This is a genomic window from Pseudomonas sp. MPDS, assembly GCF_013283895.1.
Classification (GTDB): domain Bacteria; phylum Pseudomonadota; class Gammaproteobacteria; order Pseudomonadales; family Pseudomonadaceae; genus Aquipseudomonas; species Aquipseudomonas rhizophila.
Window position 1 is genome coordinate 2,205,001 of sequence record NZ_CP054128.1, and the last position, 57,671, is coordinate 2,262,671.

General features: G+C 62.7%; 24 protein-coding genes and 2 rRNA genes (2 of these 26 only partly in view). 11 read left to right on the forward strand and 15 right to left on the reverse strand.

Translation table 11 applies throughout. The annotated features are described in order from the left end of the window. Both HQ912_RS09810 and rrf read left to right on the forward strand, forming a co-directional pair. Positions 1–776 (forward strand): 23S ribosomal RNA (locus HQ912_RS09810) (it extends 2,116 nt beyond the left edge of the window). Positions 777–926: 150 nt separating this feature from the next. Beyond that, positions 927–1,042 (forward strand): 5S ribosomal RNA (gene rrf / locus HQ912_RS09815). 102 nt (positions 1,043–1,144) lie between these two features. Here rrf and HQ912_RS09820 read toward each other — a convergent pair. After that, on the reverse strand, positions 1,145–1,546 hold the full coding sequence (locus tag HQ912_RS09820; protein ID WP_047230566.1) for a lysozyme inhibitor LprI family protein: 402 nt from the start codon (positions 1,544–1,546) through the stop codon (positions 1,145–1,147). Between the two features lie 123 nt (positions 1,547–1,669). Here HQ912_RS09820 and HQ912_RS09825 point away from each other — a divergent pair, with 123 nt between their 5' ends. Then, the gene (locus tag HQ912_RS09825; protein WP_047230567.1) at positions 1,670–2,128 is read left to right on the forward strand and encodes an SRPBCC family protein; all 459 of its coding nucleotides are present in this window, start codon (positions 1,670–1,672) and stop codon (positions 2,126–2,128) included. 251 nt (positions 2,129–2,379) lie between these two features. Here the strand turns inward: HQ912_RS09825 and HQ912_RS09830 are convergent, their stop codons facing one another. Together HQ912_RS09830 and HQ912_RS09835 are read right to left on the reverse strand one after the other, a co-directional pair. Then, positions 2,380–2,703 (reverse strand): hypothetical protein, encoded by a 324-nt coding sequence (locus HQ912_RS09830; protein ID WP_173406725.1) that lies wholly within the window; start codon positions 2,701–2,703, stop codon positions 2,380–2,382. A gap of 181 nt (positions 2,704–2,884) precedes the next feature. Next, a complete protein-coding gene (locus tag HQ912_RS09835) occupies positions 2,885–3,832 on the reverse strand; it encodes an AraC family transcriptional regulator (RefSeq protein WP_047230448.1) in 948 nt (315 codons plus the stop codon). 202 nt (positions 3,833–4,034) lie between these two features. On the opposite strand from HQ912_RS09835, the gene HQ912_RS09840 reads away from it, so the two are divergent. Then, positions 4,035–4,772, forward strand: coding sequence for an SDR family oxidoreductase (locus tag HQ912_RS09840; protein WP_047230449.1), 738 nt, complete (start codon positions 4,035–4,037; stop codon positions 4,770–4,772). Positions 4,773–4,869: 97 nt separating this feature from the next. Here HQ912_RS09840 and inhA read toward each other — a convergent pair whose 3' ends face one another. Beyond that, positions 4,870–5,556, reverse strand: a complete 687-nt coding sequence (gene inhA / locus HQ912_RS09845) for an isonitrile hydratase (protein ID WP_047230450.1) — start codon at positions 5,554–5,556, stop codon at positions 4,870–4,872. Between the two features lie 98 nt (positions 5,557–5,654). Between inhA and HQ912_RS09850 the strand changes: the two genes are divergently transcribed. Then, the gene (locus HQ912_RS09850; RefSeq protein WP_047230451.1) at positions 5,655–6,647 is read left to right on the forward strand and encodes a GlxA family transcriptional regulator; all 993 of its coding nucleotides are present in this window, start codon (positions 5,655–5,657) and stop codon (positions 6,645–6,647) included. Here HQ912_RS09850 and HQ912_RS09855 read toward each other — a convergent pair. Both HQ912_RS09855 and HQ912_RS09860 read right to left on the reverse strand, forming a co-directional pair. Then, positions 6,616–7,518: an alpha/beta fold hydrolase gene (locus tag HQ912_RS09855; RefSeq protein WP_107322199.1), complete on the reverse strand. Its 903-nt coding sequence runs from the start codon at positions 7,516–7,518 to the stop codon at positions 6,616–6,618. The genes HQ912_RS09850 and HQ912_RS09855 overlap by 32 nt on opposite strands. A 28-nt stretch (positions 7,519–7,546) precedes the next feature. Beyond that, positions 7,547–7,924: a hypothetical protein gene (locus HQ912_RS09860; RefSeq protein WP_047230453.1), complete on the reverse strand. Its 378-nt coding sequence runs from the start codon at positions 7,922–7,924 to the stop codon at positions 7,547–7,549. A gap of 604 nt (positions 7,925–8,528) precedes the next feature. On the opposite strand from HQ912_RS09860, the gene HQ912_RS09865 reads away from it, so the two are divergent. Continuing rightward, positions 8,529–8,897 carry a DUF6124 family protein gene (locus tag HQ912_RS09865; protein WP_076383879.1) on the forward strand — a complete coding sequence of 123 codons (369 nt, stop codon included), beginning with the start codon at positions 8,529–8,531 and terminating at the stop codon, positions 8,895–8,897. Between the two features lie 167 nt (positions 8,898–9,064). Here the strand turns inward: HQ912_RS09865 and HQ912_RS09870 are convergent, their stop codons facing one another. From HQ912_RS09870 to tam, 4 genes are all read right to left on the reverse strand, one after another. Continuing rightward, on the reverse strand, positions 9,065–10,888 hold the full coding sequence (locus HQ912_RS09870; RefSeq protein WP_173406726.1) for a glycoside hydrolase family 15 protein: 1,824 nt from the start codon (positions 10,886–10,888) through the stop codon (positions 9,065–9,067). Beyond that, positions 10,881–11,681 carry a glucose 1-dehydrogenase gene (locus HQ912_RS09875; RefSeq protein WP_076383881.1) on the reverse strand — a complete coding sequence of 267 codons (801 nt, stop codon included), beginning with the start codon at positions 11,679–11,681 and terminating at the stop codon, positions 10,881–10,883. The genes HQ912_RS09870 and HQ912_RS09875 overlap by 8 nt, the downstream gene beginning before the upstream one ends. A 267-nt stretch (positions 11,682–11,948) precedes the next feature. Beyond that, on the reverse strand, positions 11,949–13,082 hold the full coding sequence (locus HQ912_RS09880; RefSeq protein ID WP_173406727.1) for a cupin-like domain-containing protein: 1,134 nt from the start codon (positions 13,080–13,082) through the stop codon (positions 11,949–11,951). 76 nt (positions 13,083–13,158) lie between these two features. Continuing rightward, a complete protein-coding gene (tam, locus tag HQ912_RS09885) occupies positions 13,159–13,929 on the reverse strand; it encodes a trans-aconitate 2-methyltransferase (protein WP_047230458.1) in 771 nt (256 codons plus the stop codon). Between the two features lie 145 nt (positions 13,930–14,074). On the opposite strand from tam, the gene HQ912_RS09890 reads away from it, so the two are divergent. The 5 genes from HQ912_RS09890 (at position 14,075) to HQ912_RS09910 (ending at position 47,267) form a co-directional block, all read left to right on the forward strand. Next, a complete protein-coding gene (locus HQ912_RS09890; protein WP_047230459.1) occupies positions 14,075–14,809 on the forward strand; it encodes a thioesterase II family protein in 735 nt (244 codons plus the stop codon). A 263-nt stretch (positions 14,810–15,072) separates the two neighbouring features. Further along, complete coding sequence (locus HQ912_RS09895; protein WP_173406728.1) at positions 15,073–27,423, forward strand: non-ribosomal peptide synthetase; 12,351 nt, start codon at positions 15,073–15,075, stop codon at positions 27,421–27,423. Next, positions 27,423–41,078: a non-ribosomal peptide synthase/polyketide synthase gene (locus HQ912_RS09900; protein ID WP_173406729.1), complete on the forward strand. Its 13,656-nt coding sequence runs from the start codon at positions 27,423–27,425 to the stop codon at positions 41,076–41,078. The genes HQ912_RS09895 and HQ912_RS09900 overlap by 1 nt, the downstream gene beginning before the upstream one ends. Then, positions 41,075–44,305: an amino acid adenylation domain-containing protein gene (locus HQ912_RS09905; RefSeq protein WP_173406730.1), complete on the forward strand. Its 3,231-nt coding sequence runs from the start codon at positions 41,075–41,077 to the stop codon at positions 44,303–44,305. Before HQ912_RS09900 ends, HQ912_RS09905 begins: the two co-directional genes overlap by 4 nt. Before the next feature lie 493 nt (positions 44,306–44,798). Next, complete coding sequence (locus tag HQ912_RS09910; RefSeq protein WP_076383888.1) at positions 44,799–47,267, forward strand: TonB-dependent siderophore receptor; 2,469 nt, start codon at positions 44,799–44,801, stop codon at positions 47,265–47,267. An 810-nt stretch (positions 47,268–48,077) separates the two neighbouring features. Here the strand turns inward: HQ912_RS09910 and HQ912_RS09915 are convergent. The 5 genes from HQ912_RS09915 to pvdM all read right to left on the reverse strand — a co-directional run. Next, positions 48,078–52,235, reverse strand: coding sequence for a non-ribosomal peptide synthetase (locus tag HQ912_RS09915; protein WP_173406731.1), 4,158 nt, complete (start codon positions 52,233–52,235; stop codon positions 48,078–48,080). A gap of 14 nt (positions 52,236–52,249) precedes the next feature. After that, positions 52,250–53,908 (reverse strand): cyclic peptide export ABC transporter, encoded by a 1,659-nt coding sequence (locus HQ912_RS09920; protein WP_173406732.1) that lies wholly within the window; start codon positions 53,906–53,908, stop codon positions 52,250–52,252. A 238-nt stretch (positions 53,909–54,146) separates the two neighbouring features. Next, positions 54,147–55,022: a formylglycine-generating enzyme family protein gene (locus HQ912_RS09925; RefSeq protein ID WP_173406733.1), complete on the reverse strand. Its 876-nt coding sequence runs from the start codon at positions 55,020–55,022 to the stop codon at positions 54,147–54,149. A 24-nt stretch (positions 55,023–55,046) separates the two neighbouring features. Further along, complete coding sequence (locus tag HQ912_RS09930) at positions 55,047–56,327, reverse strand: aminotransferase class V-fold PLP-dependent enzyme (RefSeq protein ID WP_047229292.1); 1,281 nt, start codon at positions 56,325–56,327, stop codon at positions 55,047–55,049. Continuing rightward, a protein-coding gene (pvdM, locus tag HQ912_RS09935; RefSeq protein ID WP_173406734.1) for a pyoverdine-tailoring dipeptidase-like protein PvdM crosses the window boundary here: on the reverse strand, positions 56,324–57,671 show its 3' portion. Its footprint extends 23 nt past the window's final position; the window shows 1,348 of its 1,371 coding nt (coding positions 24–1,371); its start codon lies off the right edge, out of view; its stop codon occupies positions 56,324–56,326. Before pvdM ends, HQ912_RS09930 begins: the two co-directional genes overlap by 4 nt.

Below are 57,671 nucleotides of genomic sequence, written 5' to 3' on the forward strand. Positions count from 1 at the left end.
CTTTGAAGCGTGGACGCCAGTTCGCGTGGAGCCATCCTTGAAATACCACCCTGGCAACTTTGAGGTTCTAACTCAGGTCCGTTATCCGGATCGAGGACAGTGTATGGTGGGTAGTTTGACTGGGGCGGTCTCCTCCTAAAGAGTAACGGAGGAGTACGAAGGTGCGCTCAGACCGGTCGGAAATCGGTCGTAGAGTATAAAGGCAAAAGCGCGCTTGACTGCGAGACAGACACGTCGAGCAGGTACGAAAGTAGGTCTTAGTGATCCGGTGGTTCTGTATGGAAGGGCCATCGCTCAACGGATAAAAGGTACTCCGGGGATAACAGGCTGATACCGCCCAAGAGTTCATATCGACGGCGGTGTTTGGCACCTCGATGTCGGCTCATCACATCCTGGGGCTGAAGCCGGTCCCAAGGGTATGGCTGTTCGCCATTTAAAGTGGTACGCGAGCTGGGTTTAGAACGTCGTGAGACAGTTCGGTCCCTATCTGCCGTGGACGTTTGAGATTTGAGAGGGGCTGCTCCTAGTACGAGAGGACCGGAGTGGACGAACCTCTGGTGTTCCGGTTGTCACGCCAGTGGCATTGCCGGGTAGCTATGTTCGGAAAAGATAACCGCTGAAAGCATCTAAGCGGGAAACTTGCCTCAAGATGAGATCTCACTGGGACCTTGAGTCCCCTGAAGGGCCGTCGAAGACTACGACGTTGATAGGTGGGGTGTGTAAGCGCTGTGAGGCGTTGAGCTAACCCATACTAATTGCCCGTGAGGCTTGACCATATAACACCCAAGCAATTTGTTGACCCGATACAGGGCACCAGATTGCGGTGTGTGAAGACGCTATGAACCGAAAGTTCGCACAACACACAAACCTATCGCATACCCATTCGCTGGAACGTGACCGTAAGGCACGCGCTGGCTACCGAATTTCTTGACGACCATAGAGCATTGGAACCACCTGATCCCATCCCGAACTCAGCAGTGAAACGATGCATCGCCGATGGTAGTGTGGGGTTTCCCCATGTGAGAGTAGGTCATCGTCAAGATTAAATTCCGAAACCCCTATCTGCTGACGCAGGTAGGGGTTTTGTTTTTGTGCCGAAAAAAAAGGATGACCTGAAGAGGTCATCCTTTTTTTGCATCAATGGTTAAGCCCCAGGGACCGGGCAGCTCAGATCACCTTCTTCGCACTTGAGGTAGGTCTTGAGCGTCTCGACCCGGGCCTTGGTTACGGCTGTGGCGCAATTGCTGTGGACCAGCGGATAGACGCTACCCCCTTCGACTCCGGAGGCAGAAAAATTGCATTCGGCGTCACGGAAGCTGATCCAGGCCCGCTGTGCCTTGACCAGTAGCTGCTTGGCCTGCGGGTCATCTTTAAGGCGTGCAGTGATCTGCTTGTACAGACTGTTCAGCTCGTCGTCAGCGGCTTTGTTCTCTTGGGCTGCGCACTGGTTCATTGCTCCCTGGGTGCTAGCATTGGCGCAGTCATCGGCTTGGACAATACTGATAAAAAGCAGCGGCGTCAGGCCCAGAAACAAGCGTGGGAACATGGTCGATCTCTCCTTGATGGGATTTCTAAATGCCGAAGGAGTGTACCCAAACGCTGGGTCGATACAACTTTCTGGTTGGCCTCGTGGTCTTACAGGCCTAGGGTTGAACACAGGAGGTGACTCATGCATTCATCTGATCGCATCGAAAGAAAAATTCTGCTCAAGGCGCCGCGCTCTCAGGTCTGGCGGGCCTTGGCCAATGCCGAAGCCTTCGGTCAATGGTTCGGCGTCGCGCTTGAAGGCAGACGATTTGTCGCGGGCGAGCGTACCCAGGGGCAGATCACCTATCCTGGTTATGAACACCTTATCTGGGACGTTGCGGTAGAGCGGGTCGAGCCGGAGCGGGTTTTTTCGTTTCGCTGGCATCCGTACGCCATTGAACCGCAGGTGGACTACTCTCAGGAACCCGAAACGAGGGTTCAGTTCGAACTTGAAGACATGGATGGCGGCACCTTGCTCAAAGTGGTGGAGTCGGGCTTTAACGGTATCCCGGAGGCGCGTCGGCTTAAGGCTTTTCGTATGGACAGCCGTGGTTGGGACGAGCAGATGGCGAATATCGAAGCATTCCTGGCCAAGGCCTGATCCTCAGTGCCCGTGCATCTAAGGGTTTACGGAAGGGCTGCTATAGCGAATGTCTTACACGCCATGGTTGCTATATCGTCTGTTGCGCTTTGGATCCGATGCGTAATCTGTACTCAACCACTGAAGCACAGGGAGTGCTTCAGGATCAGGGACGATCGACCTTGCAAGGATGGCTATCGACAGGGAGTCGTGATGGTCTTGGAAAAACCCGCCTCGGCGGGTTTTTTTTCGTCTGCAGAAAAGCCGACCTATCAAGCCAGGCGTCGCGCCATGGTACGGTCGGAACCATCAGCGGCAAGTGCCTGCCCAGGTGTGCGGTCGGAACCATCAGCGGCAAGTGCCTGCCCAGGTGTGCGGTCGGAACCATCAGCGGCAAGTGCCTGCCCAGGTGTGCGGTCCGAACCATCAGCGGCAAGAGTCTGCCCAGGCGTGCGGTCCGAACCATCAGCGGCCACAGGCTGCTGATATCCGAGCGTTTGCGTAAAGAAACGGTCCTGCTGCTGGCTGGGCAGGGCAAAGGCACTGACGCTCAGGACGAAAGTGGTAACGGCGATCAAGGAACTGAAAGTTTTCATGGCGATGACTCCGGTCATATCAAAAGGGGTTGAGTGCCGGGTCGTTCAGATGTCGCGATCTGCTGAACCCGTTGCAGCCCGGACGGTAGTCTTGCTGCATGGGTTCAGAGTAGGGGCGAGGAGGGGGACGCCGTTAGACGGATACTGCCCTTGGTTTGCCTGATCCTGTTTGTGTGCAGGATCAGGCGCGACTCATCTGCAAGGCCTCGGCACGTAGCCGGGCGATGTCCTTGCTCGGCGAGGCCCCGAATAGACGGCTGTATTCGCGGCTGAACTGCGAGGGGCTTTCATAGCCCATTTTGTAGCCGATTGACGAAACGTCGCTGTTCTCCGCCAGCAGCAGCCGTCGGGCTTCCTGCAGGCGCAGCTGTTTCTGGTATTGCAGCGGGCTCATGGCGGTCACGGCTTTGAAGCGATGGTGCAGTGCCGAAGGGCTGAGATTGATCATTTGTGCCAGGCTATCGATGCTCAGCGGCTCGGCATAATGGGTGTTGAGCCACTCGATTGCGCGACTGATACGGTGGGTTTGCGTGTCGGGTATGGCAATTTCGTGCAAGCGCTGGCCCTGGGCACCCCGTAGCAGGCGGTAGAAAATTTCCTGTTGGGCCAAGGGCGCGAGCGTGGCGATATCGTCCGGACTCTCCAGCAGCCGCAGCAAACGCAACACCGCATCGAGCAGCGGCGCATCGATGCGGTCCAGGAATAGTCCTCGATCGGTTCGTTGGGCCGGTACCCCAATGGGGCTGGCGTCGGCGATCAGACGGCAGATCTGCGCCGGGTCGATATCCAGGCGAATGCACAGGTAGGGGCGCTCGGGGCTGGCTTCGATCACCTGACCCGCCAGCGGCAGGGTGACCGAGACCACCAGGTAGTTGAGCGAATCATAGACGTAGCATTCATCCGCCAGCCGAACCTCTTTGCGCCCCTGGACGATCACGCACAAACCGGGCTTGTGGATCGTGTGCAGGGCTTCGGTGGGCTGGTCGCTACGGATCAGGTGCAAGGTCTCGATGGCGGTGGGATGAACGCCGAATTCCGGGGCGAAGCGCTTCATCAGTTCCGCCAGTTCGGTGCGGCGCTGGTTGACGCCGTCCTCAGGCGTTACGTGTATGGACGTGGATACCGACATGCCGATCTATCTCCCTGGCCAAATGGGTGGACCGCGCTAGTAAAGCCGATTGTGCGCCCGGCGACCAGAGGCGGTTTTATCGCTACAGGATCGTGCAAGGGCGCAGGAGGATCCGGCTAACCCAGACACGGATCTGCTCCCTAATCTGGACCTGTCAAAACGCTCCCATCGGGGGGCCATACATCCAGACGAGGAAACCATCATGTCCGCTATTCAAAACAAAGTTGTGGTGATCACCGGCGCCAGCAGCGGTATTGGCGAAGCCGCCGCACGGTTGCTGGCTGCCCGGGGCGCACGAGTGGTGCTGGGTGCGCGACGCGTCGATCGCTTGCAGGCGCTGGTGCAGGAACTTGAAGCCGACGGCCAGCAGGCTGCTTGCAAAGCCGTGGACGTGACGCGCCGTGATGATGTGCAGAGCCTGATCGACTTCGCTGTCGAGCGATTCGGCAAGGTCGATGTGATCGTCAACAACGCCGGGGTCATGCCGCTCTCCAAACTCGAGGCGCTGAAAGTTGACGAGTGGGATCGCATGATCGACGTCAACATTCGTGGTGTACTCCACGGCATCGCCGCCGGTTTGCCTTTGATGCAACGCCAGCGCAGCGGCCAGTTCATCAACATTGCTTCCATTGGTGCCTACACGGTCAGCCCGACGGCGGCGGTGTACTGCGCCACCAAGTTCGCCGTGCGAGCGATTTCCGAGGGTTTGCGCCAGGAGGTCGGTGGTGACGTACGGGTGACGGTGATTTCCCCTGGCGTAACCGAGTCGGAGTTGGCCGAAAGTATTTCCGATGAAGGTGGGCGCGCCGAGATGCGCGAGTTTCGCCGGATCGCCATTCCCGCCGAGGCGATTGCCCGGGCGATTGCCTACGCCATTGAACAGCCGGACGATGTGGACGTCAGCGAACTGGTGGTGCGCCCGACGGCCAGCCCGTTCTGAATTGAATCGATGCGGCAGGAGATTCTTCATGTCTTGTGTGGTGAGGGGATAAAACCCCTCACCACCTTTTTTTGGGGGGACTGATTGGCGTTAATCGTTATTGCAGTGCCAATCGCGCCGCTGCCCGTTGAGTAATCTGCGAGCGCACTCGAAACGACTCTGCTGCGCGTCGGTTGGCTTCTTCCAGCACCTGGGTCGGCGCGGTCTCCGGGCCGCCGGCGGTGAACGGCGGGGCCGGGGCGTATTCAAGCTGTAGCTGGACCAGCTCGGCGGTGTCCTGGTCGAACAATTCGGCCGCCAGGGTCAAGGCAAAATCGATCCCGGCGGTGATGCCACCACCGGTGAACAGGTTGCCGTCGCGTACCACGCGGTCCTTGACCGGTGTGGCGCCCAGGGTTTGCAGCAGACTGTGATAAGCCCAATGGGTGGTGGCCCGTTTACCCTGCAATAAACCCGCCGCGCCAAGCACCAGCGAACCGGTGCACACGGAGGTGATGTACTGCGCGTGGGCCGCCTGTTGCTTGATGAACGCCAAGGTCTGCTCATCTTCCATCAACGGCCCGACGCCGCTGCCGCCCGGGATGCAGATCACGTCGAGCTTGGGGCACTTCTCGAACGTGGTGGTCGGTAGGAGTACCAACCCGGTGCTGGCGGTGACTGGGGCCAGGTCTTTCCAGATCAGGTGCACCTTCACGTCTGGCAGCGAGGCGAGCACGTCATAAGGGCCGGTGAGGTCCAGTTGTTGAACCTGGGGGAATAACAGAAAACCGATCTGCAACGCCATGGCGCTTTCTCCTGAAGTGATGCCTGAGGGGTGGACGGTTTAACTTTAGGCCCGTAGGCTCTGGCGTATACGCCAATAAGCCCACGAATTACGCCAATATGCCAAACCCACCGAAAACCGTTCATGTACTGGCCTTTGCCAACGTGCAGGTGCTAGATGTCACCGGGCCCTTGCAGGTCTTTGCTTCGGCCAACGACCTGGCACGCCAGCAAGGCTTGCCGTTGCCTTACGCACCCACCGTGATTGCTGCCGGTGGCGGGGCGGTGATGTCGTCGGCGGGGCTCGCGCTTATGGCCGAGCCGCTGCCGAGCGTGGGTAGCGACACATTGCTTATCGCCGGCGGTTGGGGGGTGTACGAGGCGGCGCAGGACGCGGCGCTGGTGGCCTGGGTCAGGGACCATGGTCTGCGCTCGCGGCGCGTGGCGTCGGTGTGCACCGGGGCGTTCCTGCTGGCCGCCAGCGGTTGGTTGGACGGACGTCGGGTGGTCACGCACTGGACCCGTTGCGAACAACTGGCCAGGCAGCACCCGCAACTGCGGGTCGAACCCAACCCGATTTTTATCAACGACGGCCCGGTCTGGACTTCGGCGGGCGTTACGGCCGGCATCGACCTGGCGTTGGCCCTGGTGGAGGACGATTTGGGTCGCGCCATCGCTCTGGAAGTCGCCCGGCAACTGGTGGTGTTCCTCAAGCGTCCAGGCGGTCAATCGCAGTTCAGCGTGACCTTGTCACTGCAGAATCAGGGCAGTCGTTTTGATGATCTGCACGCCTGGATCGCGGAAAACCTCACCCAGGACCTGGGCTTGCCGAGTCTGGCGGCAGAGGCGGGGATGAGCGAGCGCAGTTTCGTGCGTCACTACCGTGCCGACACCGGCCAGACGCCAGCGCGGGCGGTGGAGCTGATTCGTGTGGAGACCGCCCGCCGGCTGCTGGCCGACACAGCACTGCCGATCAAGCGGGTCGCGGTGCAATGCGGCTTTGGCAGCGAAGAAACCCTGCGCCGCAGCTTCCTGCGGGCCATGGGTGTGACGCCCCAGGCGTATCGCGAGCGTTTCGCGGTCAGTCCTCAAGCAGATCCAGCAATGCCCTGAGCGTGGCCTGGGGGGCTTCCTGGGGAATGTTGTGGCCGACACCGGCGAGCACTCGACGCTCGTAGACACCGCTGAAATGTTCGGCGTCTTCGTCGAACTCAGGTGCAGGTCCAACGCCGTCATCGGCACCGCACAGGGAGATGCTCGGCACGCTGATGGCCGGTTGCGCGGTCAGTCGTTCCTCCATCCACTCCAGCGTCGGGTCGCCCGGTGCGTACATGAAGCGATGACGGTAGGAATGAATCACCACCTCGACGAAATCCGGGTTGTCGAAGGACGGGGCACTGAGGGGATACAGCGCTGTGCCGCGTGTCCAGGTCGGTGACCACAGGCGCCAGAGCAACTGGCACAGTTCGCGCCGGTTCTGTGTCAGGCTCTCGACGCCCCGGGCGCTGTGGAAGTAATACTGGTACCACAATCTGTGCTCGGTCTCAGGGTCCAGCGGCTGAGTCGATCGGGGAATGTCCTGCACGTTATAGCCATCGCCGGTCACCAGGCAGCGAACCCGTTCGGGCCACAGCGCCGCCACGATACACGCGGCCCGCCCGCCCCAGTCGTAGCCGCACAACCCGGCTTGGGGAATGGCGAGTGCCTGCATCAGGTCCAGCAGATCCTGGGCCAGCGCCGCTTGCTGGCCGGAACGCAGGATGCTCGGGTTATTGAACCGGGTCGGGCCGTAGCCGCGCAGGTACGGCACGATGACCCAATAGCCGCGCTGGGCCAAGGCCGGTGCGACTTCATCAAAGGCCCTGGGGTCGTAAGGGAAACCGTGCAGCAGGATCACTGGGGCGCCGCTGGCGGGGCCGTGCTCTTCGTAGGCGATGCGCAGCAGAGGCGTCACCGCGAAGTTGATTCTGGGCGCCTGGTTCATGTCGGTCTCCTGCACGGCTCGGTTGCCGTTATGCGGGTTCCTGATTCACATATTTGGCCCGATCCGGCGTGAAGGTCACGATCATGTTCGTGCTGGAGCAGGTCAGGGTGCGGTCCTGGGACAGATCGATGTCCAGGTCTTCACCGCGCAGGCCCTGCCATTGGGCGAGGTACTTGAGGCAGCCGAACTTTTCGTTTTTCTTCAGGCTGCGACTGACACCGCCTTTCCAGCCGAGCACCGGCAATTCACCGGCCAGGCAACGCTGCGCCAGATCGGGAAACTTCAGCGCCCGATCGCGGCCGATTTCCCAGCACTTGATCAGGCCCTTGTCTTGGCCTTCCCAGAGGTCTTCCCGGGTCAGGCCTGTTCGGGGCGGGGTGGTGATAGAGCGTTTTACATGGGTCATGTCAGATCCTTGAATCGGGTTTTATCGGGCAGCTCCGCTGCACCCTTGAGTGCATCGATCTTAGGAGGGGTTTACAGGGCTGGCAACCTGAAACCGGCGGCAGCGATAGATGGAGAAATGTTGGTGCCCGCTTCTGTGGCGAGGGGATTTATCCCCGCTGGGCTGCGTAGCAGCCCCGAAAACGGTCAACTCGGTCTGTCTGGCAAAGTGGATTGGCCTATGGACGGGCTGCTACGCAGCCCAGCGGGGATAAATCCCCTCGCCACAAGGGTGTGGAGTTCCTACAAAAAAATAGGTGAACCGGAATTTTCCGACGAGTCGTGGCGGTTGCTGGTTCGGAAACGGCGGGGCTAGGCTTTGCCGGTCGCTGCAAAATCAGCGACCGGGTTTGGTCACCCGTCCAATGTCAGGCGCACACGCGCCAACCTCAGCATGTCGGCGCTTTTTTGTGTGCTTGTCGGTATGCTTTGCGGTGGGCTGTGCGCGGGGCACTTTCGAGTGCGCCGGGTGCCTGACTTCCCGGTTGACCAACCTGCGTATAGCCCACCACCCCTCGTTTGGTCACGAGGTGAGTGGGCTCAATTTCAAGTCAGGAGCTTCACAAATGGTCAAGATCACCCCCAACCCTCCACGCGCCGAAAACCTGTCCGCCTACACCACCCTCGACACCAAAAAACTCCGCGAAGCCGCTGACCGGGCGCTGAATGTCCACTTGTCTCCCCCAGCCCCAGCCAAACCCGACACCCAGGACGGCCAGATATTTTCAGTGGTCCCCGGCCTCAACACCGAATCCGTGCTGACCAGCCTCAGCGAAACCCTGGCTTCGGCCAACGCCATGGTCAGTGACCTGGCATTCGAGCTGGAAGGTTCCCGGCGGCATGTTGCGCTGGGGATTCAGCAGTTGATTGAGCTGGGTACGTTGCTGGCCAATCGAGCGTTGGATGATCTCGAACTGGCTGAGTCGGCGCGGTAGCAGATACACCACTTGTTGTACTGAGCTTTGGTGGTGCAGGGTGGGAGCAAGGCTTGCCCGCGATGAGGGCGACTCGATTTCACGACCGCGTCGCCTTCATCGCGGGCAAGCCTTGCTCCCACAAAAGCCCGTGCACAGCGGGGAATACGTTCACTCGCCAGCCCGGCTCACGGCTGCCAATGCGTTTTGTCCCCACTCAATTTGCGGTCCAGGAAGCTGGCGGCGCTGATCAGCGCCAGGTGGGTCAAAGCCTGGGGGGTGTTGCCCAGGTGGTAGCCGTGGCTGTCGAACTCTTCGGCGTACAAGCCCAGCGGGTTGGCGTAGCGCAGCAGTTGTTCGAACTCCAGTTGGGCTTTTTCCACACGGCCGGCGCGGGCTAGGCATTCGACGTACCAGAACGAACACGCGGCGAACGAACCTTCAATGCCGCTGAGGCCGTCAACGGGGCTTTCGTCGTTGCGGTAGCGGTAGACCATGCCATCGCGCACCAGGTCTTTTTCAATGGCATCGAGGGTCGAGAGCCAGCGCGGGTCGCGGGCGCTGACGAAGCGCACAAGTGGCATCAACAACATCGAACCGTCGAGGGCGGTACTGCCCAGACGCTGGATGAAATGCTGCCGTTCCTCGTTCCAGAAATTTGTCCAGATGTCTTCATAGATGGCCTGGCGAGTCTGGTCCCAGCGGGCGAAAGGTGCGGGCAAGGAGCGTTTGACCGCGAGGCGGATGGCGCGATCGACGGCGACCCAGCACATCAGCCGCGAATGCAGGAAGTGGTGCTTCTCCCCGCGCATTTCCCAAATGCCCACGTCTTTGTCCTGCCAGATATCACAGACCTGATCGACCACATTGACGGCGTGTTTCCAGCCCTGATGGGAAATGGCTTCGCCGTATTTGTTGACCAGATACACCGCGTCCATCAATTCGCCGAAGATATCCAGTTGCACTTGTTTGTAGGCCAGGTTGCCGATGCGCACCGGCTTGGCATGACCAAAGCCGCTGAGGTGTGGCAGTTCGACTTCAGGTAGCTCCAGCCTGCCGTCCAGGCCGTACAGGATGTTGAGTTTGATCGGCTGATCGCAGCAGTCGCTGACCCGGCTCCGCAGAAAACGCATGTAGGCGTTGGCTTCTTCAACGAAGCCCAGGCGCATGAACGCGTAAACGGTGAAGGACGCGTCGCGGATCCAGGTGTAGCGATAGTCCCAGTTGCGCTCGCCGCCACGGGTTTCCGGCAGGCCGAAGGTCGCGGCGGCGAGGATGGCGCCGTGTTTGCGTGAGGTCAGCAGTTTCAGCGCCAAGGCCGAGCGGTTGACCATTTCCCGCCAGCGCCCGCGATAGGTGGATTGGCCAATCCAGCCGCGCCAGAACGCCAGTGTTCGCTCCAGGCATATTGCGCTGATGTCATCCTGAAGCCGCGGGTCGTCAATCCCGCCCAGCAGGAACTCGGCGCTCTGGCCTTGTTCCAGCCTGAACTCGGCCACCGCCGCCCGGTCGTCCAGGGTCATGAGCTGATCGGAACACAAACGCAAGCCAGGTTGCCCCGGTGCTTCGAAGCAGATGTGATCGCCGTCACGGCGTGCGCTGGTGAGGCTGCGGGCGTAGTCGTGGCGTACCGCGCAGCGCATGCGAAACGTCGCGCTGCCGAGGGTCATGCTCACTTTGCGGATCAATACCGGCAGGTCATCCTCGCTGTCGCCGATGGGCAGCAGGTCGGTGATTTCCACCACGGCGTCATCACTCAGCCAGCGGGTTTGCAGTACGTTGGTGTCAGGCAGGTAGATCTGCTGGCGACGGGCATTAGGCAGGTCCGGCGCCAGTTGAAAGATCCCCGCGTCCGGCGTGTCCAGCAGCGAGCAGAAAATTGATGGGCTGTCGAATTCCGGCCAGCAGAAAAAGTCGACACTGCCTCGGTCATTCACCAGCGCAGCACTGCGCATGTCGCCGATGATGCCGTGGTTCTCGATAGGGCTTTGGGTTTCGTGATAGTCAGCCATTGCCGTGGAACCCCGGATAAAGGCTCATCCCGCCATCGATGAACAACGTGGTGCCTACCACGTAATCGGACAAGTCCGACGCCAGCCAGACCACCGCGTTGGCGACATCTTCCACATCGCCGATACGCCCGTAAGGAATCAGCTCCAGCAATTTCTGCTCCTGTTCGCCTTCAGTGACCTCGCGGTTGATGGCCGTGCGGATCGCGCCGGGCGCGATGCTGTTGATGCGGATGCGCTGGTGGCTGATTTCCTGGGCCAGACTCTGCATCAGCAGATGGACGCCGCCCTTGGAGGCAGCGTAGTTGATGTGACCGGCCCAGGGGATGCGCTGGTGCACTGAGCTCATGTGGATGATTTTGCCGGCGGCCCGGGACACGCCCTGGCGAATGCCCTGCTGATTGAAAATCCGCAGGGCGGCACGGGCGCAGAGGAACTGGCCGGTCAGGTTGGTGCCGATCACGGTGTTCCAGTCCTCCAGGCTCATGTCGACGGCGGCGGCGTCTTTTTGCAGGCCGGAGTTGGCGACCAGGATGTCCAGCGTGCCAAAGGCTTCGACAGTCTGGGCGAACAGTCGCTCGACATCCGGCTCCTTCGACACATCGGCACCGACGGCGATGGCGCGTCCACCGTTGGCGTTGATTTCACGGGCCAGGTCTTGCGCCGGGCCGGCGCTGGAGTGGTAGTTGAGCACCACCGCGGCACCGGCGTCTGCCAATGCCCTGGCCGCGCCTGCACCAATGCCGGAACTGGCGCCGGTGACCAGGGCAACCTGTCGGGCGAGGGATATCTGCATGGTCTAGCACCTTGAGTTGAGGGCTTTACCTGCTGACTGGTATGAGGTGCGTGGAGTTCATTTGGGTGAAGCAGTCTTCACGATGGAATGAACGCGCCACCCATGGCGAACACAAAACCTGTGGCGAGGGGATTTATCCCCGCTGGGCTGCACAGCAGCCCCAGAACCTGGCAACGGTGATGTGGCAGACAGTTTGAATGGGGCCGCTTCGCGCCCCAGCGGGGATAAATCCCCTCGCCACAAAGGCCGCTCGCCTCAAGTCAGCGCTCACCAACCCCGCCCCGAATTCACCCAGAAGTTCACTGACAACGAAGTGGACACCGACTCCACCTGATGGAACCAGCCTTCAGGCAGGAACAGCAGATCCCCGGCCTCCAGCGTCACCCGCAGGAAGGTCACGTCACGGGCGCGGGGGAAGCGCTGGTAGTCCGGCGCGTCCGGGTTGAAATCGCAACCGTCCAGGCCGCCTTGGGGCGCCGTGGACCAGGTGCCGAGGGCTTCGCGGTGATGGGGGGCGGCGAGGGTGAAGATTTTCTGGCCCCAGACCTGGGCGAACAGGTTGTCGGTGTCGTCGCGGTGCAGCGGGGTGAGGGTGCCCTTTGGGCCGATCCAGATGCGTGGCGGGATGAACAGCGACGGGTCGAAATAGGGCGGGTAGTTGATTTGCTCCATCAATTGCGCCGGCAGGATGTTGTTGCCCATGTAGGCCGGCGGTTCACCATCGGCGCCCTTGACCGCCGGGCTGTCCAGAGAAGCAATGAAATCGGCCATGGACGTGGAGCGGAAGTCCCGCTCGGTGGAGAAGGTTTTCTTCACGTAGTCGCCGTGGCGGGTGATGCCTTGCAGCTCGGCAAAATGCACCAGGGATTCTTCGCGACTGAGCTTGAACAACGGCCAGTCCTGCAAGGCATTGCTGATGACCACCGGAATGCCATGGGGCAGGTAGCGCGCTTGAAACGCTTGCACCGACAGCTCGCTGCGCGGGCGACGTTCCACGCTGCGCTGGGTCGGCAGGCTGGCGGTGAGCTTTTCGCTGAAGCGCGGCGGGGTGGGATAACGCTTGTTCATGTCGACCTTTTCCACCGCGCCACTGCCGTGGCGGGCATGCTCGATGATCTGCGGCAACAACGTCGCCAGGCCCATGTTGCCGCCGATCTTCAGGCGTCCGCTGGCGAACAGCTCCTCGACATTGGCCACACCGGCCATGATCCCGAGAAAGTCCTTTTCCGCCACTTCAATGGTCACGTCGGGGCTGCTGTGGCGACCGGCCTGGATGCGGCTGCTGGTTCTGACCTCGGACCAGTACGCCTGCTGGGGGCCGAACACGAATTGGAAAACACCTTCGATACCAACGGCGCCCGCGTTGGCGAACAGTTTGCCCAGAATGGTTTGCAGGTCCACGGCGGTCACTCTTGTGGGTTTTGGTCTGAGCAGGTAACGAGGGCCGGGACCGGAAATTTAACCCGCGCTGCTTCGTTTAGCGGGTCGCGACCATGAACACACGGGGGAAGGGCAGCAGTACCGTTCCATCGTCCATGGCCGGATAAGCCTGTTCAACGGCGTTGAGATACTGTTGCAGGTATTGCCCGCGTTGCACCTCATCCAGCGGGTCGAGAAACGGCCGCAAGCCGCTGCCCTTGAACCACTCCACCACGCCGGCGGCGCCCCCGGCCAGCGGGTGATGGTAGGTGGTGCGCCACACGTCGACACGGGTGCAATGGGGCTTGAGGATCGAGTAGTACAGGCTGGCATCGGCCACTTCCGTGCGCGTATCGGCGGCTCCGGCCAGTTGGCTGGCCCAGGGCCCATTGGCGGCGATTTCCCGCATCAAGCGGTGGGACGGCTGGTGCAGGGTGTCGGGCATCTGGATCGCCAGGTTGCCACCCTCGGCCAGTTTGCTGACCAGTGACGGCAGCAGGGTTGCGTGGTCGGGCAGCCATTGCAGCACCGCGTTGGCGAAGATCACATCGAAGGGGCCGGGTTCGTCCCATTGGCCGATGTCTGCGGTGTCGAAGGCCACTTCGGGCAGGCGCTGACGGGCGGCCTGTATCATGTCGCTGGAACTGTCCAGGCCACGCACCGTTGCCCCGGGAAAGTGCTCCACCAATAATTCTGTGGAATTGCCGGGGCCGCACCCCAGGTCGATCACCGAGCGCGCCTGCCCCGGCGGGATGGCCGCCAGCAGGTCCCGGGCCGGACGGGTGCGTTCCTGTTCAAACGTGACGTATTGCTTGGCAGACCAGGTCATGGCGTTCTCCTTTGCGATGGGGCGAGCCGAGATGCCGCCAGTATAGGGGGCGTGTGAGGCCATGGGGCAGGTACGGCGACACTGACTAATTCAGACTGTCGCCAGTTCGTTATCTTCCATACACAACTGATCGGAGAAAACCGCGGTGACTCAACTGACCTTGCTATGCCTGCCGTATTCCGGCGCCAGCGCCATGGTTTACAGCCGCTGGCGGCGCAAGGTGCCGCAATGGCTGCAGGTGCAGCCGGTTGAGCTGCCGGGGCGCGGGGCGCGTTTCGGCGAGCCGCTGCACACCGACATGGGCCCGTTGGCGATGCAACTGGCCCGGGAACTGCGCCCCACGCTCCAGGCCCCTTATGCGCTGTTCGGCCACAGCCTGGGCGCATTGCTGGCCTGCGAAATCGCCCATGCCTTGCGCGAGCTGGGTTGCCCGGAACCGGTAGCGCTGTTCGCCTCGGGCACCGCAGCGCCGACGATGCGCGCCGATTACGACCGCGGTTTTGCCACACCGAAAACCGATACTGAATTGATCGAACAACTGCGCACCCTCAATGGCACCAGCGAAGAAGTCCTGGCCAATGAAGAATTGATGGCCCTGACCTTGCCTGTGCTGCGGGCGGATTTTCTGCTGTGCGGGCGCTTCCAGCCGCGAACCCGAGCACCGCTCAAATGCCCGGTGCACGTGCTCGGCGGCACCACCGACAAGGCCAGCACCGAGCAACTGATCGGCTGGAGCCGGGAAACCTCCGGCAGCTTTTCGGTGGACATGCTGGCGGGCGGGCACTTTTTTATCCATGAGCACGAGGCCAGGGTGCTGCGCCTGATCAAGGATCAGTTGAGCGTGCATCATCGACGGCATGGGTTAGCAATCAGCGCCTGATGCTCTGATTCACAAACAATCTGCTTTTGTGGCGAGTGAGCTTGCTCCCGCTGGGTTGCGAAGCGACCCCTACCAGGCGTCGGTTCTTTTGCGGCCGGGAGCTTCTGCGACTGCTGCGCAGTCGAGCGGGAGCAAGCTCCCTCGCCACGGATTTCCCTCTTTCCTGACCTCTATTCTCAAGCGCTAATTTTTCCGGTCTGCATTCGTTTTATAGGGACGACATGCCTTTGTGCCTTGTGCCCACTGATTCCGGATACCCAGAAATGAATGCTGAAGACGCCTTGAAACTTGCTCGCCGGTTTATCGGGTTGCCCCTGGACAAGCGCCGGATGTTCCTGGCGGCGCTGGACAAGGAGGGCGTCGAGTTCAGCGGTTTCCCCATCCCCCAGGGCGTTGAAGCCGAAGATCGCCAAGCCTTGTCCTACGCCCAGCAGCGCATGTGGTTCCTCTGGCAGCTGGAGCCCGGCAGCGCGGCTTACAACCTGCCGGGGGCGGTGCGGCTCAAGGGCGCGTTGAGCCTGAAGGCGCTGGAGCAGGCCTTCGCCAGCCTCGTCGCGCGTCACGAAACCCTGCGTACGGTGTTCCAGCGTCAGGCGGACGATAGCCTGTTGCAAGTGCCGACCTGCGCGCCGCTACTGATCGAACAGCAGGATTTTAGTGCCTTGCCGGTCGCCGAGCGCGAACGGGCGGTGGCCGAGGCGGCGCAGCAACAGTCACTGCTGCCGTTCGATCTGGCGGTCGGGCCGCTGCTGCGGGTCAAGCTGCTCAAGCTCGACGAGCAGGAACACGTGCTGTTGCTGACCTTGCACCACATCGTCTCCGACGGCTGGTCGATGAACGTGCTGATCGACGAATTCATCCGCTGCTACGACGCCCATGAAGCGGGGCAGTCGCCGCAACTCGCGCCGCTGCCGATCCAGTACAGCGATTACGCCCTGTGGCAGCGCCGCTGGCTCGAAGCGGGCGAGCAGGCGCGGCAACTCGAGTATTGGCAGGCGCAACTGGGCAGCGAGCATCCGGTGCTCGAACTGCCGACCGATCACTCGCGCCCGGCCATCCCGAGCTATCGCGGCAGTCGTCATGAGTTTGCCATCGACGCCGCTTTGGCGGAGCAACTGCGCAGCACCGCCCAGCAGCATGGCATCACGCTGTTCATGCTGTTGCTCGGTGCGTTCAATGTGCTGTTGCATCGCTACAGCGGCCAGTCCGATATCCGCGTCGGTGTGCCGATCGCCAACCGCAATCGCGATGAAATCGAAGGCCTGATCGGCTTCTTCGTCAACACCCAGGTGCTGCGCACCGAACTGGATGGGCAGACGCGGGTTGCCGATTTGCTGCGCGCAGTCAAAGAGACCGCGCTCGGTGCCCAGGCCCATCAGGACCTGCCATTCGAGCGTCTGGTCGAAGCCTTGAAGCTGGAACGCAGCCTCAGCCATACGCCGCTGTTCCAGGTGATGTACAACCATCAGCCGCATGTAGTCGACCTCACCACGGTCAGCACCGCGTCCGGGCTGGAACTCGGCATGCTCGACTGGCAGGGTCGCACCACCCAGTTCGACCTGACCCTGGACACCTACGAAAAGGCCGGCAAGCTGCACGCCGCGCTGACGTACGCCAACGACCTGTTCGAAACGCCAACCATCGCGCGCATGGCCCGGCATTGGTTGCGTCTGCTGGCGGCGATGGTCACCGATCCGTCGCAACGCATCGGCGAATTGCCGCTGCTCGACGCCGACGAGCACAACACCCTGGTGCACGGTGGCAATGCCACGGCCCAACGCTATCCGACCGATCGCTGCATGCATCAACTGATTGAAGCCCAAGTGGCGCGCACCCCGGATGCTCCGGCGTTGTTGTTTGGCGAACAAAGCCTGAGCTACGCTCAACTCGATGCCCGCGCCAACCGCCTGGCCCATCTGCTGCGTGAGCGCGGTGTGCGGCCGGACACGCTGGTGGGGATCTGCGTCGAGCGTTCGGTGGAAATGGTGGTCGGTCTGCTGGCGATCCATAAAGCCGGCGGCGCCTATGTGCCGCTGGACCCGGAGTACCCGCAGGATCGCCTGGCCTACATGATCGAAGACAGCGGCATCGCCTTGCTGCTGACCCAGCGCTCGCTGGCGGCGGAGCTGCCAACTGATGGCGTCAGCGTGATTCTGCTCGATCAGCCGAGTGGCTGGCTCGACGGTTACAGCGAGCGTCGCCCCGAGGTGACGGTTGATCCGTTGAGTCTGGCCTATGTGATCTACACCTCCGGTTCCACTGGCAGACCCAAGGGCGCGGGCAACAGTCACGCGGCTCTGGTCAACCGTGTGTGCTGGATGCAGCAGGCTTACGGCCTGGATGACAGCGATGCGGTGTTGCAAAAAACGCCGTTCAGCTTCGACGTGTCGGTGTGGGAATTCTTCTGGCCGCTGATGGCCGGTGCGTGTCTGGTGGTGGCCGCGCCGGGTGCGCACCGTGACCCGCTGCAACTGATCGATATCATCAACCGTTACCGCATTAGCACGCTGCACTTCGTGCCGTCGATGCTGCAGGCGTTTATCCATGAGCCGGGCGTGCAAACCTGTGAAGGGCTAAGGCGCATCGTCTGCAGCGGCGAAGCCTTGCCGCTGGACGCGCAGAAACAGGTCTTCGCCAAACTGCCGAACGCCAGCCTCTACAACCTGTACGGGCCGACCGAAGCGGCCATCGACGTGACCCACTGGACATGCGTCGACGAAGGTGCCGATTGCGTGCCGATCGGTCGGCCGATCGCCAACCTGCGCACCCACGTGCTCGACGCCCAATTGGCGCCGGTGCCGTACGGCGTGCCTGGCGAGTTGTACCTGGGCGGGGCGGGGCTGGCGCGCAGTTATCACCAGCGCCCGGCGCTGACCGCCGAGCGTTTTGTACCGTGCCCCTTCCATGACGGCGCGCGCCTGTACCGCACCGGCGACCGGGTGCGCCAGCGTGCCGACGGGGTGATCGAATACCTTGGCCGCCTCGACCATCAGGTCAAGCTGCGTGGCCTGCGCATTGAGCTGGGCGAAATCGAAACCCGCCTGATGCAGCACCCGCTGGTGCGCGAGGCGGTGGTGTTGGTGCAGGACGGCAAGCATCTGGTGGGTTATCTGGTGCTGGAAAACACCCACCCGCACGAGCAGTGGCAGCAGGACCTCAAAGCGTGGCTGCTGGGCAGTCTGCCGGAATACATGGTGCCGACCTACCTGATGCCGTTGGCCAGATTACCGGTCACCGCCAACGGCAAACTGGACCGCAAGGCCCTGCCGCAACCGGATGCGGCGCCACAGCAGGCGTTCGTCGCGCCGCAGGATGCGCTGCAGATCGCGCTGGCTGAAATATGGCAGGACGTACTCGGGCTGGAGCGGGTCGGCCTCGAAGACAATTTCTTCGAGCTGGGCGGTGATTCGATCATCTCCATTCAAGTGGTGAGCCGTGCGCGACAGGTCGGTATCGGCATCAATCCGCGTGATCTGTTCCAGTACCAGACCGTGCGCAGCCTGGCCCTGGTCGCCAGCCTCGACCATCACAGTGCGGTGGACCAGGGGCCTATCACCGGCGAGGCTCTCCTCGGGCCGATCCAGCAGCAGTTTTTCTCGCGGCCGATGAACGCCCGTGAGCACTGGAACCAGTCGCTGCTGCTGACCGCTCGCGAGCCCTTGAATGGGCAATGGCTCGATGCGGCGCTGACGTGCGTGATCAATCATCACGATGCCCTGCGCCTGCGCTTTGTGCCGGGCGCGGACGGCTGGCGACAGAGCCACGGACCGTTGCTGCAAAGCGCTGATCTGTGGTTGCGCGATGCCCAATCCGCCGAGCAACTGAATGCGCTGTGCGACGAGGCGCAGCGCAGCCTCTCCCTGCAAGAAGGGCCGCTGTTGCGCGCCATGTTGGTGAATCTGGCCGACGGCAGTCAGCGGCTGGCGCTGGTCATCCATCACCTGGTGGTAGACGGTGTGTCGTGGCGGGTGTTGCTGGAAGATTTGCAGCAGGCTTACGAACAACTGGCGGCGGGTGGCGGCGTGACCTTGCCGGCCAAGACCAGCGCATTCCAGAGTTGGACCGCGCGTCTGAACGCCGAAGCGCCGCGCTTCGACGATCAGTTGGCCTACTGGAAAGCCCAGCACCAAGGCGCGCTGGACCTGCCGTGTGATCGGCCCCAAGGCAGCCTGGAAAATGCCCACGGCGCGAAGATCGAGTGGCGTCTGGATGCCGAACTGACCCGACAATTGCTGCAACGGGCGCCTGCCGCGTATCGCACCCAGGTCAACGATCTGCTGCTGACCGCGCTGGCCCGCACTATCACTCGCTGGAGCGGGCAGCCGGACACGCTGATCGAACTGGAAGGTCATGGCCGTGAAGCGCTGTTCGATGACATCGACCTGACCCGGACGGTGGGTTGGTTCACCAGCCTGTTCGCGGTGAAGCTGACGGCCAGCGACGATCTCGGTGGGTCGATCAAGGCGATCAAGGAACACCTGCGCGGCGTCCCGGACAAAGGCCTGGGTTATGGCGTGCTGCGTCATTTGGCGGCACCTTCGGTGCGCGCCGAACTGGCGGACCTGGCGCCACCGCGCATCACGTTCAACTATCTCGGCCAGTTCGACCGGCAGTTCGATGAGGCGGCGTTGTTCGTGCCCTCCAGCGAAGGCAGTGGCGTCGCCCAGGACCCGACGGCACCCCTGACCAACTGGCTGACCGTGGAAGGTCAGGTCTATGGCGGCGAACTGGCGATGAGCTGGGGTTTCAGCCGTGAGATGTTCGACCGCGCGACCGTGCAGCAACTGGTCGATCGATACGCCATTGAGCTCAAGGCGCTGATCGAGCATTGCGCCAACCTGGTCACGCCGCAAGCCACACCGTCGGATTTCCCGATGGCGCCTGTCACTCAGGCGCAACTCGACGGGCTGCCGGTGCCGGCCGGCCAGCTCGACGATCTCTATCCACTGTCGCCGATGCAACAGGGGCTGTTGTTCCACACCCTCTACGAGCAGGCCGCCGGTGAGTACGTCAACCAGTTGCGGGTGGACGTGCAAGGCCTGGACACCGAACGTTTCCGCGCCGCTTGGCAAGCCACCGTCGATGCGCAGGACATCTTGCGCAGCGGCTTCGTCTGGCAGGGGCAATTGCAGCAGCCGCTGCAGATCGTCCACAAAAAGGTGCCATTGCCGTTCACGGTGCTGGACTGGCGCGAGCATAGCGACCCGTCGCAGGCCCTTGCCGCGCTGGCCGATAGCGAGCGCGCGCAAGGTTTCGATCTGAGCCAGGCGCCGCTGTTGCGCCTGGTGCTGGTGCAGACCGGCGCCGGGCAATGGCATTTGATCTACACCTATCACCACATCTTGATGGACGGCTGGAGCAATTCGCAGCTGCTCGGTGAGGTGATGCAACGCTACAGCGGCCGCACGTCGGCCAGCGCCGTCGGGCGCTATCGCGATTACATCGCCTGGCTGCAACGTCAGGACGGGCAATTGAGCGAGGCGTTCTGGAGCGCTCAACTGGCGACTTTGCAGGAGCCGACCCGCTTGGCGAGTGTGATGTCCGCCAGCGAAATCCACAGCGGTCATGGCGATCACTTCCAGACCCTGGACGTCCCGCACACCCAGGCCCTGGAACAGTTTGCCCGCCAGCAGAAAGTCACCCTCAATACCCTGGTGCAAGCGGCGTGGCTGTTGTTGCTGCAACGCTATACCGGTCACGACTGTGTGGCCTTTGGTGCCACTGTGGCCGGGCGTCCGGCGGACTTGCCGGGCATCGAGCAACAGGTCGGCCTGTTCATCAACACGTTGCCGGTGATCGCCGCGCCGCGCCCGGATCAGTCGGTCGGCGCCTGGCTGCAAGCGGTGCAGGCGCAGAACCTGAGCCTGCGCGATTTCGAGCACACGCCGTTGGCCGACATCCAGCGCTGGGCCGGGCAGGGCGGCGAAGCGCTGTTCGACAACATCCTGGTGTTCGAAAACTACCCCATCGCTCAGGCCCTGCAAGAAGGCGCCGGGCAGGGCGTGGTGTTCGGTGAGGTCACGCACCAGGAGCAAACCCATTACCCGTTGAGCGTTGCGGTGACCATTGGCCAGAACTTGGCGCTGCATTACAGTTTCGACCGGGCGCATTTCAGCCCAGCGGCCATCGCCGGCATCAGCGAGCACCTGTTGCAACTGCTGGAACGCTTCGCTGAATCGGCGCTGCGCAACCTGGGGGAAATCGCCTTGGCCGGCGCCGAGGAGCAGGCTCGGCAACAGGCGGCCAACCATCCGCAGCCATACCCGACCGACATTGCCGTACACCAGCGCATCGCCCATCTGGCAGCGCTAAACCCACACAGCACGGCGGTGATCTTTAACGGTCAGCGTTTCAGTTATGGCGACATCGAGCGGCGGGCGAACCAATTGGCCCACGCACTGATGGCCCATGGTGTGGGCCCGGAAACCCGGGTCGGCGTGGCCTTGCCGCGCAGCGAAGGGGTGATTGTCGCGCTGCTGGCGGTGCTCAAGGCGGGCGGTGCTTATGTGCCGCTGGACACCGGCTATCCCCGTGAACGCCTGGCGTACCTGATCGAGGATTCAGGGTTGGCGTTGTTGCTCACCGACTCCCGGGTGTCGGCGCAGTTGCCGTTGGAAGGCGCCGCCCAGGTGCTGGAGCTCGATCGCCTGGACCTGAGCCTGCAACCGCTGAGCGCACCGTCCGTCCAGATCGACCCGCAAAACCTCGCCTATGTGATCTACACCTCCGGTTCCACCGGAAATCCCAAGGGTGTGAGTGTGGCCCATGGTCCGCTGGCGATGCACTGCCAGGCCATCGGCGAGCGCTATGAAATGCACAGCAGCGATTGCGAATTCCATTTCATGTCCTTCGCTTTCGACGGTGCCCATGAGCGCTGGCTCACCAGCCTGACCCACGGTGCCTCCTTGCTGATTCGCGATGACAGCCTGTGGACCCCGGAACAAACCTACAACGCCCTGCGCGAGCACGCTGTGACGGTGGTGGCGTTCCCGCCGGTGTACCTGCAACAACTGGCCGAACACGCCGAGCGCGAAGGCAACCCGCCGAAGGTGCGGATCTATTGCTTTGGTGGCGATGCGGTGGCCAACGCCAGTTTCGAACGGGTCAAGCGCGCCCTGAATCCAGATTTCATCATCAACGGCTACGGCCCGACCGAAACCGTGGTCACGCCGCTGATCTGGAAAGCGGGTCGTGATGAGGTGTGCGGCGCCGCGTATGCGCCCATCGGCAGCCGCATCGGCGACCGCAGCGCTTACGTGCTGGACGCCGACCTGAACCTGCTGCCCCAAGGCATGGCCGGTGAGCTGTACCTGGGCGGCAGCGGTCTGGCTCGTGGTTACCTCAACCGTCCAGGCTTGACGGCCGAGCGGTTTATCGCCGACCCGTTCAGTGCTGGTGGTGGCTTGCTGTACCGCACCGGCGACCTGGTGCGCCAGCGCGCCGACGGCACGTTCGATTACCTGGACCGCATCGACAACCAGGTGAAGATTCGTGGTTTCCGTATCGAACTGGGAGAGGTCGAAGCCAGCCTGCAAGCCCTCGAGGGCGTGCGTGAAGCGGTGGTGGTCGCCCAGGAAGGCAGCGCCGGCAGCGGCAAGCGTCTGGTGGCTTATGTGGTGGCCGATGAATCAATGGCCCCGCGTGCCGATTTCACCGAGCACCTGCGCGATCAACTCAAGGCTACCCTGCCGGCGCACATGGTCCCGGCCTATCTGCTGCTGCTCGAACGCCTGCCACTGACCCCCAACGGCAAGCTCGACCGCAAGAACCTGCCCAAGCCTGACGTCAGTCAATTGCAGCAACGCTACGTGGCACCGCGCAGCACCCTGGAGCAGCAACTGGCGTCCATCTGGCAGGACGTGCTCAAGCTCGGCCAAGTCGGCCTGCGGGATAACTTCTTCGAACTGGGGGGCGATTCCATCGTCTCGATCCAGGTGGTCAGCCGCGCCCGTCAGGCCGGTATTCACTTCACCCCCAAAGACTTGTTCCAGCACCAGACCATCGAAGCGTTGGCGGTGGTGGCGCGTTCGGGTGAAACCACGCACGTCATCGATCAAGGGCCGGTGAGCGGTACGCTGACCCTGTTGCCGGTGCAACGGCTGTTCTTCGGGCAGGCGATCCCTGAGCGTCAGCACTGGAACCAGGCGGTGATGCTCAAACCCACGCATGCTCTGGATGCCCGCGTGCTGGCGCCAGCCTTGAGCGCGCTGGTGGTGCATCACGATGGCCTGCGCTTGAGCTTCAGCGAACGCAGCGAGGGCTGGCAGGCCAGTTACCGGTCCCCGGCCAGCCACTGCGCAGAGCTGCTTTGGGCGGTGGACGTGCCTGACGCCCAGGCGCTGGAAAACATTGCCAACCGCGCGCAACGCAGCCTGGACCTGCAAGACGGGCCGCTGCTGCGGGCGGTGCTGGCGACGTTGGCCGATGGCAGTCAGCGGCTGTTGCTGGTGATCCATCACCTGGTGGTGGATGGCGTGTCGTGGCGGATTCTGTTCGACGATCTGCAAAGCGCCTACCGGCAACTGGCCGACGGCGGGATGCTGCAGTTGCCGGCGAAAACCACCTCGGCACAGGTCTGGGCCGAACGTTTGCAAGGTTATGCCCGTAGCGCGTCGTTGCAGGAAGAACTGGCCTACTGGCAGACCCGGCTGGAGGGTGTCGATGGGCGGTTGCCGATGGACAATCCCCAGGGCGGCCAGCACAACCACCTCGCGCTGACGGTACGCACCCGGCTCGATGCTTCATTGACTCGCCAACTGCTGCAAGACGCGCCCAAGGCCTATCGCACCCAGGTCAATGATCTGCTGCTCACCGCTTTGGCCCGGGTCATGGTGCGCTGGACCGGCACCGACAGCGCGTTGATCCAGCTCGAAGGCCATGGCCGCGAAGCGTTGTTCGATGAGGTGGACCTGACCCGCACCGTCGGTTGGTTCACCAGCCTGTACCCGGCCAGACTGACGCCGTCGACGGACCTGGGGACCTCTCTCAAGCAGATCAAGGAGCAGTTGCGCTCGATCCCCAACAAAGGCCTGGGTTTCGGTGCCTTGGCTCATCTGGCGGATAACCCGACGCAGGCGATCCTTGCCCGGCTGCCGGTACCGCAGCTGACCTTCAATTACCTGGGGCAGTTCGATGCCAGCTTCAGCGAAGCGCAAGGTGCCTTGTTCGTGCCGGCCAGCGAAGGCGCCGGCGATGAATTGAACGCCCAGGCTCCGCTGTCCAACGTCCTGGCGCTGAACGGCCAAGTGTTTGGCGGCGAACTGAACCTGGGCTGGACCTTCAGCCGCGAGCAGTTCAACGAAGCCACCGTCCAGGCCCTGGCCGACGATTACGCCCGCGAGCTGCAAGGCTTGATCGAACATTGCTGCCACGGCGAGCATGGCGGCGTGACGCCGTCGGACTTCCCCCTGGCCCGCCTGAACCAGCAGCAACTCGATGATTTGCCGGTGGCGACGGCGCAGATCGCCGACCTGTATCCACTGTCGCCGATGCAACAAGGGATGCTGTTCCATAGCGTCTACGGCGACGCCACGGGCGACTACATCAACCAATTGCGCCTGGACGTTGAAGGCCTGGAGCCGCAACGTTTCCGTCAAGCCTGGCAGGCGGCGGTGGACGCCCATGACATCCTGCGCACACGGTTTGTCTGGCAGGGTGACCTGCCAGATCCGGTGCAGATCGTCAGCAAGCAATTGGACTTGCCTTACCGCTTGCATGATTTGCGGGACGATGTGCAGCCCGATGAAACCTTGCAGGCCCTGGCCGAAGCCGAGCGTCGGCAGCTGGACCTGAGTGCGCCGGCGCTGTTGCGACTGCTGATCGTGCGGCTCGATGAGCAGCGCTATCAGTTGATCTACACCCATCATCACATCCTGATGGACGGCTGGAGCAATTCCCAGTTGCTGGGGGAAGTGTTGCAGCGCTACAGCGGCCAGAGCGTCTCGGTTCACGGCAGTCGTTACCGCGACTACATCGCCTGGCTGCAACGCCAGGATGGCGCCGCCAGCGAAGCGTTCTGGAAGCCTGCGCTGCAACGTTTGGAGGCCCCGACGCGGCTGGCCGATGCCATTGCGCAGTCCGGGGAGGCCGACACGGGCTACGGCGATCACGTGCAGGTCCTGGACGAGACGCTGACCCGCCGTCTGGAAGCTTTCGCCCGTGCCTCGAAAGTCACCATCAACACGCTGGTGCAGGCCGCGTGGCTGCTGCTGTTGCAGCGTTACACCGGCAAAGACACCGTGGCCTTCGGCGCGACGGTGGCTGGTCGTCCGGCGGACTTGCCCGGTATCGAGCAGCAGATCGGTCTTTTCATCAACACCCTGCCGGTGATCGCCAGCCCTCGGGCCGAGCAGTCACTGGACAGTTGGCTGCAAGCGCTACAAGCACAGAACCTGGCGCTGCGCGAGTTCGAGCACACCGCGTTGCTGGACATCCAGCGCTGGGCCGGGCAGGGCGGTGAAGCGCTGTTCGACAGTTTGCTGGTGTTCGAAAACTATCCGATTGCCCAAGCCTTGGAACAGGGCGCACCGGACGGTTTGCGCTTTGGCCCGGCGCTCACCCAGGAACAAACCAGCTACCCATTGACGCTGTTGGTGGGGTTGGATCGGCAACTGTCGGTGCACATGAGCTACCAGCGGGCGAGCTTCTCGGCGGCCACGGTAGAACGGCTGGCGACCCATCTGGCTCAGTTGCTGGGACAGATGACCGATGGCGGCGAGCGTTGCCTGAGTGAACTGTCGATGCTGGAGTTCGATGAGCATCAGCGCCTGACCCACGACTGGAACCCGGTTGATGCGCCCTTCGAACAAGCGCTGTGCATTCACCAGATGATTGCTCGCCAGGCCGAGGCCACACCGGATGCCCTGGCGGTGACCTTCGCCAATACCCGATTGAGCTACAGCGAAGTCGATGGCCGCGCCAATCGCCTGGCCCACAAACTCATCGAAATGGGCGTGGGCCCGGAAGTGCGCGTGGGCGTGGCGATGCCGCGCTCCGAGCACCTGCTGATCGCCTTGCTGGCGGTGCTCAAGGCCGGCGGCGCCTACGTGCCGCTGGACCCGGATTACCCGGCCGAGCGCGTGGCCTACATGCTCGACGACAGCCGCGCCAAAGTGCTGCTGACCGAACAGGCGGTAGTGGCAACGCTGAGCGTACCGGCCGAAACCGCCGTGCTCATGCTGGATCAGCTCGACCTGGCGCACTACCCATTGAGCGCACCCCACACAACCGTGACGCCCGACAACCTGGCCTATGTGATCTACACCTCCGGCTCCACCGGCCAACCCAAGGGCGTAGCGATTGCCCATCGCAACGTGCTGGCGCTGATCGACTGGTCCAGATCGGTCTACAGCCGCGATGACATCCAGGGCGTGCTCGCGTCGACCTCGGTGTGCTTCGACTTGTCGGTGTGGGAGCTGTTCGTGACCCTGGCCAACGGCGGTTCGCTGATCATCGCCCGCAACGCCCTGGAGCTGCCGCAACTGCCGGCCCGCGATCAAGTACGGCTGATCAACAGCGTGCCCTCGGCCATTGCCGCGTTGCAGCGCAGCGGCGAGATTCCGGCCAGCGTGCGCATCATCAACCTGGCCGGGGAACCGCTGAAGCAAAGCCTGGTGGACTCTCTGTACTGTGAGAGCGGCATTGAGCACGTCTACGACCTTTACGGCCCCTCGGAAGACACCACCTATTCCACCTGGACCCGCCGCACCGCCGGCGGCACGGCGAACATCGGCCGGCCCGTCAAGCACACCGCCAGCTACCTGCTCGACGCCAACCTGCAAGCGGTGCCGCAGGGCGTTTCAGCCGAGCTGTACCTGAGCGGCGCGGGCATCACCCGTGGCTACCTCGGCCGCGCAGCGATGACGGCCGAGAAGTACGTACCCAACCCGTTTTCCACAACCGGCGAACGTCTGTACCGCACGGGTGACTTGAGCCGTTATCGCGCCGATGGCGTGCTCGAGTATCAGGGCCGCATCGACCATCAGGTGAAGATCCGCGGCTTCCGCATCGAGTTGGGAGAAATCGAAGCACGGCTGCTGCAACAGCCCCAGGTGCGTGAGGTGGCGGTGCTGGCCCAGGACGTGTCGGGCGGCCAGCAACTGGTGGCCTACGTGGTCGCTCCGTCCCTGAATCTGGATGACACCGAGGAGCAACGCGCACTGCGCGATGAACTCAAGGCCAGGCTCAAGGACTACCTGCCCGACTACATGATCCCGACCCATCTGCTGTTCCTCGAGCAATTGCCGCTGACCCCCAACGGCAAGCTCGACCGCAAGGCCCTGCCGGCTGTGGACACTGGCTGGTTGCAGGCCGGTTATGTCGCTCCGGTCACTGAGCTTGAGCAGCAGGTCGCGGCGATCTGGGCACAGGTGCTCACGGTGCAGCGCGTGGGCCTGAACGATCACTTTTTCGAGCTGGGCGGCCATTCGCTGCTGGCGGTCAATGTCGTCTCGCGCATGGCGCTCGAACTGGGGTTGACCCTGACCCCGCAACTGATTTTCCAGCACCCCGTCCTGAGGGATTTTGTCGCGCAACTGGACACCGGGGACGCGCCAATCAATGAACAGAAACTCAGCAAGCTGCAAGCCCTGCTTGATGAAATGGAGGAAGTCTGATGGACAAGAGTGTTGCTTTGACGATTGCCAAGCGCTTTATCACTCTGCCGCTGGACAAACGTAAGCTGTACCTGGAGAAAATGCTCGAAGAGGGCGTCTCGCCGGCCAATCTGCCGATTCCCCAGGTCCGTCTCGGGTTCGAACACATCCCGCTCTCCTACGCCCAGGAACGTCAATGGTTCCTCTGGCAAATGGATCCCCACAGCTCGGCTTACCACATCCCCAGTGCCCTGCGCCTCAAAGGGCAGTTGGACGTGCCGGCCCTGGAGCGCAGTTTCAACGCACTGCTCGAGCGCCACGAAAGCTTGCGCACCACCTTCGGCGAGAACGGCGAGCAAACCGTGCAGGTCATCCACCGGCACATGCCCCTGGGCATCGCCGTGCAGGCCTTGACCGCCGCTCCGTCGGCCAGCGAGGACGACGCCATCAAGGCGTTCGTCGAGGCTGAAACCGCACGCCCGTTCGATTTGCGCCAGGGGCCGTTGCTGCGGGTTTCGCTGTTGAAAATCGCCGAGGACGACCACGTGCTGGCGCTGATCCAGCACCACATCATTGCCGATGGCTGGTCGATGCAGGTGCTGGTGGATGAGTTGGTGCGTCACTACGCGGCCGACACCGCCGGCCAGCCGTTGGCGTTGCCAGCGCTGAGCGTGCAATACGCCGACTATGCGATCTGGCAGCGTCACTGGCTCGAGGCCGGTGAGCGTGAGCGGCAGTTGGCCTATTGGGTGCAGACCCTGGGCGACGAACAACCGGTATTGGAGTTGCCCCTCGATCATCCGCGCCCGCCCGTGCAGAGTTTTCGCGGTGCGCGCCTGGACCTGAACCTGCCGCCGGAACTGGGCGCGGCGCTCAAACAGTTGGCCCAGCGCGAAGGCGCCAGTCTGTTCATGGTCTTGCTGGCCTCGTTCCAGGCCTTGCTGCATCGCTACAGCGGCCAGCCGCAGATCCGCGTCGGCGTGCCGGTGGCTAACCGCAATCGGGTCGAGACCGAGGGCCTGATCGGCTTTTTCGTCAACACTCAGGTGCTCAACGCCCATGTGGATGGACAACTGCCGTTCGACCGTTTGCTCGCGCAGGTCAAGCAGTCGGCCATGGCGGCCCAGGCTCATCAGGACTTGCCGTTCGAGCAGTTGATCGAGGCCCTGCAACCTGAACGCAGCCTCAGCCACAGTCCGATCTTCCAGGTCATGTTCAACCACCAGACCGCCAGCGACACCCAGGACCGGCAACAGCAACTGCCGCACTTGAGCGTCGAAGACCTGGTGTGGGAAGGGCGCACCGCCCAGTTCGATCTGACCCTGGGCACTTATGAAACCGGGCAGGGTGTCGCGGCGGAGCTGACTTATGCCACCGACCTGTTCGAACCCCACACCATCGAACGCCTGGCCCGCCACTGGCAGAACCTGTTGCAGGGCATCGTCGATGCGCCGCAGCAGCGCATCGGTGAGTTGCCGCTGCTCGACACCGCCCAGCAGCGCCGCACACAGCAAGACTGGCACCGCGTGGTCGACCATGGCAGCGATGCCCTGTGCGTGCACCAGCGCATCGCCGAACAGGCGCGGATAACGCCAGATGCACTGGCGCTGAGCATTGATGGACAGGCCCTGAGCTACGGGCAACTGGAGGCCCGCGCCAACCAACTCGCCCAGCGCTTGATTGGCCTGGGCGTGACGCCGGACCAGCCGGTGGGCATCGCGGTGCAGCGCAGCGCCGAGATGCTTGTCGGCCTGCTGGCGATTCTCAAGGCCGGCGGCGCTTATGTGCCGCTGGACCCGGCGTACCCCGAGGATCGCCTGGCCTACATGATCCAGGACAGCGGCATCGAGTTGCTGCTGACCCAGGCCCGCTTGCAGGCTCAACTGCCGATCCCGGCGACCCTGCGCACCCTGTTGCTGGACCAGCCGGACGCCGCGTGGCAGGCCGCACCGTCCACATGCCCGGCGGTGCCATTGACCGCCGAGCACCTGGCCTACGTCATCTACACCTCCGGTTCCACCGGTAAACCCAAGGGCGTTATGGTCCGCCATGGCGCGCTGAGCAACTTCGTCACCAGCATGATCGCCCGGCCAGGCATCACGGCCAGCGATCGCATGCTGTCGCTGACGACGTTTTCCTTCGACATTTTTGGCCTGGAAATCTACGGGCCGTTGTCGGCCGGGGCCAGCGTGGTGCTGACCGGCCAGGACGTGCATCAGGATCCACAAGCGGTGCTGGCGCTGATCGAGCGTCACGATGTGAGCGTGCTGCAAGCCACACCTTCGAGCTGGCGCATGTTGCTGGATCATGAGCACTCGGCGGTGCTGGCCGGTCGCACGTTCCTCTGCGGCGGCGAGGCGTTGCCCCTGGAGTTGGCGCAACGACTGCTGGCGCTTTCGCCGAAGGTCTGGAATCTCTATGGCCCGACCGAAACCACGATCTGGTCGGCGGTGCATCCGCTGAGTCTGGAAAACAGCCGTCCGTTCCTGGGCAAGCCGCTGGACAACACCGCCCTGTACATCGTAGGCAGTGACCTGACGCTCAACCCTCCGGGCGCGCCGGGTGAGTTGCTGATCGGCGGCGACGGGCTGGCCCGCGGCTACTTTCAACGTCCGGCGTTGACCGCCGAACGTTTTGTGCCTGACCCGTTCTCCACCTGTGGCGAGCGGCTGTACCGCACCGGCGACCTGACCCGTTATCGGGCCGAAGGCGTGGTCGAGTACATCGGACGCATCGACCATCAGGTCAAGATTCGCGGCTTGCGTATCGAGCTGGGTGAAATCGAAGCCGCATTGCTGGCCCAGGACACTGTGCGGGAAACCGTGGTGGTGGCCCATGAAGCCCCGACCGGTGCGCAACTGGTGGGTTACGTGGTGCCCGCGACCGGTGAAGCAGCGGACGAGGCTTCGTTACGCGCTTCGCTCAAGGCCGCGCTCAAGGCGCAATTGCCCGAGTACATGGTTCCGGCGCACTTGGTGTTCCTGGCACAACTGCCGCTGACGCCCAATGGCAAGGTCGATCGCAAGGCGTTGCCGGCGCCCGATGTGGGCGAAGTGCAGCGGCGTTACGTGGCGCCCCGCAGTCAGCGTGAGCAACAGGTGGCGGCGATCTGGCAGGAGGTGCTCAAGCTTGAGCGGGTAGGGCTGGAGGACAACTTCTTCGAATTGGGCGGGCACTCGCTGCTGGTCACCCAGGTGGTGTCTCGGGTCCGTCGAGCGTTGGCTATCGAGGTGCCGCTGCGCAGCCTGTTCGAACACAGCACGTTGCAGGACTTCGTCAATGCCCTCGACGCCGGCCAAGGCGAACTGGCGCCTGCGATGGTGCCGGTGTCGCGTGACGCACCGCTGCCGCTGTCGTTCGCCCAGGAACGCCAGTGGTTCCTGTGGAAAATGGACCCCAACAGTGCCGCCTACAATATTCCGACCGCGCTGCGGATGCACGGTGCGCTGGACAAAATCGCCCTGCGCCAGAGTTTTGAAGCGCTGCTGCAACGTCACGAAAGCCTGCGCACAGCGTTCGTGGAGGACGATGGCCGCACCTGCCAGGTGATTCGTCCGCAGGGGCAGGTCCACTTCGTCGAGCAACGCCTGGCAGTGGCTGACGAGGCCAGTATTCAGGCGTTCCTCGAGCAGCAGACGCAACGCCCGTTCGATCTGCTGAGCGAGGCGCTGTTGCGCGTGGCGCTGCTGGAGTTGAGCGAGCAGGAGCACATTTTGGTCCTGACCGTGCATCACATCGTTGCCGACGCCTGGTCGTTGCAGGTGATGGTCGACGACCTGATGAGTCTGTATTCGGCGTTCATTCAGGAACAGCCTGCGCAGTTGCCGCCTCTGGCGGTGCAATACGCCGACTATGCCGTCTGGCAGCGGCAATGGATGGCCGCCGGCGAACGGGAGCGACAACTGGCCTACTGGACCGGGCAACTGGGCAGCGAGCAACCGCTGTTGGAGCTGCCCACGGACCATCCGCGCCCGGCGCAGCAAAGCCTGCGCGGCGCGCGTTTGCCGATTGTGCTGGATCGCTCGCTGAGCGACGCCCTCAAAGCCCTGGCCCGACGGGAAAACGTCACGCTGTTCGTGCTGTTGCTCGGTTCTTTCCAGGCGCTGCTACATCGCTACAGCGGTCAGGCCGACATCCGCGTCGGGGTGCCGATTGCCAACCGTCATCGCCTGGAAACCGAGCGGTTGATCGGTTTCTTCGTCAATACCCAGGTGCTGCGGGCCGAATTCCACCGTGATCTGACCGGTGCGGATTTGCTGCAACAACTCAAGCAGACAGCCATGGCGGCGCAGATGCATCAGGACCTGCCGTTCGAGCAATTGGTCGATGCCTTGCAACCGCAGCGCAACCTGAGCCACAGCCCGTTGTTCCAGGCCATGTTCAACCACCGCAACGAAACCGGTGCGGCACTGGCCAATGCCTTGCCAGGCCTGGCGGTCGAACCGCTTGGCTGGGAACAGCGCACCGCACAATTCGACCTGAGCCTGGATACCAGCGATAGCCCGCAAGGCCTGCACGCCGCCCTGACCTACGCCACGGATCTGTTTGAGCCGGCCACCATCGAGCGCATGGGCCGGCATTGGCTCAACCTGTTGCAAGGCCTGGTGCAGGACCTGCATCGGCCCGTTGCGCAGTGGGCGCTACTGGACGCTGACGAACGGCGGCGGATGCTGCTCGACTGGAACGCGACGACGGCGCAATACCCCCTCGATCGCAGTGTGCATGGGTTGATCGAAGAACAGGTGCGGCGAACCCCGGACGCCCCGGCGCTGGTTTTCGGCGAGCAACGCCTCACGTATGCCCAGCTCAACGCCCGGGCCAATCGCTTGGCTCACCGGCTGATCGAGCAGGGTGTCGGTCCAGATGTGCTGGTGGGCATTGCCGTGGAGCGTTCCGTGGAAATGGTGCTGGGGCTGTTGGCGATTCTCAAGGCCGGCGGTGCCTACGTGCCGCTGGACCCGGAATATCCACGGGAGCGCCTGGCCTATATGTTCGAAGACAGCGGCATCGGTTTGCTGCTGACCCAGAGCCACTTGCTCGAGCAGTTGCCGATCCCGCCGGGGCTGCGCAGCCTGGTGCTGGATCTGCCCGATGACGGGCTGCAAGCAGGCCGCGACACCAATCCGCACGTCAAACTCGACGGCGAAAACCTGGCGTATGTGATCTACACCTCGGGTTCCACCGGCAAGCCCAAGGGCGCGGGTAATCGTCATTCGGCGTTGGTCAACCGGCTGTGCTGGATGCAGGACGCGTATCGGCTGGAGGCGGACGACAGCGTGCTGCAAAAAACGCCGTTCAGTTTCGACGTGTCGGTCTGGGAGTTTTTCTGGCCGCTGCTGACCGGCTCGACGCTGGTGGTGGCCGCGCCGGGCGCTCATCGCGACCCGACACAACTGATCGAACTGATCACCGCGCAGCGCATCACCACGCTGCACTTCGTGCCGTCGATGTTGCAGGCTTTCCTGCAAGACCCACACGTGGCCGAATGCACCAGCCTGAAACGCATCGTGTGCAGCGGCGAAGCCTTGCCGGTGGATGCGCAGCAGCAGGTGTTCGCCAAACTGCCGAACGCCGGCCTGTACAATCTCTACGGTCCGACCGAGGCGGCCATCGACGTGACCCATTGGACCTGTGTCGAGGAGGGGCGCGACAGCGTGCCGATCGGTCAACCGATTGCCAACCTCGGCACCTGCATCCTCGATGATGAACTGTCACCGGTGCCAGTAGGGGTGATCGGCGAGCTGTACCTGGCGGGCGAGGGCCTGGCCCGTGGTTACCATCGACGTCCGGCGCTGACGGCCGAGCGGTTCGTGACCGGCCCCTTCGGCAATGGTCAGCGCCTGTATCGCACCGGCGACCTGGCGCGCTACCGCGCCGATGGCGTGATCGAATACGCCGGGCGGATGGATCATCAGGTGAAGATCCGTGGCTTGCGCATCGAGTTGGGTGAAATTGAAGCGCGCCTGGCCGAGCACGACGACGTGCGTGAAGCCGTTGTCATCGCTCAGGACGGGAGCTTGCTGGTGGCCTACGTGGTGCCGGCGCGCGCCGAGTTGCTGACCGCCGAAGACATCGTTCGCCAGACACTGCAAGGTCATCTCAAGGAGCATTTGAGCCAGGCCTTGCCCGACTACATGGTGCCGCAGCACTGGTTGTGGCTGGAAGAAATGCCCGTCAGCCCCAACGGCAAACTGGAGCGCAAGGCGCTGCCCAAGGCCGATATCACCGCCAACCCCAAGGCTTACATCGCACCGGTCACCGCCATCGAACAGGCGTTGGCCGGTATCTGGCAAAGCGTGCTCGGGCGCGGGCAAGTGGGGCTCAGCGACAACTTCTTCGAGCTGGGGGGCGATTCGATTGTCTCCATCCAGATGGTCAGCCGGGCCCGTCAGGCAGGCATCCATTTCAGCCCCAAGGATCTGTTCATACATCAGACCATCCAGGGTCTGGCCAGCGTGGCGACCCTGGGTGACAGCGGGCTGGCTATCGATCAGGGGCCGGTGACGGGAGAGACGCTGCTGCTGCCGTTCCAGCAATGGTTTTTCGACCAGCCCATGGCCGAGCCTCATCACTGGAACCAGTCGGTGCTGCTCAAGGGGTTGCGGCCTTTACACGCCGGGCATCTGGAGCAGGCGTTGCAGGCATTGGTTGCCCATCACGATGCCTTGCGCCTGGCCTTCAGGCGTGAGGACGACGCCTGGACCGCTCGCCATCAAACACTCGCTGAACAGCAGGCGAACTGGCGTCGCTCACCGCTGTTGTGGACGGCTGAGGTGGCAGATGCCCCGGCGCTGGAGCGCCTGGCCGAACAAGCCCAGCGCAGCCTGGACCTGGAAAGCGGCGCGTTGTTGCGCGGTGTCCTGGCGAACCTGGCCGATGGCAGCCAACGGCTGTTGCTGGTGATCCATCACATGGTGGTGGACGGGGTGTCCTGGCGCATTCTGCTGGAAGACCTGCAACAGGCTTATGAACAATTGCAGGCCGGCCAGACCCCGAAACTGCCGGCCAAGACCAGCGCCACCCAGGCCTGGGCACAACGCTTGAAAACCCATGCGGGCAGTGCAGCGTTCCAAACCCAGATGGCGTACTGGCAAGGGCAACTTGAGGGCGCTCGCGGCGATTTGCCCTGTGACCGGCCGCAGGGCGAACTGCGCAGGTGCCATGGGGCGCAGGTCCAGACGCGGCTGGATAAAAACCAGACCCGCCAACTCTTGCAGCAAGCGCCAGCGGCCTATCGCACCCAGGTCAACGATCTGCTCCTGACGGCCCTGGCCCAGGTGATCGGTCGCTGGACCGGGGAGGCCTCGACCTTGATTCAGTTGGAGGGCCATGGCCGCGAGGCTCTGTTCGATGACCTGGATTTGAGCCGCAGCGTCGGCTGGTTCACCAGCCTGTTTCCGGTCCGGTTGACACCGGCCACGACCACCGAGGATTCGATCAAGGCCATCAAGGAACAATTGCGCGCGATACCCGACAAGGGCCTCGGATTCGCCGTGCTGCGCTACCTGGGTGATGAGCCGACGCGGTGTGCCCTGCAGGCGTTGCCGGTGCCACGCATCACCTTCAACTATCTGGGCCAGTTCGACAGCGGATTTGCTGATGACGCCGCTGGGCTGTTTGTTCCGGCCGGCGAATCGGCGGGTGCGCCACAGAGCCCGCTGGCGCCGCTGGACAATTGGCTGACGCTCAATGGCAGCGTCTACGCGGGTGAGTTGAGCATCGACTGGACATTCAGCACGCAGATGTTCGATGAGTCGACGATCCAGGCGCTGGCCCTGGATTACGCTCAGGAGCTGCAGGCGTTGATCGAGCACTGCTGCCAGACCCGGCATCAGGGCTTCACACCGTCGGACTTCCCGCTGGCCGGGTTGACTCAGGCCCAGCTGGACACGTTGCCGCTGGCTGCGCGGCAGATCGAAGACATCTATCCGTTGTCGCCCATGCAGCAAGGCATGCTGTTCCATACGCTGTATGAGCAGCAGGCCGGCAATTACATCAATCAACTGCGTGTTGATGTCGCAGGCTTGGATGTCGAGCGCTTCCGCCAGGCCTGGCAGGCGGCCATGGACACCCATGAAGTGCTGCGCAGCAGTTTCGTCTGGGACGGTGATTTCAAGCGGGCGTTGCAGGTTGTACACAAGCAGATGGAGGTTGCATTCCTGTTCCACGATGGAGGCGCCGCAGCGAATCCATCCCAGGACCTGGACGCCCTGGCGTTGGCGCAGCGCGAGCAGGGTTTCGAGCTGGATGCGGCGCCGCTGTTGCGCTTGCTGGTGGTGCGCGTGGCGGAGGACCGCTATCACCTGATCTACACCAGCCATCACATCCTGATGGACGGCTGGAGCAACTCGCAGTTGCTCGGGGAAGTGTTGCAGCGCTACAGCAGCCAACCCGTCGTTGCATCTGGCAGCCGCTACCGGGACTACATCGCCTGGCTGCAACGCCAGGATGGCGCCGCCAGCGAAGCGTTCTGGAAGCCCGCGCTGCAACGTTTGGAGGCCCCGACGCGGCTGGCCGACGCCGTTGCATCACCGACCCAGACCGGCGCCGGTTATGGCGATCACGTGCAGGTCCTGGACGAGACGCTGACCCGCCGTCTGGAAGCTTTCGCCCGTGCCTCGAAAGTCACCGTCAACACGCTGGTGCAGGCCGCGTGGCTGCTGCTGTTGCAGCGTTACACCGGCAAAGACACCGTGGCCTTCGGCGCGACGGTGGCCGGGAGACCGGCGGACTTGCCCGGTATCGAGCAGCAGATCGGCCTGTTCATCAACACCCTGCCGGTGATCGCCAGCCCTCGGGCCGAGCAGTCCCTGGACAGTTGGCTGCAAGCGGTACAAGCACAGAACCTGGCGCTGCGCGAGTTCGAGCACACCGCGTTGCTGGACATCCAGCGCTGGGCCGGGCAGGGCGGTGAAGCGCTGTTCGACAGTTTGCTGGTGTTCGAGAACTACCCAATTGCCCAGGCCCTGGAGCAAGGCGCGCCGGATGGCCTGCGCTTTGGTCCGGCGGCCACCCAGGAGCAGACCAACTACCCGTTGACGCTGTTGGTGGGCCTGGATCGGCAGTTGTCGGTGCACATGAGCTACCAGCGGGCCAGTTTCGAACCCGCCACAGTGACGCGGCTGGCGACCCATCTGGCTCAGTTGCTGGGACAGATGACCGATGGCGGCGAGCGTTGCCTGAGTGAACTGTCGATGCTGGAGTTCGATGAGCATCAGCGCCTGACCCACGACTGGAATCCGCTGGACGCGCCGTTCGAGCAAAACCTGTGCATCCATCAGATGATTGCTCGCCAGGCCGAGGCTACACCGGATGCCCTGGCGGTGACCTTCGCCAATACCCGATTGAGCTACAGCGAAGTCGATGGCCGTGCCAATCGCCTGGCTCACCAGCTCATCGAAATGGGCGTAGGCCCGGAAGTGCGCGTGGGCGTGGCGATGCCGCGCTCCGAGCACCTGCTGATCGCCTTGCTGGCGGTGCTCAAGGCCGGTGGCGCCTACGTGCCGCTGGACCCGGATTACCCGGCCGAGCGCCTGGCCTACATGCTCGACGACAGCCGCGCGCGGGTATTGCTGACTGAACAATCGGTGGCGGCAACGCTGAGCGTACCGGCCGAAACCGCCGTGCTGATGCTGGATCAGCTCGACCTGGCGCACCACCCATTGAGCGCACCGCGCACAACCGTGACGCCCGACAACCTCGCCTACGTGATCTACACCTCCGGTTCCACCGGCCAACCCAAGGGCGTGGCGATTGCCCATCGCAACGTGCTGGCGCTGATCGACTGGTCCAGATCGGTCTACAGCCACGATGACATTCAGGGCGTGCTCGCTTCGACCTCGGTGTGCTTCGACTTGTCGGTGTGGGAGCTGTTCGTGACCCTGGCCAACGGCGGTTCGCTGATCATCGCCCGCAACGCCCTGGAACTGCCGCAACTGCCGACCCGCGATCAAGTACGGCTGATCAACAGCGTGCCCTCGGCCATCGCCGCGTTGCAGCGCAGCGGCGAGATTCCAGCCAGTGTGCGCATCATCAACCTGGCCGGGGAACCGCTGAAGCAAAGCCTGGTGGATGCGCTGTATCAGCACCCCATCGGTGGGAGCGAGCCAGTGGAAGCAAAACCAGTAGGAACAGAGCCTGTGGGAGCAAAGCTTGCTCGCGATAGCATCCTATCGGCTGGCCCATGTGTAACTGACCCACCGCCATCGCGAGCAAGCTTTGCTCCCACAGACTGTGCTTCCACAGGAGTGCTCCCACAAGGGATTGAGCACGTCTACGACCTTTACGGCCCCTCGGAAGACACCACCTATTCCACCTGGACCCGCCGCACTGCCGGCGGCACGGCGAACATCGGCCGACCCGTCAAGCACACCGCCAGCTACCTGCTCGACGCCGACCTGCAAGCGGTGCCCCAGGGCGTTTCAGCCGAGCTGTACCTGAGCGGCGCGGGTATCACCCGTGGCTACCTCGGCCGCGCCGCGATGACCGCCGAGAAGTACGTACCCAACCCGTTTTCCACAACCGGCGAACGGCTGTACCGCACGGGTGACTTGAGCCGTTATCGCGCCGATGGCGTGCTCGAGTATCAGGGCCGCATCGACCATCAGGTGAAGATCCGCGGCTTCCGCATCGAGTTGGGAGAAATCGAAGCACGGCTGCTGCAGCAACCCCAGGTGCATGATGTAGCGGTGCTGGCCCAGGACGCTCCGGGCGGTCAGCAACTGGTGGCCTACGTGGTTGCTTCGGCGTTGCAAGCGGACGAAAGCAGTGCGCGCGCCCAGCTCAAGGCAGGCCTCAAGGAGCATCTGCCCGACTACATGATCCCGACGCACCTGTTGTTCCTCGAACACCTGCCCCTGACGCCCAACGGCAAACTCGACCGCAAGGCCCTGCCAGCCGTGGATACCGGGTTATCGCAAAGTGGTTACGAGGCACCCGAGGGTGAGCTGGAGCAACAGATTGCCGGTGTCTGGCAAGAGGTGCTGGAGCTGGAACAGGTCGGTCGCAACGACCACTTCTTCGAGCGCGGTGGTCACTCATTGCTGGCGACCCAGGCCGTTTCACGCTTGCGTAAGCTGACCGGCTATCCGCTGAGCCTGCGTGACCTGTTCGATCATCCGCAGCTCAAGGCGCTGGCGGCGCTGATGGCCGGCACCGTCGATGGACCGGTCCGGGCGGGCGATTCCCGTGGGGTGCGGCTCCAGGCCCATGGGCCACGCCGTTCCGCGCCGCTGTCGTTGGTGCAGCGACGTTTGTGGGTCGCCGAACAATTGTCCGGCGGCACTTCGGCGTATGGCATGCCCATGGCGCTGCGCCTGTGCGGCGAGTTGTCGGTGGAGCGTCTGATGAGCAGCTTTGCCGACGTGGTACGCCGTCATGACGTATTGCGCACTGCGTATCGCCAAAACGAAGAAGGGGATCCGGTGGCGCTGATTGCCGATGAGGTCCGACTGGACTTCCCGGTGATCGACCTGTCTGGTCTGTCGCCCAGTGCCCGGCAGGAACAGGTGGCCCAGGCGACGCTGGAAAATGCCCGCACCCCGATCGATCTGGAGCAGGCACCGCTGCTGCGCGGGCGGATCCTGCACCTGGGGCCGACCGAACATGTGTTGCTGTACGCCATGCATCACATCATCTCCGATGGCTGGTCGATGGGGTTGTTGATCAACGAACTGGTGCAGGTCTACGAGGCATCCCTCAAGGGTGAACCGATGCCGCTGGCGCCCCTGGAGATTCAGTACCATGACTTCGCCTTGTGGCAGCAGGCGCTGGAAGAGCAGGGCGTACTGGCGCGTCAGGCTGACTACTGGAAACACCGGCTCAGTGGCTACGAGGGGCGCCTGAACCTGCCGCTGGCCCGCCCTCGGGGCCAGACCGCCTCCTATGACGGCGATGCGCTGCAGTTCCAGCTTCCCACCGGGCTGACCGGTGCCTTGCGCCGGTTGTCCAGCGAAGCCGGGGTCACGCTGTACAGCACGCTGCTGGCGTCCTTCCAGGTGTTATTGCATCGGCTCTGCGCTGCGCAAGATCTGGTGGTTGGCGCCGACGTGGCGGGTCGTGAACAGCCGGAGCTGGAGCGGCTGATCGGTTTCTTCGTCAACGTGCTGCCCCTGCGTTCGCGTCTGGACGCCGATGCCACGTTCGCAAGCTTTTTGGCGCAAACCCAGGACAACCTGCTTAGCGCCCTGGAGCATCAGGACTTGCCGTTCGACCAGATTGTCGAGGCCTCGGGCGTGCCACGACACAAGGGCATGAATCCCTTGCTCCAGGTGTTGTTCGTGATGAACAACGTGCCGGTGCGCACCCGCTCCATAAAGGGGTTGAGCGTGGAATTGCTGCCGGCGTTGGAGACCCATTCTAAATTCGACATGGCGTTGTTCGTTGACGAAGAAGAAGGGCAATTGCGCGGCACTTGGCAATTCGCCACAACCCTGTTCGGACATGAGCACATTCAGCACCTGATTCAGGCCTGGACCGCCCTGTTGGAACAGATCGTCGCTGATCAGGACATTCAATTGGGAGCTATCAGCATGCCAGTCGACAACTTGGCGGCCGCCGCCAAGCCTGCCACCGTCCCGGGGCCCAAGGCCGATAAGCTGGGCAAGTTTCTCAAACGCTCGGTGACACCGCTCGCCAAGCCTCGACCGGCGCGGGTGCGTGAATCACTGGTGGCAGCACCGCAGCGATTCCCGTTGATGCTGGAACCGGGTGAACCCCAGCTGGATGTCATCGAGTGGATTCATCAGAACCGGCCGCTGATCGAGCAAAAGCTGGCCGAACATGCGGGCATTCTGTTTCGCGGTTTTGAACTGGACGGCATCCAGGGCTTTGAAGCGTTCGCCGAAGCGATCCAGCCCGGCCTTTATGGTCAGTACGGCGATTTGCCGAAGAAGGAAGGGGGCAAGAACACCTACCGTTCCACGCCGTACCCGGAGCGCAAGATGATTCTGTTCCACAACGAAAGCTCCCATCAGGACCGCTGGCCGCGCAAGCAGATGTTCTATTGCGAGCAAGCCGCGCCTGTGGGCGGTGCGACTCCAGTGGTGGATTGCCGGTTGATGTACGAAAAACTGCCGTCGGACCTTCGTGAGAAGTTCGAAGACAAAGGGCTGCTGTATGTGCGCACCTTCACCGACAAACTCGACGTGTCGTGGCAGCACTTTTTCAAGACCGAGGACCGCCGCGAAGTTGAGGCCCGGTGTCGGGCGGGCGGTATCCAGTGGCGCTGGCTCGACAACGACGAGTTGCAGACCCGCACACCGGGGCCGGCGATCATCACGCACCCGATCACCGGGGAGAAGTCGTTCTTCAATCAGGTGCAATTGCATCACATCTATTGGTTGGAGCCGGATGTGCGGGAGGACCTGCTGTCGATGTTCGGTCTGGAGCGCATGCCTCGGCATGTGTATTACGGCGATGGCTCACCCATCGAGGATGAGGTGATGGCGCGCATCGGTGATTTGTATGAAGCCTGTGCGGTGCGTTTCGACTGGCGCAAGGGCGATGTGATCCTGCTGGACAACATGCTGGTGGCCCACGCCCGCGACCCGTTCGAGGGCCCCCGCAAGATCGTGGTTGCCATGGGCGATATGTATGAGCGCAGCGCGCTGGAGGGCCAGGTCGATGCCGGGGCCGCCATCCAGGGCATCCGCAACCTGGAGGAAACCGGAGCATGAACGAGGTATTGATGGACCAGCAGGACCCCGGCTTTGCCTTGACCCCCGAGCAACAAGCGATGCTCGAACAACTGTCGAGCACGGCGACCTGTGGCGAAGCATTGCGTTGGCTGAATGTGGTCATCGACGGCGATCTCGATCCGCAGCGATTGCAGATCGCGTTCGATACGCTCCTGGCACAGCAGCCAATGCTGCTGGCGCGGCTGGACAAAGTGGCCGGTTTCCACGGCTTGCGTCAGGTCGCCAGCGGCGCCGCTCGTTTCCCGCTGACGATACAGGCAGGCGAGCAACGGACCGAGGATGTCCAGGCGCAGATCAAGGATTCGCTGGGCTGTGCTTTTGTGGTGGGCGAATCGCCAAACGTCCAGGCCGTGCTTTATCGTCTGGCGCCGCAGCAATGGCAACTGGTGCTGGGTATCGCTCGCTACAGTGCCGATGCGCAATCGCTGAATCTGCTGCTGGAGCAAGTCCAGCAAGCGTACGCCGCAGTTCAGGCGTCGGAAGACGAAGCACCGGGCGAGTTTGCCCAGTACCTGGAATGGCGCAGTGAGGTGGTGCTTGATGAAGATGCCGCCACCGGACGAACCTATTGGCAGCATTACCTGCAAGGCGTGCAGACGGACATCGCCACACCGTGGTTGGCTGCGCGCAGCGCCGGCAGTGAGACGGGGGCCGCTGATACCTGTGTGTCGCTGACCCTGGAGCCGGCCCAGCGCGATGGGTTGCAACGGTTGGCCGAGCAGCTCGATCAACCGCTTGCCACGCTGCTGCAAGGCGCATGGTGGGTGTTGCTGGGACGTTTGAGCGGCCTTGAGCAGGCGCTGGTGGGCGTGCGTCATGACAGCCGTGGCGACTATGAATACTTCGCCAATGCTGTGGGCGTGTTCGAGAAAACCCTGCCGCTTAGCGTTTCATTGCCCGCGACGGTGTCGTTCAGCGAGTGGCTGGACGAGCTGGCGGCGCGTCTGGAAGCCCATCGCACCTGGCAGGAATACTGGGCGCCGGAACTGTCGCCTGAGGCGGCGCGCCCGGCCTACGGCTTTACGCTGGGGCAGGCTAACCGGGCCGGCAACAGTGGCGGCCTTAACTGGGCTGTTGCAGAGTCCGTGCGGGTGCCGGCAGATCCATTCGAGTTGCTGTTGCAGGTGCAATTGAACGCTGCCCAGCAGCTTGCCGCGGTCAATCTGCATTACGCCAGCTCGCGTTACTCGCCGGCCTCGGCCAGCGCCGTGTTGGAACAGTACGGCGTGCTGTTGGCGTCGATCCTTGCCGCTCCACACACCGCATTGGCGCGGCTCGATCTGTTGAGTCGCACCGCAGAGCAGCGCTTGCTGGCAATCAACCCCGCCATGCACGCGTTAGCTGATGGCCGTTATCTGCCGCAGCGCATCGCCGATCTGGCGTCGCATACACCGAACGCCATTGCCCTGACCGGCGCCCGTCAGCAAATGAGCTACGGCCAGTTGCAAGCCCGGGTCGACAGCATGGCGCAGGGCCTCAAGCAGCAAGGCGTGGGCGCCGGTTCGATGGTCGCGCTGGCGTTGCCGCGCTCGGTGGATCTGGTGATTGCAATGCTGGCGAGCTGGCGCCTTGGTGCGGCGTATCTGCCCCTTGATGTGCAGTGGCCCCAGGCGCGTCAGGCGTTGATGCTGGAACAGGCCGGCGCGGCGTTGTTGTTGACCGATGCGGCGCATCTGCCGGCCTGGCAGGATCAGCCGTATAAGGCGCTGACCGCGGCTGAGCTGAGCCATCCGGCTACGCCACTGCCGGCGCTCGCCACCCAGGGCAACGACATCGCCTATGTGTTGTTTACCTCTGGCTCCACCGGTGTGCCCAAAGGCGTGGTGATCGAGCATCGGCAACTGCTCAACTACACCGCCCAGGCCAGTCAGGCGCTGGGGCTTGCCCAGTGCAAGAACGTCGGTTTCAGTTCCAGCGTGGCGGCGGACCTGGGTAATACGGCGTTGTTTGGCGCGTTGTTCAACGGCGCGACCCTGCATGTGGCCAGCGATGAGCAGATGCAGGACGGCGTGTTGTTTGCCCAGTACCTGCAACAGCAGCAGATCGACTGCCTGAAAATCGTGCCCTCGCACCTCGCGGCGCTGCTCGACGGTGAACGGGCGCTGCTGCCGGGCACCCTGGTGCTTGGCGGTGAGCCGATTGCGCCGACCTTGGTCGAGCGCATCGCCCGGTTGCGCAGCGATTGCCGGGTGTTCAACCACTACGGGCCGACCGAAGCCACGGTGGGGGTGATGATTCATCCGCTGTCACTGAACGGCGCGGCCGGCGACTGTTCGGCGCTGACCCAGGTGCTGGGCAACAACCAGGTTTACGTGCTGGACGCCGATCTGCGTTTGGCGCCGGTGGGCGTGCTGGGTGAGGTGTACCTGGGCGGAGCGCAGTTGTGCCGGGGCTATCTTAATGCCGAGGCCGATGCGCAGGCGTTCATCCAGAGTCCCTTTGATCCGGCGCAGCGGTTATATCGCACCGGTGACCTGGCGCGTTATCGGCCGGACGGGGCGATCCAGCTATATGGTCGGCGCGATCAGCAGGTCAAGGTGCGTGGGTTCCGTATTGAACTGGCGGAGATCGAGGCCGTGCTGGTGCGCATGCCGCAGGTGGCCGAAGCATTGGTGTTGCCGGCAGCGTCGGCCGAGCAGGGGCTGTTGGCTTTTGTCGTGGCGCAGCAGGGACCGTTGACGGGCTTGCTCGACGCCGCGCGCGCTGAGCTGAGCGCCCGCTTGCCCAGCGTGATGGTGCCGCAGCACGTGCATCTGATCGAACGATTCCCGCGACTGGCCAACGGCAAGATCGATCGCCACGCACTGCAGCAGTTGGCGGTGGCTACAGCGGACGATGAAGACGCCGCGCCACGCGATGCGCTGGAGCAATTGCTCGCCGCGCGCATGGCGCAGTTGCTTGGACTTGAGCGATTGGGCATCGATCGCGACTTCTTCGCCGCCGGAGGTCATTCGTTGCTGGTGATCAAACTGGTGGCCGGTATTCGCAAGTTGTTGCAGTGCGAAATTCATCCGGGACTGGTCTTCGATCATCCGACCGTGGCGTCGTTGGCCCTGGCCTTGCGGGCGCTGGAGAGCAGTCCGGGGCAATTGGAAAAAATGGCCCAGGTGCGCCTGCGCATGGAGGCGATGAGTCCCGAGGAAAAGGCCCTCCTGACCGAACAGGCTCGGCAGCTGCAAGCCGCCAAGGCGGCCCAAGGCAGCTGACATGGCATGAACAAAAAGGCCTTTTTTAAGTTCTCGTTCCCCCGCTCTGCGTGGGAATGCATTCCGTGACGCTCTGCGTCACCTTCCAGGGGCGGAACGCGAAGCGTCCCTGGCGGCATTCCCACGCGGGAGCGTGGGAACGATCGAAAGGCAGCTGACACTCGCATGAAACAAAAGGCCGGCGCCCCTCTGCGCCGGCTTTTTTTTAACTTTTTTCGCGAATGATAAATAAACTCATTCCGGTTTTTGGCAGGTGCTGCGTCTTACTTAGGTATGTGGACAAATCGGGTCGGGCAGGACGCTCAGGCACCGGATGTGTTCAGCAAAAATTTCGCCGTCGTCCAGCCGGATGACCGTGCCCGGGGAGGGGCCGGTCGGCCCCGCACTGACACATTGCCCTTGGGGCAATCGACCGTGCGGGTTCTCTCGTGCTGGCGAGCGGCGGGCCTTTCGGCCCCATGGACTTTTACTTCTACCAATAATAGAGAGCACGATGTCATCCATTCATGAGTTGAAACCTCTGTTCAAGGCACTCGTCATGTCCCGCGGCCTGCGTTCGCGTCGGGTGTTGACCGGTCTGGGGCTGGTCTGCCTGCTGCCACTCAGCGCTCAGGTGATGGCTGAAGACGTCAGCGTCGACATCCCTGCGCAATCGCTGCCCCAGGCACTGCAAGCGTTCGGTCAGCAGACCAACCAGCAAGTGATCTACAACGCCGGCGATATGGCCGGGCTGAAAAGCAACCGCGTCAGCGGCAAGATGAGCCCGCAGGCGGCCCTCACCGAATTGCTCAAGGGCACGGGGGTGCGGTACAGCGTTGAGGGCAATACCCTGATGCTGCTGCGCGGTTCTGCCACTGGGTCCCTTGAGCTGGGCGCGACCACCGTCAAGGCACAGGAGCTGGTGGCGACGACCGAAGGCAGCAAGTCATACACCAGTAACGCCGTGACCATCGGCAAGGGCACCCATACCCTCAAGGAAATTCCTCAGTCGATCACCGTGATGACGCGTAAGCAGATGGATGACCAGAACCTGGTCAACCTCAAGGACGCCGTCAACCAGACCACCGGCATCGTCGGCTTGCAGGGCGTTGGCCAAGGCATGATCCTGTCGTCACGCGGCTTCCAGATCGACGATTGGCAATACGATGGTGTGCCGATCCTGCGTAACAATTATTCGCTGGGCAACTGGGCGACCCAGGACCTGATCTTCTTCGACCGCCTGGAAATCATGCGCGGCGCCTCCGGCCTGCTGCAAGGCACCGGCAGCCCCGGTGGTGCCGTCAATCTGGTGCGCAAGCGTGGCCAGAACGCACCGACCGTGACCCTGACCGGCAAGGCCGGCTCCTGGGATCACTACGGCCTGCAACTGGACGCTGGCGGCCCGCTGAACCAGGCCGGCAACATCCGCGGTCGCATCGTCGTCGACGAAGACCAGAGCAATTCATTCGTCGACCATGCGTGGAGCAAGACTCACTCGCTGTACGGCGCGCTGGACGTCGACCTGAGCGAAGACACCACCCTGGGTTTCGCGGTCAGCCAATCCAACGGCGAATCGCGGGGCAACATCCGCGGCCTGCCACGCTACGCCGATGGCAGGATGCCGGACGTGTCGCGCTCGACCTACACGGGGGCGCGCTGGAACCGCTCCGAAATCGACGTCACCACCCTCTACGCCGATCTGGAGCACCGCTTCAATGAGGACTGGGCGTTCAAGGTCGGCGCGGTGCACATGAGCGAAGACAACCAGGCGAAAAACCAGCGCGTCCAAAGGGGAGGTGGTCTCCTGCCTGATGGCAGCGGCGTGCAATATGCCGACTTCCTGACCGATTTCCAGTCCACGAAGGCCGGTCTCGACATGAACCTGACCGGCAAGTTCGAAGCCTTGTCGATGGAGCAGGAAGTCATGCTGGGCGGCAACTACTCCCAGCTGGAAACCGATGACCGCTACGCCCGTACATTCAACAACACCAGCGACTCCATCTTCGACATCGACAATGACCGTCCGGACATCAGCTACGACAGTTTGATCGCCGCGGGTGGCCAGGGCACCCTCAGCAAATACGATATCCGCCAGAAGGGCGTGTACGGCACCTGGCGCGTCAAGCCGGTGGACGATCTGACGCTGGTGCTGGGTTCCCGGGTCAGCTGGTATGACTACAGCTACAAGTCGAAAACCGAAAACTCAGCCGGTATCACAGGCAACGCGCCAAGCACCGGAACTGAAACCGGAGTGGTCACGCCCTACGCGGGCATCATCTATGACCTGAGCCGTGAATGGGCCGTGTATGCCAGTTATACCGACGTGTTCCAGCCGCAGACCAATCGCGATGCCAACGGTTCGGTGCTCAAGCCGATAGTCGGCACCAACTACGAAGTCGGCCTCAAGGGCGAGTTGATGGACGGTCGGGTCAATACCTCCCTGGCAATCTTCCGCTACGACCATGAGAACCGTGCCATCAACGACGGTGGTTCGGGGTGTGGCGGCTCGGGTTGCTCGGTAGCCTCGGGCAAAGTGCGCAGCCAGGGTATCGACGCCGAAATCAGTGGTGAAGTGATAGACAACCTGCAGCTGTTCGCGGGTTACACCTACAACACCACCAAGTACCTGGAGGACCCGGACAATGAAGGGAGTATTTTCAGCACCTGGACGCCGAAACACATGCTGCGCGTGTGGGGCAACTACCAGTTCACCGGCGACTGGAGCCGTGTCAGCACCGGCTTGGGCTTCACCAGCCAAAGCCACACGATGGTTTACGACTACGATCGTGAAGTCCCGGGTTACACCGTATGGAACGCCCGCGTCGGCTACCAACTGACGTCGGAAATCGCCTTGGCGGTCAACGCCAACAACCTGTTCGACAAGACGTACATTACGTCCGCCTACAACCAGCTCAATGGCAACAACAACTTCGGTGATCCACGCAACCTGATGTTCAGCGTGACGTACAAACCGCAGTTCTGATCCTCGCGGGAATGAATAGACCTGCCTTGTGGGTGGTGCTGTTCACTTAAGGAAACGGCGCTTTTCGAGACGGGAAAGCGCCGTTTTTTTTGCCAAGGTGCCCACTGCGCAATGCCTGCGTTCGGCCAGCGTGGTTAACGGGGCGCCGAGATCAACGTCCGACGCGAGGCGGCCTTATAGCCGACCTGTTCTTACGGGGGAACTCAATCCAATTGTGGGAGCGAGCTTGCTCGCGAAAGCGGCGGGTCAGCTTGCGAGGATGTTGGATGTGCCGACGTCATCGCGAGCAGGCTCGCTCCCACATGAGTTTGCTGGTGTCCTCAGCATCTGCAAACGACACAAAAACCTGTGGGAGCGAGCTTGCTCGCGAAAGCGGCGGGTCAGTTTGCGTTGATGTTGGATGTGCCGACGTCATCGCGAGCAAGCTCGCTCCCACATGAGTTTGCTGGTGCTCTCAGCATCTGCAAACGACACAAAAATCTGTGGGAGCGAGCTTGCTCGCGAAAGCGGCGGGTCAGTTTGCGTTGATGTTGGATGTGCCGACGTCATCGCGAGCAGGCTCGCTCCCACATGAGTTTGCTGGTGTCCTCAGCATCTGCAAACGACACAAAAACCTGTGGGAGCGAGCCTGCTCGCGATAGCGGTGGTTCCGGCGCACCGAGCCTAAGTGAGGTGCCGAGTGGTGGGGCAGAAGCGCTTTGGCTACTTTCGCCTGGGCCGGCTTGCGGATTTTCGAAAGTGACCCGCCGTAACGGCGGAACCCTAAGTGGCGGTTACCGCAGCAACGGATATACACACCGACCCCAAGCGCTATTCCCCTTCTATCGTACTGGCCCAAAAAGCCTCGACCAACGAATCAAGCAACCCATCATCAAAAATCATACTGCGGTGACGCAACGGCGAATGCATCGAGCATTGCAACTCCCCGGTCAGGCTGTAGCTCTTGATCAAGGCTTCGCAGAATGCCAATTCTTCCGGGTTTTTTTCTACCTGTGTCCACCAGCAGCTAGGCCGAACCCGTACCGGTTTGAAGGTGAACCCGTCGAAGGCTTCCAGCAAACGATCATGCACCGAGAACGCCTGGGCGTTCATGACTTCATCCTTGACGCTCTGCACGATCGCCAGCAAGTCGCCTCGTCCCGGCTCGATCTGGCTGGCGGCCCACTCATGGAAGGCCTTGACCGTGCTTTCGGGTTGCTCACGCCGATAAGTCGCCGTGCGTTCCGTGAGGGTCGGAAACAGCAGGTCGAAGTACTCGATGGCCTCCAGCAGATCCTGAGAGGCCGGGTCGGCTTGTTCAGCGCCTGGTAAATGCCGATGACGCGACAACGTTGCCGGATATAGAGGCTCGGGAACCGTGCTATCCACCAAACCGAGAAAACTCACGGTGTGGCCCAGGCTTTCCAGCGTCGCGGCGATGTCCAGCGCAATGGCGCCGCCCAACGACCAGCCCATCAGGTAATAGGGACCTTGCGGCTGGGCCTTGACGATTTCCTGGCTGTAATCGGCGATCATCTCGCCCCAGGCTTCAGGCCCAGCATGCGGTTCACTGAAGCCGCGGTGCATGACGCCAACGGTGCGCGCCCGCTGTTGGAGTTTGCGCGCCAGTGGCTGGTAACAGAACACGATGCCGCCGCTGGGGTGCAGGCAAAATAGCTGCGGTGCGCTGGCCGGTGCGTTGTTCAGTTCGACCAGGCATTGGGTCTGTTCCCGATGTTTTTGCGAGATGAACAAGGCCAGCTCGGCGACGCTCGGGTTGGCCAGCAACTCTTGCAGCCGCACGCTGATATTCAGGCGTGCCTTGAGGTTGGCAATCAGTTCGATCGCCAGGATCGAATGCCCGCCCAGTTCAAAGAAGCTGTCGTTGACACCGACGCGCGCAACCTTGAGGGACTGTTGCCAGAGCTGTGCCAGGGCTTCTTCCAACTGAGTGCGAGGCGCCAGGTAAAGGGAATGCCAAAGACCGGCGTCGGGTTCCGGCAAGGCCTTGCGGTCGAGCTTGCCATTGGCATTGAGCGGGAAATGATCGATGAACAGCAGGTGGCTGGGCACCATGTAGTCCGGCAACTGCGCTTTGAGTGCGCTCAACAAGCCTTCGCGTAACTCGGCCGTGGCCGGTTGTGCGGCAATCACGTAGGCGACCAGCTGCAGGCCGCCCGGGCCTTCATGGGTCAACACGACACCGTCTTGCACCGCCGGCAGCGTTTGCAGGCGCGCCTGGATTTCCCCCAGCTCGATGCGGAACCCGCGAATCTTGACCTGATGATCCAGGCGTCCGATGTACTCGATGCTGCCGTCGGTGCGGTAGCGGGCCAGATCCCCGGTGCGATAGAGGCGCCCACCCGGCAGCGGGTCGAACGGGTCGGGGATGAAGCGGGTAGCGGTCAGGTCGGCACGTCGGTGATAGCCGCGGGCCAGGCCGGCCCGGCCAACGTATAGCTCACCGATGCAACCCTTGGGCACCGGGTTCAGATGAGCGTCGAGCAGATACCAGGACAGGTCGACGATGGGTTCGCCGATGGGGCTAGCGGCCTCGCTGTGCAAGTCACTCATCGACAACGGCCGCCAGGTGACATGCACAGTCGTTTCCGTGATGCCATACATATTGATCAGTTGCGGCGTCTGGTCGCCGAAACGTTCGAACCAGGGGCGAAGACTCTGTACATCGATCGCTTCGCCGCCAAAAATCACCTGTCGCAACCGGTGGGCAAGAGGTTGCCCAGGTTCGCAGGCGACCTGCAGCAACGCTTTGAACGCCGAGGGCGTCTGGTTGAGCACCGTGACGTTTTCCTGGCAAACCAGGGCGTAGAAATCCTGCGGTGAACGGCTCACGGCGTGGGGCACGATGACCAATCGGCCGCCGTGCAGCAGGGCGCCGAAGATCTCCCACACGGAAAAGTCGAAGGCATAGGAATGGAACAGGCACCAGACATCCTGATGATCGAAGCTGAACCAGTGGTCCGTGGCCTGGAACAATCGGCTGACGTTGTGGTGCGCCAGCAGTGCGCCTTTGGGTTGGCCGGTCGAGCCTGAGGTGTAAATCACGTAGGCCAGGTTATCCGGGTCCATCGGCACATTCGGATTGTGCTCGGGATAGGGGCTATTGGTATCGACCGAATCCAGCAGCAGACAGTTGATGTCGGCGGGCAACGCCAGGGATTCACGCAGATGAGCCTGGGTCAGAATCTGCGTCACGCCGCTGTCCGCGATCATGTAAGCCAGGCGGTCGGCCGGGTAGGCCGGGTCCAGCGGCACGTAGGCGCCACCGGCCTTGAGGATCGCCAGCAGGCCGATGATCATCTGTGGCGTACGCTCGACGGCGATGCCGACCAGCACATCGGGCCCGACGCCTTGCTCGATCAGCCGATGGGCCAGTTGGTTGGCCTGTCGGTTGAGTTCGGCATAGCTCATGTGCTGCCCTTCAAAGGTCAGGGCGATGGCGTCGCCTGTGCTGGCGGCGTGGGTTTCGATCAACCGGTGCAGACATTGTTCGCTGCGCAGTTGGGTCGGCTGACGGTTCCAGTCGCCCAGGGTTTTTCGGTGTTCATCGGCGCTCAACAGTTGCAGTTCGCCAAGCGCGCATCCAGTCGTCTCGACCAGGCCCCGCAGCAGGTTCTGCCAGTGGCCGGCCATGCGCTCGATGGTCTCTGCGCGGTACAGATCACGGCTGTATTCGAACGTTGCCAGCAGCTGTTGCTGGGAATAATCGACATCCAGCGACAGGTCGAACTTGGCCTGGTTGTCACCGGTATTGAGAAACTCCAGCGTCAGTTGACCCAGGTTTGGCGCCGACGGTGAAGACGACCCGGTGCGCCAGTTGAACAAGACCTGGAACAGCGCACTGGCGCCCTGTGCGCCGGGACGTTGCAACTGATCCAGGATCAGTTCCAGCGGGTAGTCGGCATGTTCCAGCGCGGCGAGCGACTGCGCGCGCAGGTCCCGGAGGAAATCCAGCGCGCTGCGGGTCGAGTCGATCCGCGCCCGATACACCTGGCTGCTGACGAAAAATCCCACCAGCTCCTGGCTCTCGTGGCTGTTGCGGTTGGCGTTCGGGACGCCGACGGTGAAGTCGTTCTGGTTGCTGTACCGAGCCAATAACAATTGCCAGGCCGCCAGCGCCACGACAAAAGGCGTAAGCCCCTCCCGCTGACAGAACGTATCCAAGGCCTGGACCATTGCCGGGTCAAGTGACACCTGCACGCGTCCGGCCATGTGTTGCTGATTGGCGGTGCGCGCAAACTCCTGAGGCAGTTCCAACGCCGGCAGCTCATGGCCCAGGTAGTCGCTCCAATAGGCGCCACTGCGGTGGCAGGCCGGGCTCTGCACATAGTCGCCACGTTGCCAGCTCGCGTAGTCGGCGTATTGCAGGGGCAACGACGGCAGTGTTGACGGATCGCCCAGCAAGGCCTGGGCATAGGCCATGGTCATGTCCTGCATGAGGATCGTGTTGGACCAGGCATCGGAAACGATGTGATGCATGTTGAGCAACAACACATGCTCGTCACTGCCCAGCCTGAGCAACGTTGCCCGCATCAGCGGCGCCTGGGTCAGATCGAACGGTTGTCGGGCGTGCTGTTCGATGCGCTGTGAAAGTGCCAGCTCCCGTGTTGGCTGATCGAGCGCGGCGAGGTTCTCCCGGTGCACGATCAGGCTGGCGTTACGCTCGATCACCTGGGTGGCGGCGCCGTCGATTTCAGTGAAGGCGGTGCGCAGGATGTCGTGCCGGTCGATGACGCGATTGAGTGCCCGTTCCAGGGCGTCGGCATTCAGTTCGCCGGTCAGGCGCAGGGCGCGCGGCAGGTTGTAGGCCGAACGGCTCGGGTCGCGCTGTTGCTCCAGCCACAAGCGCTGCTGGGCGAAGGACAAGGGCGCGCGGTCCGGCCGGCTGCGGCTGGAGCGGGCTTGCACGGCGTCAGCGTCCTCCTCCAGCAGCAGGGTCAGCAGGTCATCATCTAGCAATGGGTTCATGGTGTTCTCGCGGTTCAGGCAAAGGCGGCGGGGGCTTTTTCACTGATGACCTGACCGGCCTGCATCCGGACCAGTTGATCGGCGATGTCGAAATAGCGGTCGTCGTGGGAAATGACGATGATGGTTTTGCCCAACGCCTTCAGCTCCGGCAGCAGTTCGGTATAGAAAACCCGTCGGAACACCGGGTCCTGGTCGGCGGCCCATTCGTCGAACACCAACACTGGGCGCTCCTCAAGCCAGGCGTTGAGCAACGCCAGGCGTTTGCGCTGGCCGGTGGAAAGATCGGTGGTGCTGAAGGCGCCGTCCTGAATGCGAACCTTATGAGCGATTTCCAGGCGCTCCAGGTAGCGGTTGGCGTCGTCAGGCACCTGCTGGTCACCCTGAACCAGGTCATCGAACAGGTAATAGTCGGCAAAAATCGTGGTGAACAACTGGCGATAATCGTCCCGTTGCGCGGCCCCTACCGGCGCACCGTCCAGGAGGATTTCGCCGCCCTGGGGGAAATAGAGGCCCAGCAGCAATTTGATCAGCGTGGTCTTGCCGCCACCGTTTTCACCGACGATGAACACAATGTCGCCCTGGGCGATGGACAGGTTGATCGGTCCCAGGGCGAAGGGTTGGCTGCCTTCGACCGCCGGGAAGGCGTAGTGCACATCACGCAGCTCAAGCTGCTGGAGCGCTGGTCTGGAAAGGCTCTTGTCGTCCAGCAGCAGGTGCGGCTCCGGTGAGGAAAACTGCTCGTCCAGCTCGGCAATGCGCTTGAAGGCAATGTTTGCCCGGCTGATGACCGGCAAGGTCATCACCAGGTATTCCAGCGGGCCCTTCATGTACAGCAGCACCAGCACGAAACCGCTAAGCACGGCCTTGTCGGTGCCCAGCCACAGCGATTGCAGGGCCAGCACCAGGCCAATGACCACAAAAAACAGCATCGAGCCGAAGGTCTTGGCCACCACGAAGGTGTTGACCGCGCGAATATTGGTGTCGCAAATATTATCGGCGGTGGCTTCGATGCGCTGGCTGAACATGCGCTGGCGGCGTGGGCGATGAATGCGCAGTTCCTTGGCGCCGGCGGCGATCGCGCTGTAGTGTTTTTGCAGCGCGTCTTCGGCCTCGCGGGCGGCTTCGAACCCCCTGATGCCACGGGCTCGGGCCAGGTATTGCACGACCGTGCCGATCACCAGCGCCACCAGCAGCAGCAAGAACATCGGCAGTGACAGGTAGGCCAGATAACCCAGGCAACCGAGGGTCACGGTGAAGGCGATGGCCAGCGGTGCGAACGAAAACGCGAAATTGCTGACGGTGTTGACGTCGTGGGTCAGTACCGGGATGAGCCGGTGGCTGCGATAACGTTCGATCTGTTCGATGGGCGCCAGCAGCACCTTCTTGCCCAGGGACTTACGCAACCCGGCGATGATGTTCTGACCGACGTGGTTGCTACCGATGTCCGAAAGAATCGAGGTCAGTAGCGCCACCGCGCAGAGCACCACGAACGTTACCAGCGTCTGGGCTGTGGGTTTGGCCGCGGCGTTCAGGGCGTCGTTGATGGTCGCCAGCAGGGCGGTGATGCTCAGGCCGCCAAGCATGCCCAAGAGGATGGAGCCTACGACAATCAGCCGGAAGGGTTTGAGCAGGATGAACAGTTCATTGATCACCCCGCGTGTTGGTTGGCTCATGGAGGTTTCCCTGCTTGATGAAAAGGGCGAAGGCCATCGCGGGTGGTCGCCGGGAGGGCTTTAGGGCGCAGGCACGCTGGATTGGGTTGTGCCCATCTTTAGAACGATTGGAGGGCAGGGGAATTTATCCTGTGGGAGCAAGGCTTGCCCGCGATGAAGGCGACGCGCTTTTCTGTGAAATCGAGGTGTCTGCATCGCGAGCAAGCTTTGCTCCCACAGGGGCCGAGCTGTGCTCGGCCTACATATCCCGCGCCACCCGAAAACCAATCCAGTCACCCCGATTGCCCGGCACCAGCGCGTTGCGGTTGCCGGAGCGGGAGAACACCGGTGCCTCGCCCCAGTCGTTGCCGCGGATACGCTTGAACTCGCATTTGCCGGTCAACCAGGCGCTGCCATCGCTCGGGGCGCCGACGTAGTTTTCGTTATAGCAATCGGCCGTCCACTCGTAGACGTTGCCGTGCATGTCGTACACGCCGAAGGCGTTGGGCGCGAAGCTGCCGGCCGGGGCGGTGAAGTTGTAGCCGTCGGCCGCGCCATAGGTGTTGGCGTGTTGGGCGATGCTGTATTCCTTGCCCTCGTCGAACGGGAAGGGGAATGGGCCGGTGCTGCCGCCGCGCGCCGCATACTCGCGCAGGGACTCGCTGACCAGGCGGTATGGCTTGCCGGTTTTTTTCGACAACCAGGCCACGTAAGCGTTGGCCTCTTCGAAATTCATGCACACCGCCGGGTGCCGGTCGGTGTATTGCTTGCGCGGGTCACTGCCCTGATAGTCCGGGATGCCGGCCTTGCACGCGCGGCCGGGACGTTTATCGCCGTCGGGCATCGAGTAGCCGGTGTCGCGCAGGTAGGCGAACCATTCGCCCTTCAAGACCTGGAAGCGGCTGATCGCCAGCGGTTTGGCGAAGGTCACCGGGTGCATCGGGCCTTCGTCGGGCTCGCGGCCCACTTCATCTTCCGGGGTGCCCATCTGAAAGGTGCCGGTGGGCAGCACGACCATTTCCGGGCAGTCCTTGCAGTCGCGAAAGACCTGGCCCGGTTGCGAGGCCTGGGCGCCGGAGGGCAGCAGGGCGGCGAGGGCCAGTGCCGGGAATAGCTTCAACGAAAAACTGTTCATCCATCTCTCTCGATAAAGTCAGGTTCAGAGTGTCTTGCCCAGCAAGCCCATGAAGCGATCGATCTCGGCTTCGGTGTTGAGCAGGCCCGGCGCGGTTCGAATGACAGGCCCGGCGTCGCGATGCACGGCGTCGGCGATCACCCGGTTCTGCATCAGGTAGGCGGCGATCTCGTCGCTCTTGCGGCCCTTGACCCGGAAGAAGGTGAAACCGGCCGACACGTCCGGGCTCATGGGCGTGACCAGCTCGATTTGCGGCAACGCCAGCAGCTGTTTTTTCAAGTAGGTGTTGAGCGCGTGAATGCGCGCCTGCACGTCGGCCTTACCCAGTTGCAAGTGCAGCTTGAACGCCTCGTCCGCCGCCCAGCGATGCTCGAAGGCGTGGTAGCCGCCGGGCGTCATGGTGGTGGAAAACGCCGTGGCTTCGGAGAAGGTCGGGATGATCGGCGTGACGTACTTGAGCTCTTCGCTGCGGCTGCACACCAGACCGGTGCCGCGGGGGCCGAACATCCATTTGTGGGTGCCGGCGATGAAGAAGTCGCAATTCATCGCTGGGAAGCTCAGGTCTTCAACACCGAAGCCGTGCACGCCGTCCACCACGTAAATGATGCGTTGCGTATCGCTGCGGCCCTGGTTGTGCTTGTCCACCAGCGCGCCGATCTTGTCGATCGGCAGCTTCACGCCGCTGCCCGAATGCACCCAGGTCATGCCCAGTACGCGGGTTTCGGGACGGATGTTGCGGTCGATGGCGCTCAGGATGTCATCGTGGCTGGCGTTGTGGGCGTTCTCGAACAGTTTGATCTTGCGCACCCGGGTGCCGTCGCGTTGGTTGCGTAAATCAAGGATGGTATGGGTGGCGTAATGTTCGTGGGCGGTGCTGAGGATTTCCTGGTCGGCTGCCACATGGACGCCGCCGTAGATGATCGACAAACCTTCGGTGGTGCTGCCGGTGAGGGCGATCTGCTTCGGGGTCGCTTGCAGGTAGCGGCCGGCCCAGGTGCGGACGTTTTCCTCGCGCTCCTCGGTGACGCCCAGGTCCCAGTCCATCAACAGTCCAGGGTTTTTATCCAGCGCGGCGCGATGCCGGTCGATGGCCTCACGTACCGGGCGCGGGTGGGTGGTGACCAGGAAATTGGAGAAGTGCAGGTAGTCCGGGTCCTGGTTGAACAGCGAGCGCAACTGCGCCCATTTGTCCCGGGGCAATGGCGGCAGGGGATCGGCAATGGCCGGGGCGGGAAGACTGGCGGCCAGCGGCAGGCCGGCGGCAAGGATCCCGGCGTGCTTGAGAAAGGTCCGGCGCTCATTCATGGCTGGACGGCCCCCCGGGTCGAGGCCACGGCAGGCCGCGCGGCTTGCTGGACCTGATCCCAGACCCGCAGAAAGTTGCCGCCCCACAGTTTGGCGATGTCCGCTTCGGAGTAGCCGCGGGTCAGCAGTTCGGCGGTGACGTTGCGGATCTCGCCCACGTCTTCCCAGCCTTTGACTCCGCCGCCCTCGTTGAAGTCCGAACTGATGCCGACATGGTCGATACCGATCTTGCGTACGGTGTAATCGATGGCGTCGCCCAGGTCCTTGAGGCTGGCCTTGGGTTCCTCCTCCAGAATGCCGTAGAGCTGGCCGGCGTATTCACCGAATTTCTGTTCCGGCCACGCGGCGATGATCGGATCGCCCGGCATCAGCGCCATGGCCAGGTTGGGCAGCGGTGGCAGGTCGAATCGCTTGCGCAGGTCGTTGAGTTTGTCCTGGGTTTTTTGCGTCAGCGGGCGCAGGTATTGGGAGAAACCGACGACCTGTACCACGCCACCGCTGGCCTTGATCAGCTGCATTTCTTTGTCGCTGAGATTGCGCGGGATATCCACCATGGCCCGGGGTGCGGAATGGGAGGCCACCAAGGGTGTGCGGCTCAGTTGCGCAACTTGCTCCAGGGCCTGGGTTGACATCTGCGAGACGTCGATGATCACGCCCAGGTCGTTCAGGCGCGTCACCGCTTGCTTGCCAATGTCCGATAGGCCGCCGAGGGCGTCAGGTGAGTCGTTGAAGAACGGCAGAGGGCGCGAGGAGTCGGCCCAGTCGTTGTTGCCGATGTAGCTGAAGCCGAACATGCGCATGCCCCGCGCCGTCCACAGATCCAGCAGGCTCAGGTCATGGCCCAGAGGATAGGCGTTGAGCATGCTGATGAAAATCGCGAACTTGCCTTCGCCGTGCAGGCGCCGGAAGTCATCCGGGGTGTAGGCGATGGCGACCTGGTTGGGAAAGTCGCGGACCATGCCGGTGATGATCTTGAAGCGCACTTCCTGCTGATTGCGCGCTTCCTCGACGAAGCCGGCGGTGGGCTTGTGCGGCGCGTTGGGGCCGTTCCACAACTCCGGCCAGCCGAAGATCGTCAGGGCCGCGCCGGACAGGTGCCCGCGGTTGGCTTTGACCAGATCGAACTGGCCTTTACCGTCTTTGTCCGCCTCGTGACCGGCGGTGCCGAAATTCAGTGGCACGGAGATGTGGCTGTCGAAGGACAGCAGGCGCTCGTGCAGTTCCCTGGCCTCTTTCATCACCTTGACCGGGTAGCCAGGGTTGTCCCGCCACCAGTGGTCCCAGGCCGTGAGGCCGCCACCGACCGCCAGTGCAAGGGCCAGGGGCACGCCGATGAAGAGAGCT

Bases quoted from the DNA above. Each gene is read 5' to 3' on its own strand.
- HQ912_RS09820 (WP_047230566.1), bottom strand. From the start codon at position 1,546: ATGTTCCCACGCTTGTTTCTGGGCCTGACGCCGCTGCTTTTTATCAGT.
- HQ912_RS09825 (WP_047230567.1), top strand. From the start codon at position 1,670: ATGCATTCATCTGATCGCATCGAAAGAAAAATTCTGCTCAAGGCGCCG.
- HQ912_RS09830 (WP_173406725.1), bottom strand. From the start codon at position 2,703: ATGAAAACTTTCAGTTCCTTGATCGCCGTTACCACTTTCGTCCTGAGC.
- HQ912_RS09835 (WP_047230448.1), bottom strand. From the start codon at position 3,832: ATGTCGGTATCCACGTCCATACACGTAACGCCTGAGGACGGCGTCAAC.
- HQ912_RS09840 (WP_047230449.1), top strand. From the start codon at position 4,035: ATGTCCGCTATTCAAAACAAAGTTGTGGTGATCACCGGCGCCAGCAGC.
- inhA (WP_047230450.1), bottom strand. From the start codon at position 5,556: ATGGCGTTGCAGATCGGTTTTCTGTTATTCCCCCAGGTTCAACAACTG.
- HQ912_RS09850 (WP_047230451.1), top strand. From the start codon at position 5,655: ATGCCAAACCCACCGAAAACCGTTCATGTACTGGCCTTTGCCAACGTG.
- HQ912_RS09855 (WP_107322199.1), bottom strand. From the start codon at position 7,518: ATGAACCAGGCGCCCAGAATCAACTTCGCGGTGACGCCTCTGCTGCGC.
- HQ912_RS09860 (WP_047230453.1), bottom strand. From the start codon at position 7,924: ATGACCCATGTAAAACGCTCTATCACCACCCCGCCCCGAACAGGCCTG.
- HQ912_RS09865 (WP_076383879.1), top strand. From the start codon at position 8,529: ATGGTCAAGATCACCCCCAACCCTCCACGCGCCGAAAACCTGTCCGCC.
- HQ912_RS09870 (WP_173406726.1), bottom strand. From the start codon at position 10,888: ATGGCTGACTATCACGAAACCCAAAGCCCTATCGAGAACCACGGCATC.
- HQ912_RS09875 (WP_076383881.1), bottom strand. From the start codon at position 11,681: ATGCAGATATCCCTCGCCCGACAGGTTGCCCTGGTCACCGGCGCCAGT.
- tam (WP_047230458.1), bottom strand. From the start codon at position 13,929: ATGACCTGGTCTGCCAAGCAATACGTCACGTTTGAACAGGAACGCACC.
- HQ912_RS09895 (WP_173406728.1), top strand. From the start codon at position 15,073: ATGAATGCTGAAGACGCCTTGAAACTTGCTCGCCGGTTTATCGGGTTG.
- HQ912_RS09900 (WP_173406729.1), top strand. From the start codon at position 27,423: ATGGACAAGAGTGTTGCTTTGACGATTGCCAAGCGCTTTATCACTCTG.
- HQ912_RS09905 (WP_173406730.1), top strand. From the start codon at position 41,075: ATGAACGAGGTATTGATGGACCAGCAGGACCCCGGCTTTGCCTTGACC.
- HQ912_RS09910 (WP_076383888.1), top strand. From the start codon at position 44,799: ATGTCATCCATTCATGAGTTGAAACCTCTGTTCAAGGCACTCGTCATG.
- HQ912_RS09915 (WP_173406731.1), bottom strand. From the start codon at position 52,235: ATGAACCCATTGCTAGATGATGACCTGCTGACCCTGCTGCTGGAGGAG.
- HQ912_RS09920 (WP_173406732.1), bottom strand. From the start codon at position 53,908: ATGAGCCAACCAACACGCGGGGTGATCAATGAACTGTTCATCCTGCTC.
- HQ912_RS09925 (WP_173406733.1), bottom strand. From the start codon at position 55,022: ATGAACAGTTTTTCGTTGAAGCTATTCCCGGCACTGGCCCTCGCCGCC.
- HQ912_RS09930 (WP_047229292.1), bottom strand. From the start codon at position 56,327: ATGAATGAGCGCCGGACCTTTCTCAAGCACGCCGGGATCCTTGCCGCC.